The sequence below is a fragment of the Shewanella sp. 4_MG-2023 genome (assembly GCF_030548015.1).
In the GTDB taxonomy this organism is placed as follows: domain Bacteria; phylum Pseudomonadota; class Gammaproteobacteria; order Enterobacterales; family Shewanellaceae; genus Shewanella.
The window spans coordinates 1-57671 of record NZ_JAUORL010000023.1; the positions used below are offsets into that span (position 1 = coordinate 1).

The 57671-nt window shown below is 40.0% G+C and carries 55 protein-coding genes and 1 tRNA gene (1 of these 56 running past the window's edge); 28 read left to right on the plus strand and 28 right to left on the minus strand.

What is annotated here, in order from left to right:
* Positions 1-118: 118 nt before the first annotated feature.
* The gene (locus Q4546_RS13160) at positions 119-862 is read right to left on the minus strand and encodes a spermidine synthase (RefSeq protein ID WP_102475348.1); all 744 of its coding nucleotides are present in this window, start codon (positions 860-862) and stop codon (positions 119-121) included.
* Between the two features lie 287 nt (positions 863-1149).
* On the opposite strand from Q4546_RS13160, the gene Q4546_RS13165 reads away from it, so the two are divergent.
* Positions 1150-1665 (plus strand): DUF3332 domain-containing protein, encoded by a 516-nt coding sequence (locus Q4546_RS13165; RefSeq protein ID WP_102436698.1) that lies wholly within the window; start codon positions 1150-1152, stop codon positions 1663-1665.
* 86 nt (positions 1666-1751) lie between these two features.
* Here the strand turns inward: Q4546_RS13165 and Q4546_RS13170 are convergent, their stop codons facing one another.
* Positions 1752-2489: a dienelactone hydrolase family protein gene (locus Q4546_RS13170; protein WP_102436696.1), complete on the minus strand. Its 738-nt coding sequence runs from the start codon at positions 2487-2489 to the stop codon at positions 1752-1754.
* Between the two features lie 82 nt (positions 2490-2571).
* Entirely contained in the window at positions 2572-3564 is a 993-nt protein-coding gene (locus Q4546_RS13175) for a 2-hydroxyacid dehydrogenase (protein WP_102436694.1), read from the minus strand.
* A gap of 180 nt (positions 3565-3744) precedes the next feature.
* On the opposite strand from Q4546_RS13175, the gene Q4546_RS13180 reads away from it, so the two are divergent.
* From Q4546_RS13180 to asnC, 4 genes are all read left to right on the plus strand, one after another.
* The gene (locus Q4546_RS13180) at positions 3745-4164 is read left to right on the plus strand and encodes a hypothetical protein (RefSeq protein WP_102436692.1); all 420 of its coding nucleotides are present in this window, start codon (positions 3745-3747) and stop codon (positions 4162-4164) included.
* 36 nt (positions 4165-4200) lie between these two features.
* Positions 4201-4491: a hypothetical protein gene (locus tag Q4546_RS13185; protein ID WP_102436690.1), complete on the plus strand. Its 291-nt coding sequence runs from the start codon at positions 4201-4203 to the stop codon at positions 4489-4491.
* Positions 4492-4626: 135 nt separating this feature from the next.
* Positions 4627-5304 carry a bifunctional tRNA pseudouridine(32) synthase/23S rRNA pseudouridine(746) synthase RluA gene (rluA, locus tag Q4546_RS13190; RefSeq protein ID WP_102436688.1) on the plus strand — a complete coding sequence of 226 codons (678 nt, stop codon included), beginning with the start codon at positions 4627-4629 and terminating at the stop codon, positions 5302-5304.
* Positions 5305-5425: 121 nt separating this feature from the next.
* On the plus strand, positions 5426-5887 hold the full coding sequence (gene asnC / locus Q4546_RS13195) for a transcriptional regulator AsnC (protein WP_076540553.1): 462 nt from the start codon (positions 5426-5428) through the stop codon (positions 5885-5887).
* A 69-nt stretch (positions 5888-5956) separates the two neighbouring features.
* On the opposite strand, the gene Q4546_RS13200 is transcribed toward asnC, so the two are convergent.
* Complete coding sequence (locus Q4546_RS13200) at positions 5957-7279, minus strand: anaerobic C4-dicarboxylate transporter (protein WP_102475352.1); 1323 nt, start codon at positions 7277-7279, stop codon at positions 5957-5959.
* A gap of 540 nt (positions 7280-7819) precedes the next feature.
* Between Q4546_RS13200 and Q4546_RS13205 the strand changes: the two genes are divergently transcribed.
* The 4 genes from Q4546_RS13205 (at position 7820) to Q4546_RS13220 (ending at position 12637) form a co-directional block, all read left to right on the plus strand.
* Entirely contained in the window at positions 7820-8386 is a 567-nt protein-coding gene (locus Q4546_RS13205) for an outer membrane beta-barrel protein (RefSeq protein ID WP_102520907.1), read from the plus strand.
* Between the two features lie 342 nt (positions 8387-8728).
* Entirely contained in the window at positions 8729-9262 is a 534-nt protein-coding gene (locus Q4546_RS13210) for a heme NO-binding domain-containing protein (RefSeq protein ID WP_102520908.1), read from the plus strand.
* A 9-nt stretch (positions 9263-9271) separates the two neighbouring features.
* Positions 9272-11008: an ATP-binding protein gene (locus tag Q4546_RS13215; RefSeq protein ID WP_303446394.1), complete on the plus strand. Its 1737-nt coding sequence runs from the start codon at positions 9272-9274 to the stop codon at positions 11006-11008.
* A 330-nt stretch (positions 11009-11338) separates the two neighbouring features.
* A complete protein-coding gene (locus Q4546_RS13220) occupies positions 11339-12637 on the plus strand; it encodes a site-specific integrase (RefSeq protein WP_303446395.1) in 1299 nt (432 codons plus the stop codon).
* 84 nt (positions 12638-12721) lie between these two features.
* Here the strand turns inward: Q4546_RS13220 and Q4546_RS13225 are convergent, their stop codons facing one another.
* A complete protein-coding gene (locus Q4546_RS13225; RefSeq protein WP_303446396.1) occupies positions 12722-13195 on the minus strand; it encodes a hypothetical protein in 474 nt (157 codons plus the stop codon).
* Positions 13195-13908: a hypothetical protein gene (locus Q4546_RS13230; RefSeq protein WP_303446397.1), complete on the minus strand. Its 714-nt coding sequence runs from the start codon at positions 13906-13908 to the stop codon at positions 13195-13197. The genes Q4546_RS13225 and Q4546_RS13230 overlap by 1 nt, the downstream gene beginning before the upstream one ends.
* Positions 13909-14515: 607 nt before the next feature.
* Here Q4546_RS13230 and Q4546_RS13235 point away from each other — a divergent pair.
* From Q4546_RS13235 to Q4546_RS13245, 3 genes are all read left to right on the plus strand, one after another.
* A complete protein-coding gene (locus Q4546_RS13235; RefSeq protein WP_303446398.1) occupies positions 14516-15298 on the plus strand; it encodes a hypothetical protein in 783 nt (260 codons plus the stop codon).
* A gap of 77 nt (positions 15299-15375) precedes the next feature.
* A complete protein-coding gene (locus Q4546_RS13240; protein WP_303446399.1) occupies positions 15376-15933 on the plus strand; it encodes a 3'-5' exonuclease in 558 nt (185 codons plus the stop codon).
* A 236-nt stretch (positions 15934-16169) separates the two neighbouring features.
* Positions 16170-17630, plus strand: coding sequence for an N-6 DNA methylase (locus tag Q4546_RS13245; RefSeq protein WP_303446400.1), 1461 nt, complete (start codon positions 16170-16172; stop codon positions 17628-17630).
* A 57-nt stretch (positions 17631-17687) separates the two neighbouring features.
* Here the strand turns inward: Q4546_RS13245 and Q4546_RS13250 are convergent, their stop codons facing one another.
* The 3 genes from Q4546_RS13250 to Q4546_RS13260 form a co-directional block, all read right to left on the minus strand.
* Entirely contained in the window at positions 17688-18554 is an 867-nt protein-coding gene (locus Q4546_RS13250; protein WP_303446401.1) for a hypothetical protein, read from the minus strand.
* Positions 18554-18763: a helix-turn-helix domain-containing protein gene (locus Q4546_RS13255; RefSeq protein ID WP_274803960.1), complete on the minus strand. Its 210-nt coding sequence runs from the start codon at positions 18761-18763 to the stop codon at positions 18554-18556. Before Q4546_RS13255 ends, Q4546_RS13250 begins: the two co-directional genes overlap by 1 nt.
* Before the next feature lie 204 nt (positions 18764-18967).
* Positions 18968-19052: transfer RNA gene (locus tag Q4546_RS13260), tRNA-Leu, on the minus strand.
* 472 nt (positions 19053-19524) lie between these two features.
* On the opposite strand from Q4546_RS13260, the gene Q4546_RS13265 reads away from it, so the two are divergent.
* Complete coding sequence (locus Q4546_RS13265) at positions 19525-19656, plus strand: DUF3149 domain-containing protein (protein WP_076540587.1); 132 nt, start codon at positions 19525-19527, stop codon at positions 19654-19656.
* Positions 19657-19751: 95 nt separating this feature from the next.
* Here the strand turns inward: Q4546_RS13265 and Q4546_RS13270 are convergent, their stop codons facing one another.
* Together Q4546_RS13270 and tcdA are read right to left on the minus strand one after the other, a co-directional pair.
* On the minus strand, positions 19752-20363 hold the full coding sequence (locus Q4546_RS13270; protein ID WP_102436678.1) for a superinfection exclusion B family protein: 612 nt from the start codon (positions 20361-20363) through the stop codon (positions 19752-19754).
* Positions 20364-20605: 242 nt separating this feature from the next.
* On the minus strand, positions 20606-21400 hold the full coding sequence (gene tcdA / locus Q4546_RS13275; RefSeq protein ID WP_102436769.1) for a tRNA cyclic N6-threonylcarbamoyladenosine(37) synthase TcdA: 795 nt from the start codon (positions 21398-21400) through the stop codon (positions 20606-20608).
* A 419-nt stretch (positions 21401-21819) separates the two neighbouring features.
* Here tcdA and Q4546_RS13280 point away from each other — a divergent pair, with 419 nt between their 5' ends.
* Together Q4546_RS13280 and Q4546_RS13285 are read left to right on the plus strand one after the other, a co-directional pair.
* On the plus strand, positions 21820-22851 hold the full coding sequence (locus Q4546_RS13280; RefSeq protein ID WP_102520925.1) for a porin: 1032 nt from the start codon (positions 21820-21822) through the stop codon (positions 22849-22851).
* A gap of 490 nt (positions 22852-23341) precedes the next feature.
* Complete coding sequence (locus Q4546_RS13285; protein ID WP_102475355.1) at positions 23342-24385, plus strand: porin; 1044 nt, start codon at positions 23342-23344, stop codon at positions 24383-24385.
* Positions 24386-24467: 82 nt separating this feature from the next.
* On the opposite strand, the gene Q4546_RS13290 is transcribed toward Q4546_RS13285, so the two are convergent.
* Entirely contained in the window at positions 24468-25130 is a 663-nt protein-coding gene (locus Q4546_RS13290; RefSeq protein WP_303446402.1) for a thiopurine S-methyltransferase, read from the minus strand.
* Positions 25131-25294: 164 nt separating this feature from the next.
* Positions 25295-25651 (minus strand): hypothetical protein, encoded by a 357-nt coding sequence (locus Q4546_RS13295; protein ID WP_076540594.1) that lies wholly within the window; start codon positions 25649-25651, stop codon positions 25295-25297.
* A 276-nt stretch (positions 25652-25927) separates the two neighbouring features.
* On the opposite strand from Q4546_RS13295, the gene Q4546_RS13300 reads away from it, so the two are divergent.
* Positions 25928-27736 carry a protein kinase gene (locus Q4546_RS13300; protein ID WP_303446403.1) on the plus strand — a complete coding sequence of 603 codons (1809 nt, stop codon included), beginning with the start codon at positions 25928-25930 and terminating at the stop codon, positions 27734-27736.
* 124 nt (positions 27737-27860) lie between these two features.
* On the opposite strand, the gene Q4546_RS13305 is transcribed toward Q4546_RS13300, so the two are convergent.
* The 3 genes from Q4546_RS13305 to Q4546_RS13315 all read right to left on the minus strand — a co-directional run bounded on the left by Q4546_RS13305 (position 27861) and on the right by Q4546_RS13315 (position 35757).
* Positions 27861-30260: a zinc-dependent metalloprotease gene (locus tag Q4546_RS13305; protein ID WP_102475357.1), complete on the minus strand. Its 2400-nt coding sequence runs from the start codon at positions 30258-30260 to the stop codon at positions 27861-27863.
* A gap of 73 nt (positions 30261-30333) precedes the next feature.
* A complete protein-coding gene (locus Q4546_RS13310) occupies positions 30334-34041 on the minus strand; it encodes a response regulator (protein WP_102531221.1) in 3708 nt (1235 codons plus the stop codon).
* Between the two features lie 321 nt (positions 34042-34362).
* On the minus strand, positions 34363-35757 hold the full coding sequence (locus tag Q4546_RS13315) for a PhoH family protein (protein WP_102436666.1): 1395 nt from the start codon (positions 35755-35757) through the stop codon (positions 34363-34365).
* A gap of 356 nt (positions 35758-36113) precedes the next feature.
* Here Q4546_RS13315 and rapA point away from each other — a divergent pair, with 356 nt between their 5' ends.
* On the plus strand, positions 36114-39020 hold the full coding sequence (gene rapA / locus Q4546_RS13320) for an RNA polymerase-associated protein RapA (protein WP_102436664.1): 2907 nt from the start codon (positions 36114-36116) through the stop codon (positions 39018-39020).
* 156 nt (positions 39021-39176) lie between these two features.
* Positions 39177-40049 (plus strand): DUF3530 family protein, encoded by an 873-nt coding sequence (locus Q4546_RS13325; RefSeq protein ID WP_303446404.1) that lies wholly within the window; start codon positions 39177-39179, stop codon positions 40047-40049.
* 200 nt (positions 40050-40249) lie between these two features.
* On the opposite strand, the gene Q4546_RS13330 is transcribed toward Q4546_RS13325, so the two are convergent.
* Positions 40250-41056, minus strand: a complete 807-nt coding sequence (locus tag Q4546_RS13330; RefSeq protein WP_102475359.1) for a crotonase/enoyl-CoA hydratase family protein — start codon at positions 41054-41056, stop codon at positions 40250-40252.
* Between the two features lie 380 nt (positions 41057-41436).
* Between Q4546_RS13330 and Q4546_RS13335 the strand changes: the two genes are divergently transcribed.
* Positions 41437-42432 (plus strand): response regulator, encoded by a 996-nt coding sequence (locus Q4546_RS13335; protein WP_102436656.1) that lies wholly within the window; start codon positions 41437-41439, stop codon positions 42430-42432.
* 88 nt (positions 42433-42520) lie between these two features.
* Positions 42521-43480, plus strand: coding sequence for a sensor domain-containing diguanylate cyclase (locus tag Q4546_RS13340; protein WP_102436654.1), 960 nt, complete (start codon positions 42521-42523; stop codon positions 43478-43480).
* A gap of 110 nt (positions 43481-43590) precedes the next feature.
* Here Q4546_RS13340 and rraB read toward each other — a convergent pair whose 3' ends face one another.
* The 6 genes from rraB to Q4546_RS13370 all read right to left on the minus strand — a co-directional run bounded on the left by rraB (position 43591) and on the right by Q4546_RS13370 (position 48251).
* On the minus strand, positions 43591-43992 hold the full coding sequence (rraB, locus tag Q4546_RS13345; RefSeq protein WP_102436652.1) for a ribonuclease E inhibitor RraB: 402 nt from the start codon (positions 43990-43992) through the stop codon (positions 43591-43593).
* A 57-nt stretch (positions 43993-44049) separates the two neighbouring features.
* Positions 44050-44838, minus strand: coding sequence for a 1-acylglycerol-3-phosphate O-acyltransferase (locus tag Q4546_RS13350; RefSeq protein ID WP_102436650.1), 789 nt, complete (start codon positions 44836-44838; stop codon positions 44050-44052).
* 218 nt (positions 44839-45056) lie between these two features.
* On the minus strand, positions 45057-45830 hold the full coding sequence (locus Q4546_RS13355) for a metal ABC transporter permease (RefSeq protein ID WP_102436648.1): 774 nt from the start codon (positions 45828-45830) through the stop codon (positions 45057-45059).
* 4 nt (positions 45831-45834) lie between these two features.
* On the minus strand, positions 45835-46737 hold the full coding sequence (locus tag Q4546_RS13360) for a metal ABC transporter solute-binding protein, Zn/Mn family (RefSeq protein WP_303446418.1): 903 nt from the start codon (positions 46735-46737) through the stop codon (positions 45835-45837).
* Positions 46727-47926 carry a hypothetical protein gene (locus tag Q4546_RS13365; protein ID WP_303446406.1) on the minus strand — a complete coding sequence of 400 codons (1200 nt, stop codon included), beginning with the start codon at positions 47924-47926 and terminating at the stop codon, positions 46727-46729. Before Q4546_RS13365 ends, Q4546_RS13360 begins: the two co-directional genes overlap by 11 nt.
* Before the next feature lie 85 nt (positions 47927-48011).
* Complete coding sequence (locus tag Q4546_RS13370) at positions 48012-48251, minus strand: ABC-type zinc uptake system zinc chaperone (protein WP_157936424.1); 240 nt, start codon at positions 48249-48251, stop codon at positions 48012-48014.
* A 296-nt stretch (positions 48252-48547) separates the two neighbouring features.
* On the opposite strand from Q4546_RS13370, the gene Q4546_RS13375 reads away from it, so the two are divergent.
* Positions 48548-48673 (plus strand): hypothetical protein, encoded by a 126-nt coding sequence (locus Q4546_RS13375; protein WP_277869338.1) that lies wholly within the window; start codon positions 48548-48550, stop codon positions 48671-48673.
* Here the strand turns inward: Q4546_RS13375 and Q4546_RS13380 are convergent.
* Positions 48670-48987: a hypothetical protein gene (locus tag Q4546_RS13380; protein WP_303446407.1), complete on the minus strand. Its 318-nt coding sequence runs from the start codon at positions 48985-48987 to the stop codon at positions 48670-48672. The genes Q4546_RS13375 and Q4546_RS13380 overlap by 4 nt on opposite strands.
* Before the next feature lie 110 nt (positions 48988-49097).
* On the opposite strand from Q4546_RS13380, the gene Q4546_RS13385 reads away from it, so the two are divergent.
* On the plus strand, positions 49098-50723 hold the full coding sequence (locus tag Q4546_RS13385) for a mechanosensitive ion channel family protein (protein ID WP_102436640.1): 1626 nt from the start codon (positions 49098-49100) through the stop codon (positions 50721-50723).
* A gap of 101 nt (positions 50724-50824) precedes the next feature.
* On the opposite strand, the gene Q4546_RS13390 is transcribed toward Q4546_RS13385, so the two are convergent.
* Both Q4546_RS13390 and Q4546_RS13395 read right to left on the minus strand, forming a co-directional pair.
* The gene (locus Q4546_RS13390) at positions 50825-51694 is read right to left on the minus strand and encodes a MaoC/PaaZ C-terminal domain-containing protein (RefSeq protein ID WP_241901136.1); all 870 of its coding nucleotides are present in this window, start codon (positions 51692-51694) and stop codon (positions 50825-50827) included.
* Positions 51695-51835: 141 nt separating this feature from the next.
* Positions 51836-52747, minus strand: a complete 912-nt coding sequence (locus Q4546_RS13395; protein ID WP_102475361.1) for a TraB/GumN family protein — start codon at positions 52745-52747, stop codon at positions 51836-51838.
* Between the two features lie 50 nt (positions 52748-52797).
* Between Q4546_RS13395 and Q4546_RS13400 the strand changes: the two genes are divergently transcribed.
* Entirely contained in the window at positions 52798-53109 is a 312-nt protein-coding gene (locus tag Q4546_RS13400; protein WP_076540628.1) for a prephenate dehydrogenase, read from the plus strand.
* A 99-nt stretch (positions 53110-53208) separates the two neighbouring features.
* Here the strand turns inward: Q4546_RS13400 and Q4546_RS13405 are convergent, their stop codons facing one another.
* The gene (locus Q4546_RS13405) at positions 53209-53739 is read right to left on the minus strand and encodes a DUF3016 domain-containing protein (RefSeq protein ID WP_102436634.1); all 531 of its coding nucleotides are present in this window, start codon (positions 53737-53739) and stop codon (positions 53209-53211) included.
* A gap of 357 nt (positions 53740-54096) precedes the next feature.
* Here Q4546_RS13405 and Q4546_RS13410 point away from each other — a divergent pair, with 357 nt between their 5' ends.
* Entirely contained in the window at positions 54097-54432 is a 336-nt protein-coding gene (locus Q4546_RS13410) for a hypothetical protein (protein ID WP_303446408.1), read from the plus strand.
* A gap of 94 nt (positions 54433-54526) precedes the next feature.
* Here the strand turns inward: Q4546_RS13410 and Q4546_RS13415 are convergent, their stop codons facing one another.
* A complete protein-coding gene (locus Q4546_RS13415; RefSeq protein WP_303446409.1) occupies positions 54527-55036 on the minus strand; it encodes a DUF4240 domain-containing protein in 510 nt (169 codons plus the stop codon).
* A gap of 103 nt (positions 55037-55139) precedes the next feature.
* Here Q4546_RS13415 and Q4546_RS13420 point away from each other — a divergent pair, with 103 nt between their 5' ends.
* The 4 genes from Q4546_RS13420 to Q4546_RS13435 form a co-directional block, all read left to right on the plus strand.
* Positions 55140-55526: a hypothetical protein gene (locus tag Q4546_RS13420; protein WP_102436628.1), complete on the plus strand. Its 387-nt coding sequence runs from the start codon at positions 55140-55142 to the stop codon at positions 55524-55526.
* Between the two features lie 87 nt (positions 55527-55613).
* The gene (locus Q4546_RS13425) at positions 55614-56411 is read left to right on the plus strand and encodes a response regulator (protein ID WP_102436626.1); all 798 of its coding nucleotides are present in this window, start codon (positions 55614-55616) and stop codon (positions 56409-56411) included.
* A gap of 241 nt (positions 56412-56652) precedes the next feature.
* Positions 56653-56925 (plus strand): HU family DNA-binding protein, encoded by a 273-nt coding sequence (locus Q4546_RS13430; protein WP_102436624.1) that lies wholly within the window; start codon positions 56653-56655, stop codon positions 56923-56925.
* A 289-nt stretch (positions 56926-57214) separates the two neighbouring features.
* On the plus strand, positions 57215-57671 hold the 5' portion of the coding sequence (locus Q4546_RS13435) for a TorF family putative porin (protein ID WP_102436622.1). It continues 233 nt past the right edge of the window; 457 of the gene's 690 nt are visible here — the first part of the coding sequence; it begins with the start codon at positions 57215-57217; its stop codon lies off the right edge, out of view.

The window sequence follows — 57671 nt, forward strand, 5'->3', positions numbered from 1 at the left end:
TGTCAGTGAACGTCTTGTTGGATAGCCAGGCTGTTGAGGCAAAGGCTGTCATTAATCGGTTGCTTGTTAGTTAGTTATTAGTACTAGCACCGCAAGTGCCACTATCATTTGCTAACAGCTATTCCCATTGAGTGAAACGTGTCAGTGAACGCCCTACTGGGTAATCAAGCTGTTGCGATAATTGCTGCAACTGCTGTTTGTTATAAGCTGAGCTAAAAGAATGTGGCTGCTTACTGGCGTAAACCACCCAATTTCCCCCTCCTGTTAAAGTGGCATAAACATTGGCAAAGTGCGCTGATAACACTTGCTTTAGCAGCTCACTTTTACTGTGCTCTTTCCAGCAGTTAAGCACTAAAAAACCTTCCGCTTTAAGGCCTTTATGACAAGTGCCAATGAACTCGCTGGTTAATTGCTTTTCATCAACCCCTTGCTCGATATACATATCAGCAAAAATAATATCCACTTTTTTGTGTTCAGCTCTGGCTAAAAATGTGCCGCCATCATCAAGTTCAATTTTAAGCTTTTTGCCAATAGGCAATTGAAAATAGCGTTTAGCAATCTCAATCACATCAGCGCGCAACTCAACTGCAGTCAGCTTAATCCCGGCATCAAAACGTCTAAGTGCATGCACCAGCCCGCCGCCACCAAGGCCAAATATGATGGCACTTTTAGGTTTGCTAAATAGCAGTACCGCTAGCATGGCCTGAACATAGGTATGCTGAGGGATATGGGGCGCCGCTTTCAGTATTTTACTCTGCTCGTCATTGTCACCAAAAGATAACACGCGAAAATCGCCATCATCTAATACATAGATGGGGCCGATATCGTCACTGACATGGTGTAACAGCTGGTACTCTGACATGGAGTTCTCATGGTTTATAGGCAGGATATTCGGCGAAATTATACCGCATAAATAGATCTTTTAAGCAGTTTTTATTGCCCCTAAAACCCCAACATTTAGCTCACCAATCGTTAAAAACAACCAAGCAATAGCAACAGTTAGCCAACCTGCACACAGTAAACAAACTAGTTCAACATTTCAGATACTTAGCCATAAATAACCCAACACACTGACGTGACAGCCATCACATACTCCAAGGGAGAAATGCCTATAATCCGCAGCTGATAAAAAAATAAGAGATTGATGAAATGAAAAAGAAGTTTTTAGCAACTGCTGCAATGATCGTAACTTGTAGCCAACTATCTGGCTGTATGGGACAAATGGCCACAAGCCAAATGGTCACTAAGTTAAATTTAGATACTGTCGACAACCGTTATGGTCGTGCGGGTTTATTCGCATTATTGTCGCCAGTTTATGGTTTAGCAGCTACAGCTGATCTTTTTGTATTTAACAGCATTGAGTTCTGGACCGGGACTAACCCATTAACAGATAAAGAAGCGGTAGTTGATTTACCAACTGATGCTATTTTTAAAATGAATAAGCACGTTAGCGACGACTTTAAAACGGCGCCAGTTAAACTATCAAGTGCACAAATTAGTCAACAGGATGAGCGCACTCTGGTGATGACCTTGGCTTATGAAGATGGCTCTAAGCAAGAGTTGATTGGCAGTAAAGGCGAAGAGCATATCGATTTTTATCTTGATGACATGCTAGTGGCTCAAGTAAGCCTTGCTGAATTAGCGCAATATCAACAAGCGGCTTAAGCCATAATTCATTTGCGATTATGTCGTGAATTAATAAGCCCTGAGTATCACTCAGGGCTTATTTTTTTACTGATCCTAACAAGGTTTTACTTTAAGGTGCGCTGAAAAAAGCTCACCGCTTGCAAATACATTTGCAGTGCTAATGCCGCATCATAACGCTCGCCTTCATCACGCATAAAGGCATGCTGAGCATTCACCTCTAACCAGCTAAAGTTGGTATCAAGCTGCTCTAACTTTTGATAAATGGCTTTTCGGCCTGCTTTAGATACATGAGGATCTTGCTTGCCAAAGACTAATACCAGCTCACCATTAATATCACCACAGCGAGTTAATGAATCGTTCTCTGGCTCACAGGGCAAGGTATTTGAATGGATATCTGTGGGATATAAGCAAAAAGCACCGCTGATATCGGGGTTTAACGCTGCACGAAAAGCCAAATGGCCACCTATGCACACGCCCATCGCGCCCACTTTACAGCTGCAATATGCTTGGCTACGGGCAAAGTCGATAATCGCCTGAGTATCGCTATCATGTTGCTCTAAGGGCTTAGCAAATTTATCAGCATTGCCCTTATCTTTACCCACATCGTCATACTCAAGCACAGTGCCTAGCGGATTCAGTTCATGAAACACTTCTGGCACTAACACCACAAAACCATGTCCGGCTAAGATGGCTGCACTTCTGGCAATAGGCGCAGTTTGTTGAAAAATCTCAGAGTAGAATATGATACTGGCAAATTGCCCAGGGGCATCTGGGCGATATACATAAGTCCGCATATCACCTGTTGGGGTTTCAATATCGTGGACTTCTTTGGTAATGATCATATTGCTGATTCCTTGTTAAGTAACCTAAGCTTGGGTTAAGTCGATTTTTCTCAATCCTTTACAAACTCGAGCGACAACGGCACTAGTTGGTGAGTTCATTTACGCAGCGCTGACCATCAAGCAAGTCGGTGACATTTTGCAAGGTCGTTTGGGCAATCGCATTAAGCGCTTCAACGGTTAAGAACGCCTGATGTCCGGTAAAAATAACATTATGGCAAGCAGAAAGCCTTCTAAAGACATCATCTTGAATAATTTCATTAGAGTTATCTTGGAAAAACAGCTCTTTTTCATTTTCATAAACATCTAACGCCAATGAACCAATTTTACCGGTTTTTAACGCTTCCATGGCATCAATGGCATTGAGCAAGCCACCACGACTGGTATTAACCACCATCACCCCAGGCTTCATTTTTTCAAATGTCTTAGCAGATAACAGGTGATGATTTTCAGGTGTTAATGGACAATGTAAACTAATTACATCACATTGAGGATAGAGTGCTTCTAAGTCAATATACTCAACGCCTAATGCCTCAACTGCAGGATTAGGGTACGGATCGTAAGCCACCACTTTACAGCCAAAGCCTTGCAATATTTTGATGGTAGCAAGACCAATTTTACCGGTGCCAATCACTCCAACGGTCTTACCTTGCATATTAAAGCCCACCAGGCCAGTTAAGGCAAAATTCGCGTCTCTAGTACGTTGGTAAGCTTTATGAATTTTACGGTTTAGGGTTAACATTAAGGCAATGGTATGTTCAGCCACAGACTCTGGCGAATAGGCAGGAACGTTAACCACTGTGATACCTAAGCGCTTAGCGGCATCTAAATCAACATTATTAAAGCCTGCACAGCGCATGGCGATAATCTTAGTACCGCCATTGGCAAGCTCAACCAATACCTCTTCACATAGGGAGTCATTGACAAAAGCACAAACCACTTCAAAACCATCAGCCAGTTTTACTGTTTGCATACAAAGTCGATAATCGAAATATTCAATCTCTGCGTTAAAGCCTGTATTCATGGCATCAAAATGCTGAATATCGTAGTGCTTAGCACTAAAGAACCCGATTTTCATCCTTAACTCCTGTGTTGTTTATTTGGCTCATTAAAAATGGATTGCCCGACTTTACCTATGTCAGTGCAATTGAGCGTTTGGTTAAAGCATAACAATAATTGAGTTTTTGCTACAGATCGCTGAACATTTTAGATCTTCTTGTTAAGCTGAGACATTACTCACAGGAATATGTGTATAGACATGTCAAAAAAGCAGCAGCAAGCAGTTTCAGAAGTTCAGTTTTGGATTCAACGTCTAGGAAAAACCAGCCTGAGAGCATTACATATTGTTGGTGTAGTCGGCGCTGGCGGTGGTATTCTGCTTGGCTTAGAGCAACCACTTTGGCTCAATTACTGGATCCTCGCCATGGTCAGTGGACTTGCATTATTGTCATGGGAAGTCATCAGAGATTGGCGCTGGCTTATCCAGCTAAAAGGAGTACTGACTATTTTTAAAGTACTGCTATTACTGCTGTTTATCCCTATGGCCAACTGGAAACCTGAAATTACTATTTTTATCATCCTATTATCTGTCATCGTATCCCATGGCCCTGCGGGTTTAAGACATTATTCAGTGGTTCATAGAAAAGTAATACATGGCAAAAAGGAAATAAAAGGTTAACCTAGGGTTACAACACATCAAACTTAAGGTTAACAAATGTTCCCTTACCCAGAACAATATCGATTAGCAACACCGCCTTTAACCACAAGTTTTATGGTTTTTTGGGCTTTACTCAGCCACAGTATTTTTGCTGATGCGAGCCCATTTGCACTCTACCCTTTAATGGCGTTATTTCCGCTAGTGGTGTTCAGTCATGTGTTTTTAATTTGGAACGCCCAAGGGTTATCGCGCTTAGATCAAGGTTTTTATGCCTTAGTCCATATTCCGCTAGCCTTTGTGGTGTGGACATTCACCATCATGCACGTTAACGGCAATGCATTTTCATAAAAGCTTTTTAATAAACCATTAGTTCAAGTTTTGTATAAAAGCTATAACCCTCTTAAATAGGCTCAGATGACTTGCACTCACGCCAAGGGATAGGTATCTTTGCCGCGCATTCTCTATTAAGGCTAGGCGCAACACATGGCAGACTTTATCTATACTCCCCCAACCGATCCTTGGTTAGATATTATTCATGAAGATAAAGATATTATCGTTTTGAATAAGCCATCTGGATTGCTGTCTATTCCTGGCCGCCAAGCCCAATATCATGACAGCATCTATAGCCGAGTGCTTGAACGCTTTCCTAATTCACACATTGTCCATCGACTTGATATGGCGACCTCAGGGGTCATTGTAGTGGCGTTAAGGCGTAACGCTGAGCGTGAACTGAAACGGCAATTTCGCGATCGTGAAACCGCCAAAACATACTATGCCAGAGTCGCAGGCCATGTCAGTCCGGCCGTTAAGCAAGTTGATTATCCCTTAATTTGTGACTGGCCTAATAGACCAAAACAGAAAGTCGATCACCTTGTGGGGAAACCGTCTTTAACCCATGTTGAAGTGGTAAGCTATGGGAAAAAATCAACACTGGTTAAGCTAACGCCTATTACAGGGCGGTCCCATCAACTTAGAGTACATATGATGGCAATTGGCCACCCAATTTTAGGTGATGGCTTTTATGCTGATCCTTGGGCCAAAAGTCTATCAAACAGGCTGTTATTGCACGCAGCTGAATTAACCATAAAGCATCCTTACCATCAAACGCCATTAACCTTTAATGCTGAAGTGCCGTTTATAACGCCCTTAGATACACAATAATATCAGTCACAATTGACGATAAGTGCTTAGTAAAAAACTAATCATGAGAACTTTTTGATAGCCAATTATCACATTTATCCGTAAATTAATGTCTAATTATAATTTAATTAGGCATTTTACTATGGAAACTCCATTTCAGCGTGACCAGCTAGATAACCAAATCCTAGAAGCATTAATGCAAGAGGCCAGAACCCCATTTGCAGAGCTGGCAAAGCGTTTTGCAGTAAGTGCCGGCACCATTCATGTACGAGTGGAAAAAATGAAGCAAGCCGGCATTATCACTGGCGCGCGCATTACAGTAGACCCCAAAGCTCTAGGTTATGACGTTTGCTGTTTTATTGGGATTAACTTAAAAAGTGCCGGCGATTACCCTGCCGCGATCTCCAAACTCAATGCCCTTGAAGAAGTGGTAGAAGCCTATTACACCACGGGTAATTACAGTGTTTTTGTCAAAGTGATGTGCCAATCAATCGATGGCTTACAGCACGTGTTAATTAACCGCATTCAATCAATCGATGAAATTCAATCGACAGAAACCTTGATAAGCCTGCAAAATCCTATCGTTCGCGGTGTTAAGCCTTAAGCACTGAATTGTCGATACAAAAATGCCCAGCAATTGCTGGGCATTTTTGTCAGTTAATCTGGCGATAGACTAATGGTTTATCACCACTGTTGATAGGAAGTAGCCTAATACTGTTGCGGTACTCACCCCAATAAATCCAGGCACAATAAAGCTGTGATTTAGGACGTACTTACCAATATTAGTGGTACCAGAGCGGTCAAAACTGATTGCCGCTAAATCACTTGGATAAAACGGGAAAAAGAAATAAGCATAACAGGCTGGAATAACCCCAATCAGCACAGGGGCAGGAATGCCTAATGCAAAGCCCAGCGGAAACATAATGGTTAGCACGGCTGCCTGACTTTTTAAGAATATTGATGCCATAAACATCGCAATGGCAAACGACCAAGGGTAAGCACTAACTAAATCACTCAATGAGCTCACTAAGTAACTCTTATGATGGCCAATAATGGTGTCACTTAACCATGCGATACCAAAGATAATCACTACCGCCGTCATACCGGCTGTAAACACATTGCTGCTAACGATTTTTTGCGGCGAGACTTTTGTTGCCAGTAAAATAATGGCGCCAACGGATAGCATCATAAACTGAATGGCTACCGACATTTTTACGCCTTCAGGCAGTAATTCTTTGCTGAACATTGCCAACATGATCACAGATAAAATACCGCCTAAAAACAGCATTAAGCCTCTTTTCGCTATGGTATCGGTATGGGCTTGATCATCCGTTTCAATTTCTGGGTCAATTAAGTTGTTTTTAAACTCGTCATCTTTTAAACGCGCTTGAAAGTCTTCATCTTTATCAAGATCTTTGCCGCGATTTAAGCTCCAAGCACAACCTGCTAATACGCCCACTAAAGTCGCCGGGATAGTGACAGATAAAACATTGATTAAGCTAATATCAAGATGATTATCCATTGCCGTTGCCATAACCACTGCGGCGGCTGCGGCAATTGGGCTGGCTGTAATGCCCATTTGTGATGCCACGGTAGCCATTGCTAAAGGACGCTCAGGGCGGATACCTTTTTTATAGGCCACGTCATAAATAACCGGTAATAATGGATAAACCGAATGACCCGTACCCACTAACACAGTTAATGAATAAGTACATAATGGTCCTAAAAAGGTAATTTGATTGGGGTGTTTTCTTAATAGTTTTTCAGCATACTTAACCAATAATTTCAGGCCACCAGTTGCTTCTAACGTCGCTGATGCCGCGACAACCGCTAAAATAATTAACATCACGCTGACAGGCGGTGAACCGGGGGCGACTCCGAAAGCAAACGCTAATACGGAAACCCCTAAGCCTCCTAATAACCCAAATGCGACCCCGCCATGACGGATCCCCACAAAGATCACTGCAAGCAATAACAACATGTGAACATAAAACATTAGCCAATCTCCTTAGCAAAAACCTATCGTTTTCGAACCTGACTTGGGACAACTAAGCCATTAGCTAACTCAACAACAGCGTTAATTATCGACAAAATCATATCGATACAATTTCAAAATATGTTTCAATTATCTGAATTTATAGCTTAAATTTTAGTTATCTTTCTTACTTAGCCACATACAAGGTTATACATGAAAAATCATCCTCAAAAGTGGGCTAAAAAACAATAAAGTGACAAAGCGCATACAATCCCATAACTATCTTTCATATTTGTGATCTACCAATAATTAAGTCATATGTGATATGCCATCTCGATTCAAAAATTAATTCGATTGCAGTTTCCCAGAGCCTGTTTAAGCCAAAACATTGCCAGCAAAAAACCAGTGATAAAACCGTTCTACCCAGGTAACAAATACATAACCCTTCTAAGCGATATAAAAATACCAATAATTTCATTCAGTAACGATTCAGCTAACTCGCACTATGATGACCTCAACAGCAAAAACACTGTGACAAATTATTTATACTTGGAGTTAAAAATGAAAACGAAGCATCTTGTTCTAGCGGGTTTAATCTCATCAGTAATGTCAGTTCCAGCCATGGCATCAGATTGGTTTGTGGGTGGCGCAGCAGGTTATCAGCAAGATACCTATAAAATGAAATCTAGTGCAGAAAGTAATCAGAGAAATATAGAAGAAGATATAAGCTACCAATTTAGAGTGGGTAACTACCTCAATGATAACAACCGTATATACGCCACCTACGGCTATAACTCTGATGATATAGCAAGACAACAAACCTTTTTATTATCATATGATTACCTTGTTGGCTTAGGTGACAGTAATAAAATGAACTGGTTTGTTGGTGCAACTGCAGGTATGACGCATAACGGGATTAAAGACAGTGGCTTTGACTCTAAAAATACCTTTGTATGGGGCGGTCAAACAGGTTTGATGTATAACATTAATAACAGCTGGTCTACTGAAGTGGGTTACCGCTATTTAAAACAAGATTATGATGTAAACGCATCTAATGGGGCGAATAGTGCCAGCTACTCATTAAATGATACACAGCAAGTGTATTTGGCTATTGATTATAAGTTCTAAGCTTAACGCCAATTTAAAGTCTCTATAGCCGATGAAACAAATAAGGATGCCTTGGCATCCTTTTTCATTAGCTGAAAATAAGAACACTATTATTCAACTTTATTTACGCGATCGCATCCATTCCACATAGGTCACGATTGAAAGGATTAAAGACTCAGAGCTTGTCTGAGCAATCACCCCAATAATAACTAACCTTGCTAAGTTTCATCGCTGACGAAATCAGTTCGCCCGAGTATCAGAATAGTTTTACAACATTCCTGTTTATCTAAAAACTGCGATTAACTGCAGAGTAATGTCATTTTATGCCTATACTCAATACAAAGACATTAATTAAGGATGATTATGAAGGGTATTATTTTTTCTGAGTTTTTAGAACTTGTTGAAACCACATTTGGTTTAGAAGTATGCCAAAAAATACTTGATGAAAATGCAGATGAAGGAGTGTATACCTCCGCTGGCACCTACGATCATAAGGATTTAGTAAAACTGATTATCTCTTTAAGTAAAATAACAGGTATCAGTATTGAAGAATTACAGGCTGTATATGGCAAATCAGTATTCACTAATTTACTAGACAGTATGCCAGAGCTTAAAATTAACTCGAGCTCGACTTTTCAATTTATTACCCAAGTCGAAGAATATATTCATCTTGAAGTTAAAAAGCTTTACGGCGATGCAAAGCCACCCAAGTTTGACCTTATTTCAAGCAGTGAATATGACATGGTGTTAGATTATATTTCTGCCCGTTGTTTTTCTCATGTTTGTTTTGGCCTCATTGAAGGCTGCGCTGAATATTTTAATGAAAAAATTGATATCCAAATGAAACCGATTCAAGCGGACGGTTCTCAGGTTCGCTTTACATTGACCAAAGTTTAGGCTTTATAAATGGATAGTGAAAAAACAATAGAACTGCTTAAGAAAAAGATTCAACGAGAAACTAAAATTCGCAAAGCAGCTGAATCGCTATTGGAAGAAAAAAGTACCGAACTGTATTTCGCAAAATTACTTGTGGAAGACTCTTTAGTTGTTGCAAAAAAACAAGCTGAACAAGATGAACAACTGCTGATCTTCATCAATAAATTAGAATCCACCCTGTCACATTATAACTCGCAGTTATTACAAGTCCCTCCCAGTGAGCAGGTGATCCAACAATTACTTGAAGATCTGATGGATACTGCCAGTATTAAAGCAATCCGGCTGTCTTCCAGCTTGGATATATTAGAAAATGAACACTTACAATCCGGTGAAGCAACCACCTTTGATGAGTTTCCAACCCCGAAAAATAACTTCCAATGGAATCAAGATAAAACCGAGCTAGTAGTATATCTGCAATTTGGACCTAAAAAAGTGGGCCGATTACATTTTATTTTCCGTACCAGCCCTCAAGAAAGCTGGCATCGCGTGATTGAAAAACAGTACTGTTTAATTGCCGATATGATAAGTGCCTCTTTTCAGCGCCAATTATTACTTAACAAAACCATTAAGGAAAAAATAAGAGCGGAACACTCTGAAAAGTCGACCCGTGACTTTGTGGCAATGATTAACCATGAATTAAGAACCCCCTTAAATGGCTTACTTGGGGCAGCGGAGCTCATGGAGGACACCTCCATTACCAGCTACCAAAAAAAATTACTCATGAGCGTACATCAAGCGGGAGAAATGCTTCGAGTTATTATTAATGACTTACTTGATATCAGCAAAATGAACGCTGGTATGCTTGAGTTGAAATTAGCCACTTTCAGCCCGCAAACCCTAATTGATACCATAGAACAAATTTTTACTGAGAAAATCAAAGCCAAGGGACTGACATTCAGTTGCGAAAATGACCAATCAATACCTACCACCCTGCTTGGGGATGCAGACAGGATTAAACAAATCCTAATTAACCTAATCGGCAATTCAGTTAAATTTACCAATCAAGGATCGATTCATCTACACACATCATGGCAAGACACGTCATTGATTTTTATTATCTCTGACACTGGCTGCGGCATCCCCCAAAATAAGCAAGCAAGCTTATTTGAGCCCTTCACCCAAGTCGATAACTCTAGCCAAAGAAAGTTTGAAGGAACAGGTTTAGGGCTATCCATTTGTAAGCAGTTGATTGAATTGATGAATGGTGAGGTCAGCTTCGTCAGTACCCTTGATAAAGGGACAGAGTTTACCGTTAAGCTTCCCCTTGAACTTGCCGTAGAAAATAACCAAAGTGTTATTGAGGTAAACAGGAATACTCACAGTATCAATCATCTACGCATTTTAGCCGTAGAAGACATCAAGACCAATCAAGTTATTTTAGGGATGATGCTAGATAAATTTAGCATTAACTATAAGTTCGCTGATAATGGAGAACTAGCCCTTGAAGTCTTAAAAAATAATGAATTTGATATCATTTTAATGGATTGCCGTATGCCCATTTTAGATGGATTTCAAACAACAAAGTACTTACGTAAACAGGGTTATACTAAACCGATAATTGCACTAACGGCTGGCACAACATCCACTGAAGTCGCTGAGTGCGTTGAATCAGGCATGAATGACATTTTACACAAACCTTATAAACTTAAAGAGTTGGAGGCCGCGTTAAAAAAATGGAGCTATGGGCTACAACACTATGATATTTAGCTTTCGAAGCTAGCGCTTTAGCGGGTAATTGTGTCTCATACAACAAAGCAATGAACGCAATGAACGCAATGAACGAAATGAACGAAATGAACACAATTACTATTAGGAAATTAAACCTGGCTTGGTAAATTTCAAGCACAAAAAAACCGACTTACGTCGGTTTTATCCTCAAAGAGGAGATGGTACCAGCGGTCGGACTCGAACCGACACGTCTTTCGACAGGGGATTTTGAATTCATTTGGTTTACTATATATAGCTAATTATTCAATAACTTAGTATAGTAACATGATTATATCATACCAAACCTCATACCAGATTCGGAATTCAAAGATGGACATTTCCAATTCATTTACGATCACACCTTATAATATTTTTGAAAATGGTGACTTAGTTATTTTCAAACAAAATTCATCAAATTGGTGGGCGCAGATAAAAACACCTCCAGAATTAGGATTTAAAAATAATAGAGTTAGATTTTCTACTGGGTGTAAAATTGGAACTCTGGAAAGCTTTATAGAAGCGGTTAATTTTGCAAAAAAGAGAAAGAACAAAAATGATGTTCTACTTGAAGAAGGCTTACCTATATCTGATCTTAAACCAACAGTGAAACAAGTTGCATTAAAAGTTATTGATGAATTCAAAAAAGAAAAATTGCACGATAAAACTAAAAAAGGGTATTTGCGAATTATAGAAAATCAAATTATCCCTGTACTGGGTAATTGCTACATTAAAAATCTGGGTCTGAATGAGCTTATTGATTTTTTTAATCAGCGTGATACTGGTAACAGTGATACACAAACTACAATGACCAAAACGGCACTAGACAGAATTTACATTTATGCGCTTAAAAAGAAAATGATTATTCAAGCTGATAGACCATTATGGAAAGATATTAAAATTGAAACTACTAAGTCAAAAAAACGCCTTACCTTCAGGAAAGTAGATGTGGATTCAGTAGACAAAAACATTGATTTATTTATCGGAAAATCAACAAACAAAAAAGTGAAAGCGAACAGGAATCTTTTCAAATTCTATATCAAATTTATCGAAAATACTGGCACTAGGCCAGGAGACGAAACAACAGGAATTAAATGGAAGCATATTTTTCAAAGTGAATATAAAGGTGAAGCTCGAACAACTATTTTTCTAGAAAAAGGCAAAATGGGAGAGCAAAATAAAACAAGAGAAATTCATATAGATAGAGAAACATATAAGTTGCTAACACAGCTATACTTTAAAAAATTCAAATCAGAAAAAGAAATTAAATTCTTGTTTAAGCATACAACGGAAATCCCATCAAAAGACTTTATGCAATTAAAACAAGATCATGGGAATGAGTATATATTTGCCAGAAGCTGTGGGAAAATTCCTGATTATTGTGATATTTGGACACAGTTCAGAAAATTTTTAAAAGACAATTTAACTGAAGATAAATTTACACTCTACTCATTTAGACATTACTTTATAACAAAGAAATTACATCAAGAAATTGATGTTTATAAACTTGCTAAATATGTGGGAAATAGTCCAACAATGATCAGGGATTATTATGATGCTAGTTTTTCAGCACTTGCATCTGAATTTGTCATGGAAAATTTAGGACAAGAAAACTTAAATATATTTGATTAAATAAAAGCTTTTTAATTAAAGCTTACCTGACATAAATTTTATTTGGTTAAGTAAGCTTTTTTGCAAAAATAATATCAAGTCAAACTATCTCCTTTTATTTTTATAGCCAGTTGTACCCTTACCTTTTTCAACACTAACAACCATCTTATGAATTGCTAAATTTTTTAAAATTAACTTTTTTGATTCTGTATAGTCAATTTCCCATAAAATTAATTGCTGTTTATTATACCTATGGTTAAAGCAAAATCTCAGTGCAGTAGAAAACAAAAATCCCGCTAAGAGGTAATGTGACAGTCTCAATTTATAAAGCGTTTCTGGTTTGAACCAACGTAGATATAGTCGTTTAGTTTTCTTGTTGTTTCTTGGCGATAAAAGATATGCTGAAATAATATCAGAGATAGTTAATGTACCAGATTTACTATCTATATAAGATTCAAGTTCAGGATATTTATTTAATAAATAAAGTACTTCTTCAGTTAACCAACTTTCTGCATTTTTTAAGTTATGCTCCTTAACTAATTCACCAGCTAAATACTTGGCTAGTTCCCAACTTGCCATTAGTTAAACTTCCTACCCAAACTTGGATTTGGTCTATTAAGTTTTGATGTATCCTTAAAAAGAATTTTTTCTTCAGGAGTTGGTTCATCTATTCGGTTAATATGATTTATTAACTGATCATTTTTATGATAATAATCTGAGTTATAACGCTTATTGCGTTTAGTCTGTGGTTGATAGTCACTTGGGGAAATTTTAAGACGATTTAATACTGCATAGTTAAACGTCTTTTTAAGAGCTGTAACAATACTTTTCTTTTGAAGCTCAGTTTTAACATCGCCATTAATGATCTTTGAAACAACTAAATTTAGATGAGGATTTTTTTGATCATGAATATTAATAAAAATATGCTTGGCAATATCCTCTTTTGATGAACCAGTAAAAAAAATCAGAGTATGAATTAACTCTTTAGCAATATAAGACCATTCCTGTTTGGTTGGTTTAGTGCCAATCCCCTCAGGCAGGATAAATACATACGACTGGGCAAAAGAACTTATTGGTCTACCACCCTTTCGTTTTTTGGCTGTTTTTAGCTCTTTATCAGCCACTGAAAAAATAATGCGCTTATATAAATTCTGATTATTACCAAACAGCGGAATAATATTGGTTTTATTTTTATGGTTCTGATGGTTAGGGCTAGTTAAATAGCTTAAATACTTAGCAAGTCCTTTTGCACTTTCTTTTATTGGTTTTGATATTACTACCCAATTTTTCATCACTACCTCCATGTAGTTTATTGATTATATAATAATATTTACCATACAAATTTTAAAAGTCAAAAACGTGATGAGAATCAGAGGGGGAAGTTGAACCTTCCAGATAGGACAACCTTGATCATTCACTTCGTTCATAGGTTGTCACTGGTTCTGCGAAGCTGAAGAAAAAGCAATAAATAATCCAAAATGTTAGCCATAAAAATGATACTTCACTATTTTATTGGCTAACCAAAATTCTGATTTTTTGTATAAAACACTCAAACCAAAAAATTATTTTCATTATTTTTGATAATTATTAAATTTATTTTTCAATAGAATAATATCACTCCAAGTCCCTTTATCAGGGAGGAAAACTTCCCTCAACGCGAGAGAAATAAATTCCCTTTAAAATGTGAGAAACACCCTAACATTCAACTAATCTATCTAAATAATAACAACAAAAAAACACAGAAAAAAGAAAAAACGTTAGCCCTAAAAATAAGATTCAACACTTAGTGGCCAACACCAACTAACTGATAAAACTTAATTTATTTCAGATTAGCAACTTGTATTAATTAAAATATATGCTCTTTATGTATTAACTGGGTTAATACATAGGAGAACTAACATGGTTGATATTTTTAATACGAAGAAAAAACAACAAACACTAAAAAGAAGCACTACAAAAAGTGTCTTAAATGAAAAGGGTGAATATACTGCTTCTGAAGAGGTAAACGAATATAAAGCTCAAATAGATTCAGAGCCTCACTTTGCAAAAGTCTATTATCAAGACAGACACAGACTCAAGAATATAGCTAAAAATCATATTTTGGTTTATTTAGAGCTAAGTTTTTACTCTGGCTATAACACTAATCAAGTAATACTTAATACCATCTTAAAGCAGGATATTTGTGATGATTTAACCATTGCTAGTTCAACACTAGACAATGTATTAACCGAACTTGTAAAACAACAGCTTATTGCTCGTATCGGTAAAGGTACGTATTTGCTAAACCCATATTATATGGGAAAAGGCAATTGGTCTGAAAATCGTAAGATGAGAAACAATATAACCTACAACATCGAACATGTAGATGAATCAAATGAAACTAGCCCAATCAAGGCCATTACTTTTGATTTTAGTGCTATACCCAACTTCATCAAAAAACACGCTACATTAGCTAAAAATAAAACAGTTCATCCAGCTAAACAAAAAAGAACTAAAACTAAAAAAACAGAAACACTAGAAGCATCATTTCCTCAAAAATCTAGTTTATTAACCAAGTTATTTAACCTAATAAAAAGAAGAAAGATAGTTAAGAGTAGCAATACCTATATACATATAGATAAGGCCAATACCGAAAACTCCCAAGTTCCTGCGGAAAACCCAACATCTAGCTTCCCCCATTAAGGGAATTTCATTACCGCTTTCAGGTAATGATACTCCCGCAAAACAATAATTAACCAAAATCTACAAGGAGAAAAATAATGGTTAAAAAAATAAAATTAAAAAATACTGTGATTCTTGATACTGAAACCACTGGCTTAGGTGATGAAGATGAAATAGTGCAAATTGCTAGCATTGACGGCTTTACTGGTAAGATTCTATTAAATGAAAAATTAAAACCTATAAAGTCCATCTCAAAATCAGCATCAAATATTCATGGTATAACCAATGAAGAAGTTAAAGATTGTATTACTTATCAATCTATTCATGAAAAAGTAGTTAAATTAACAGCAGGTAAAAAAGTACTTATTTATAATGCTGAATTTGATCAACGCATTACCTATCAAACAGCAGTTTTACATGATTGCAATTCTGAAAAAATTGAAAAATGGGACATGTTTTGTGTCATGGAATGGTATTCAGAATATTACGATTGTTGGAATGACTATTTTGATAATTATACTTGGCAAAAATTAACCAGTGCTGCACGGCAACAGCGCATTGATATATCTGATTTATCAGCTCATGAAGCATGGTCTGATTGCGAAATCACCAGACGGTTGATTCATGCAGTGAATTTAGAACTTACCTTGAAATAAGGCACAAAGCATAATATTCAGACAGAATTCGCGTTGATTATTTACTAAAATACAAAAGAAGAAAATTAAAACAAGTTATGTTACTCATTAAAATCAGTCATTTAGCTTGTTTTTCTTGTTAAATGTAATACCTAACAATATCCGAGTACTGTTTATTTATACATACCCCTTGAAATTTGTACTATCCCCTGTTAAATTGATGACTTTTAGTATCCTTCTTAAGTTGAAATTTCAATATGAATAATAGATATACCGATAAGTCATTTCAAGGCTTTTTTACCAACGCTGATGATATCAGACATACGATGATTGAACTACTTGGTGATACTTCAGGACACACCATAATTGAGCCTTGTTTTGGTGAAGGGGCATTTATCAAAGACTTAATAGGTTCTCCAAAACAAATAGATGCTATTGACATTGATGAAGAGCATTTTAAAAGAGAAGTTAAATTTAACAACTGCAATTATTATCACTTAGACTTTATTGATTACCATATTCATTCAGAAAATAGAGTTGAAATGTTACCAGATAGGGAATACGACTCTACGATATGTAACCCCCCATACGGGCTTAAATTCTCAAAAGAATATAGGAAGGATATTAAGAAAAAATTTCCTGATGTGTATGCTAGGGAATCTTACGGGCTATTTTTCTATTTAACATTGAAGTCTTTAAAAGAAAATGGAAAATATGTTTTCATCATGCCTGATACTTTTTTTACAAGTACAAATTTAACTTATTTGAGAAAGTTTATTTTAGAGACAGCAAAACCTACCCATATACTGCAATTTAAGAGTAAGAGGTTTGGTTCGGTGAATTTTGGATACGGCAATTTATGTATAATAGCAGGAACTAAAACAAAAACCACGCCTGACTGTGATATCAACTGGATTGATGCTGTTTCATCTGATGAAGCACTAATTAATTTACTTGATACAGACAAAACAACAATTAAAGGCTCTTATTTAATAGAAAACTGCAATGATTCATGGATAAGCCCCAAGGTTATTGGTTCAGTATCTTTTAGTCGTGATGTTATTACTTTAGATGAAATTGCCGATTGTAAAACAGGTATTTATACAGGAAATAATACTGACTATTGCGGTTATAACATAGACAATCCACCCAAGCGGGTAAATGGGCATGCTGTTAACTGGAGTGATGTTATAATGACTCCTACTCTAGATGAGAAAGAGTCTGGAATAGCTAAAGAAGTAGCGTATGTTCCGTTTATCCGAGGAGGACATAGAGAACCATTTGAAACAACCAATAGTTGTATTAGGTGGGATAAAGAAGCTGTCATTTTTTACGATAAAGATAAAAAAGCAAGATTACAAAACAAAGTTTTTTATTTTAAAGAAGGATTAGCTATACCTATGGTAACTTCAGGTCGACTCTCTGCTTCTACCTTTAATAATGCTATATTTGATCAAGGAGTTGTTGGTGTTTTTGCCAAAAATAATGATTACCATAATTTTTTATTAATTTATTTAAATGATGATTTTTCATCAAAATTAAAATCACTAATTGCTCCAGGAGCAAATAATTCAGCAAATTACTTAAAAAGATTAAAAATTCCAAAGTTAACTATTGAAGAGCTTAATGAAGCAACAAAAATAGTAGAAACGGCAAAATCGCTTGGCTGGAACGAAACTAAATTAATGAGAGCGAAATATATAAAATCTGTTATTTAAAACTTATAGATTTGAAGGTGCAGGATCAAACCTGCGCCTTTAAAGCTATTTAAGTTTTTACCAATTTAAATAACCGTGAATATTTTCTTGGACTAAATAGCTCCAAAATTCTGGAGATAGATCATTTTGAAAATTTACGGCCTCACGCCTAACTTCACAAATCCCCGCATCGGTCAATTCATCTATTTTATTATAAGCATCATCACCGCAAAAAACAGACCAGAGATTACTACGTCTAATTGTTTCTAGGTAATTATTATTTTCATTTTGTCTAACTAGGAAAAGTAAATTTACATTTTGATCCCAATGTTTATAAGCTTTACCAACGGCTAAAAGTCTTAATGTATTCCCTTTCTCATTTGAACCAAAGCCACTTTTAAAATCAATTATGTGGTTTTGATTATGAAGATTAAACATTTCATCTTCAACCATATTGATTTCACCAACAAGTTCAAAAATTTCATTTGTATCCGCGACTAATTGATTTTGGTGGACAGGGGCATCTACATAACCTCTGATTTTTTGTATAAAATTGTTCTTAACTTCATTAAAATGAGGAGCTTGTATTCTATAAAGTGTATCTTTTTCTGAGTGATCCCAAGCAGCTTTACAAAATCGCTCCCAAAGTTCACCATTTCTTCGAGAAAAAGCCATATATTCATACGGCCACACCGTATTTCTATATTCAAAGCTCATTACTGTATAACAATATTGAACGAGCATATAAAGTTTGGGGCGATTTAGATGAGAATATTTATTAACCAATAAATCACCAACTCTATTTTTAACATTTTCAACAGCATTATTAATTTGAGTAGCTTTTTTATTTCTTGTTATATTACTGTTTTGAATTTGAAAAGTAATATCTCTTAGTTCAGTATGAAAGTAATCAAAAATCTCTTGTTTTAACTGGTCGTAATTCATTAAAATAAATCCTTTATTTCTTTATCTAAAGCAAATGCTATTTTGCTAATATTTATTAAACTGACGTTTCTCTCTCCGCGTTCAATACCGCCCACATAAGTCCTATCTAACCCACACAAATGTGCTAGTTCTTCTTGGGTCATACCTTTGAGGTTTCTTTCTTTACGAACAGACAAACCAAAAGTGATCTGAATATTATTTTTTGTCATAAGATAAATTAGGCCCAAAAGATGACTATAAGTCGACCGACTATAAGTATCTTTATTGGTGATATTTGTTTTAAATTTAACAATTTAACAATTTAAGTTAATAATAAATATTTTGAATTCTGTTTGGCTTTGATAGAAAGTGATTTAGATATGAAATTTTGGTAAAAAAAAAGCCCTGCTATTTCTAGCAAGGCTCTCTTATGATGGTACCGCGAGACGGACTTGAACCGTCACTTCCGAAGAAAATGGATTTTGAATCCATCGTGTCTACCAATTCCACCACCGCGGCAAAACTTTTTAACCTAAATAAGGTTTTAAAAAATAACTTTAATAATTATATTTTAAAACTTTATTCGTAAATCTTCATACCAAATCATACCAGATATGATTTAGCTTACTATCACCATAATGATTATATTAATCAACACTTTGAATACAAAACCTACCTAAACGGGTTGTATTTTGAATCCCCCATGTATACCAATTTCATCACGCTGGCATCATATTGTAGTCAATCAAGCTTGGCTCAATTGAGTGACGGAATTATACCTAGGCCAATGACAATGGCAAGCCCTTTCATAAGCAAAATGATCAAATCAATCTCAATAGCTTAAATCTCATTCAAGTAGAGTAAATTTGCGCTAATCGACATTAATAAATCTTCCCCATTAAAAAGCACTGACTTTATTGATCAAGATCATAAATGTTAAAAAATGAAAATAGTATGTTAAAGCTAGTTTTACAATGAAAGGATAATGATTATGGCTTTTTGGTTAGATTTAATGTTTGGTAACGCAATCGGATTGCTGTCAATGATTGTTATCTTCTGCACCATGGGGATCATGTCTTACATGATGTGGATGTTTATTGTGAAATCTGCTCCTAAGGAATAGTTACTACCCTCCTTCTATAATTTTTGTTATTTGTTATTTGTTTCTTTAGGGGGCTTTCGCCCCCATTTTTATGTTTATTAAACCTAATTTTTAGATTACGCGGCATGCTTTCTAGATTGCACTAGACCATTTACAAACTGTGGTCGCGCTTTAATAAGGTGATTAAGCTCTTCCTTACTTGGCTCGCCTGCGGGTAATCTCAATACTTCACGATTTAAATACAAACGCGCTTTCATTGAAATTTTATACTCAGCAGTCGGTCCTTGAATCGCATAGTGACGCTCATTACCCACTAACTCTAAAATATTACTGTCCACTAGACCTTTAACTGCCAATTCGTTTTGCGGTAGCGCCAAAATTGTCGCTCCCTGTAAAAAGAACTCTCGCAGTAACGCTCGCTCAGCGGGATCGAGTAACTTAACTTTGGCTTCTATGGTTTCAACAGCGCGTTTTTCTTTTAAAATCCCAATCGACTCGTCAACCACAAAGGTGAATAATTGGCTTAAGAAAAAAGCGGCACCAACAATGAGCCCTAAGCCAATAAAATGGCCATAATCTGACACCAGAGCCGACAAAGAAAGCGTCTCAAGCACGTGCTGAGGTGCAACTAATAATACCGCACAAGCGATCACTAACCACAGCATAGTGCTGACTAAAACGCGTTTGATATTCACTAAATTTACAGCCTTTAATTTCATTTTCATCATCATGCTATCCACAGTGTCAGATTTTTGAATCTAGACTTAGTAAAGCAATTTCAATGCCAATAAAATGAGAAATGAATAAAAGCAGTTAACGCAATGACTTATTTAGAGGGAAGAGCAAACAACGGCAGTTAGGCGCATCAAATAAGCTGTTTAATGCGCCATGAAGATCGAAACTAAGCTATAGGTTAAATGAGATTGATAAGCTAAACGTTAAGCTTAAAAATATTGGCATTCTGTATACATTATTTGGCTGCCAATTTGGCTAATACTCGACTTGCAGCAATAAAACCAAAAGTGCCAGTAACCATAGTCACTGCGCCAAAGCCTGACGCACAATCCATTCTCATACTGCCATCGGCGCTATTTTTAGTACTGCAGACGCTACCATCATTTTGAGGATATACCAGTTGTTGCGTTGAAAACACTGCGTCAACGGCAAACCTGCGGGCAACATTTTTTGAAAAGTTATATTCTCTACGCAAAATGTTTCTGACTTTCGCTAATAATGGGTCTTGATAAGTTTTAGCTAAATCGGTTAACTGAATTTGAGTGGGATCGGTTTGACCTCCCGCGCCACCTACGGTGACAATTTTCAGCTTATTTCTTTTACACCATGCAATTAACGCCGCTTTTTGTTTGACGGCATCAATACAGTCAACCACATAATCAATCGCTAACGGACTGGCTTTACTACCCAGATGCTCCGCCAAATTATCGACAGTGATAAAGTCTTCGACTTCATTCACCACGCACTCAGGATTAATTTCAATAATTCGCTGCGCCATTACTTCAACTTTGGACTGGCCGATGGTGGATGCAATTGCGTGAGATTGACGATTGGTATTAGTGACACATATGTCATCTAAATCAATCAGTGTTATTTGCCCTATACCACTTCGAGCCAGCGATTCGGCGACCCAAGTCCCTACCCCACCAATACCGATGATCACGACATGTGCATTAGCAAAGTTTTCCAATGCCGCTTGACCGTATAGTCGACCTATACCACCAAAACGATTTAAGTATGATTCAGACAACATGTATTGCTCTTTAAACTCTCAATGTGGGGGCGGTATTTTATACGAAATCAACGCAGATCTGAATGTATTCCTCAATTAAACCTTAGTTAAACCCTAGTTAAACCCTAGTTACACACTGAAACACCTATTACCTAAACCCGCAACATGCAGCAAAAACAAAGAAAGCCAGTTAACCGCACCAATAAAACTGTTAACTACGATTTAAGTCATTGTAAATCATAATGATACATATAAATTAAATCCAACCTAAAGTGACATAGATCACACTTTGGTATGAGCTTTTTGTGGCAATATCCTCCACAGAACAGGAATTACTATGAATAACGATAAGGTTGATAACCCAGTCGTTATTTTCTATCAATATCAGCAAGCATAGCTGATAAAAATCAAGCCCTTACCAAAGGAAGATTAAGATGATGAAAAAAAACCTGATCACTGCAGCTATTTTATCTTGCACTGCAATGACCTCTTTTACTGCTCTAGCTGATGGCCCAAATTTTTATGGCCGCGCCGATCTTGCAATCACTAACTCTAGTGAAGGTATTGCAACTCAAAACCAAAAAGATGGCACTGTCCTTGAAAATAACTTTTCATGGTTAGGTGTTAAAGGTTCTGAAAAAATCAGTGATGACGTAGAAATCTTATATCAAATGGAGTTCGGCGTTTCTAACTTTGATAACTCTGGTAATACTTTTGCTGCTCGTAACAGCTTTTTAGGTATTAAAACAGTTGCAGGTACTGCATTAGTGGGTCGTAACGACACTGTGTTCAAAGCAGCAGAAGGTGGATTTGATTTATTTGGTAACAGTAACTCTGATATCGATTTATTAGTTGTTGGTCAAAACCGTGAAGCTGATGGCATTAGCTATTACTCACCAAAAATTGCAGATTTAGTGACATTAAATGCGACTTATTTAATGGATGATAATCACGAATCAACTAGCAGTTCTATGTATGCATTAAGCGCAACTGTTGGTGATAAAGCATTTAAAACACATAACTTTTATGCAGCTGCAGCATACCAAGATGGTATCAGCGATGTAGAAGCATACCGTGGTGTAGTACAAGCTAAATTTGGTGACTTTATTGTTGGCGGTTTATACCAAAACAGTAAAAGCCAAAAAGCTGAACTAGCTCATCTTGAAGGTGATAGCTACTACGTAAACCTAGCTTACCTAATGGGTAACCTAAAGCTTAAAGCCGCTTACGGTTATGATGATTCAGGTCTTGGTAAGTACGCTAGCCGTTTTGCTAATGATACTTCTAGCTTAGAAAACATGAGCGATTTCGAAATCAACCAGTTCAGTGTTGGTGCAGATTACCGCGTTAGCCCAAGTACCTTAGTATATGGTCACTACACTAAGTATGATGGCGACATGGTACTAAACCAAACTAGCCAAAGCTTAAATGACGATATCGTGACTGTGGGTTTACGCTACGATTTCTAACTCATCACAGCGACTTATTAACGGCTTAATCATCGTTTTTAAGCGTTAATTTATCTACCGATATGATGATTAAAAACGGTCTATTTAGGCCGTTTTTTTTGTTTTAGTCATTAGAGGTTGATTTTAATGACCTAATAGCTAAAAAAACTGCAATAACAACACTTCAAAGCTCCCACTTAAGCAATCCCTAAACCTGATGTAGATCTCATAAATTACTGGGCTAGCGCATTTTTAATTAGATGTGAACCTCTCTAAATAGGTATAACGCTATAAAAGTGTTAACCAAAACCCAAATACACAGCATTTATCACATCTTTTACACACCAATTTCACCTCAAAACAAAAAACTTGATCTAGGCCACAACTTTTTAACGATAAACCTGTAAATATTGCAACAAGTTTGTTACGCAGAGTGTTCTGCGAAAAATACCACTAAAACAATCCCATATAAATGGGGATAGAACATCATGTTCTAAAGGGAGTATGAAAGATGAAAAAGACATTATTATCTGCATCAGTTGTATCGGTTTTAACCCTCACTTCGTTCGCTGCGCTAGCCGACGGTCCTGATTTTTACGGTCGCTTAGATTTATCTATCACCAACTCCGAAACCGGCGCAACCCTGCAAGGCGGCACTAACGGTGTAACCCTAGGTGAAAGTGGCACTTACATTGAAAATAACTTCTCGCTATTGGGTGTGAAGGGCAGTGAAAAAATTACTGATGGCGTTGAAGTGCTATACCAAATGGAATTTCAGGTAGAGAACACGTCTGGCAAAGGTGATGTTTTCAAAGCGCGTAACACCTACTTAGGAATTAAAACTGAAGGCGGCTCAGTGCTAGTCGGCCGTAACGATACCGTATTTAAAGCTGCTGAAGGTGGTGTGGATATTTTTGGTAACACCAATGCCGATATGGATCGTTTAGTTGGCGGCCAAACCCGTAGTGCCGATGGTTTTTGGTACTATTCACCGCTGATTGCTGACATGTTTACCATTAATGCCACTTATTTAATGGAAGATAATCAAGCCTCTGATGACTCTCAATATGCCTTAAGCGTGACCTTTGGTGACAAAGGCCTTAAAAAACACAATTACTATGTTGCTGGTGCTTATAACAAAGCCATTGGTGGTATTGATGCATACCGCGCAGTAGCACAATTTAAAGCCGGCGATTTTAAAATTGGTGGTTTATTCCAAAACTCAGAAAGTGTGACTAATTCAGATCAAGACGGCAATACTTACTTTATTAACCTAGCTTACAACTTAAATGGCGTAAACTTGAAAGTAGAATACGGCGCTGATGAAGCAGGTTTTGGCAATTATTACAAGAACCTAACAAAAGATACTGCCGGTGTAATGCCTGATGATGTCAATGTGCAAAATATCACTATTGGTGCTGATTATCGCGTTGCTAAATCAACCTTAGTGTTTGCTCATTACGCTATGTATGAAGGTGATTACACAGTGGTTAATACTAAGACTGATCTAAAAGACGATAATGTCTTCAGTGTAGGTATGCGTTACGACTTCTAACAACGAGTTAGTCTACAACTGAAAAGCGACCTGATGGTCGCTTTTTTATTGTCTGCAGCTCACTAAAACAATAGAGAAAAGTTTATGATGATTTGCGGGTTAACAAATAAGCCGCTTCATTTAGCCAAGAAACATTCTTATTAATAAAGCGTGGGTTTTCCGCTAATACATCAGCACACTCGAGTAATTCAATCTCGAAATATGGCGCCAGGTATTGTTCAATCCACTGCGGGCTCACCGCAAATGGCGGACCATTAAGCTCGGCTTGCGGGTAGTCTAAGGTAATCAATAACCCTTTAACTTTAGCCGGAATTAACTTGGCAAGCTGTTGTGCATATTGCTGGCGCATTTGCTCTGGCCAAGCAATTAAGGCGGCGCGATCGTAAAAAGCCTGAATCGACTTTGTCGCCGTTAATGGTAGGGTAAAAATATCACCTTGAATAAGGGTTACTTGATCAGCACAAAAAAATTGATGCTCAGCTTGCGAAGTCATGCTCACAGGCAAATTATTGTCTCTAAAAAAGTCCTCAACAGCGGTTTGGCTTAGCTCACAGCCAACAACATCATGGCCTTGCTCTGCAAGGTAACACATGTCTAATGACTTGCCACATAAAGGTACAAACACCTCTGCGCTGTTATCGACGGCAAGTGTAGACCAATACTTTACTAAAAATGGATTCACTTGCGGCTGATGAAAACCGATTTGTTGTAACTGCCACTTCTCATGCCAAAAACTCGCTTCCATGTAGATAAACTCAAGTCAGTAAATAATGCGTCTAACTCTAATCACTCTAAAAGTGAGATGCAACACTAAAAAGCTTAAACCCGTAAACCACAGTTTGAACCCGACAAACGACAACTTTGATTGACTAAACCTAAGCTATAAAGCAACAGTAATGGCAATGTCTGCTACTCTTGTTCAGCTTTACCTTGAAGCACATGCTGAACTTTTTTAAGCCACTTGCAGTTATCACATTGACAATTACGACGTGATAAATGATGTGGGCTCAAATTCGAGTCAATAAAGTCCACCGCAATCAACAACTGTTGTTTCAGATCTTCCACTGATTTTTTCTCAAGGGCCACCAGTTCATCATTATGATTCATCCAAATGCACTCTTCGCCCTGATGACAAGTAGTACATTGCTCATCACTGGCATTATAAAACACCGCATGTGGACAGTGAGTAACTTCCATCGACTGTAAAATACGTTGCCGTGGAAAAGGAAATAGTGAAATTAAATCCGCTTTGTTAATGGTAGGCATAAGCACTCCTTGATTAAACCGAATATTTTTACTTACTTAAATACTACCTACCTAACGCACAAAACAATTTGACTCACGTCAAAGTTTACAACAGCTAATTTTTACGATAGGTCGGTTTGAGATCTAGGTGAGGTTAATTTGCTTTATAAAGGCTAAAACAGAAAAAAAATCGGCTCAATCAATCCAATAGCTTGCCAGCAATGTGTAAATATGAGTTTATGAGATAAGCCAATACCAATACACTCAACAGGCACCTTGGTACATAGGAAGTTAATTTTGCAAACACCGCAGTTACAGCATTTTTATATCAATGAAGAGCAATCAGTTTACCTGCTCAAGGCTGAAGATGCCCGTAAGCATCGAGCCTGGATCCGTTTATGTAAACAGCAACTAAGCAAGCTTGGTTATCATGATATCGAGTTTATCGGCAAAGGTGCCTATGGCTTTGTGTTTGCGGGTATCAATGATATTAGCCAATCCCATGTGTTTAAGTTTTCCCGCATTACCCTGCCACGAAGCGTGCAAGATAGACTTGAAGAAGAAGCCTTCATGCTCAGTCAATTAGTGCACCCTAATGTCCCTAACGCCATCAAATTTGAGCGGGTCGGCAAGCAAGGCATTATGGTCATGGAGCGAGCCCAAGGTGAAGATCTCGATAAAATCTGTCACCGAATGGGGACGTTACCCATAGCCATGATCATCAGCATTGCACGGCAATTGGCCAATTTATTGTACTACCTGCGCACAGGTAAATGCTTAGTCCATGGCGATATTAAGCCATCAAATTTAGTGTATGACATTGAAAACGACCATTTATCACTCATTGATTGGGGCTCGGCGGTGTTTGCCCAACGTGATGAGCATAATAACTCGGTTGAAGACAATGTGATGTCCTTGATGTCGAGCGATCAACAACACACCAACGCCAGAATGGGCGATGTGTACTTTATCGGTGAAGATCAGCTTAATGGGGCGTTATCCAGTCCAAGGTTTGATGAGCAAGGGGTGGCAGCCACCTTATACGCACTGGCATCAGGGCAAATTAGCCGCTTTGGCAGTAAAGTGATCACCGCCAGTAGTTTAGGTTTACCCATTGAGCTGGCCCGCACTTTAGATGGCATGCTTAGCGATGACCCCAGCAGACGTAATTTAGCCGGTGATTATTTTTTAAAGAGCATGCGCCACAATCACCGTATGCACTTGCCACACCTTGGGGCTCAGCCGTTAATTGAAGATATACCACTGTGGGTTTTACCAAAGCAAAAACAAGTCGAAACCGTGAGTTACAGTTCCAGAAAATCATTTTTAAAGGAACATAACACCCAAGACCCCATTACGAAGATGGATGATATTCAATTAGAAAAATATTACCGTAATTTTCTTGCGGGCATGGGTGACACTGAAAAAGGCTTTATTGCCGCAGTGGGTAAATTAGCCCAATACCCGATTGTGGGAGGCCTTGCCATTCATTGGCGTAAAAGCGGCGTCTATATCGACTCTAACCTTGCTATTTATGACCCCGACACTAAGGAAGTGTTAATCCAAGCGGTCAATAATATGGTGACCTTAGCCCGCGGCATTCGACGTATCGGGGTATTTAAAGCCTGCTTTTTTAACGCTAAAGACACCTTACATTTAGAGCGAAACAATCCATCTGAGCCATATAAAATGGTCAACGATGCGCAATTAAGTTTTGAAGTGGGTGATGTGCCCGCATCAGAAGGTCGTTCGCGGCTACATTCTTACTTTGAAGATGGTAAAGATCCTGAAGAGAACCTTGAGCTGCCCACCGAGATCATGACAGAACTGGGTTGGATAAACCAAATTCATCATACCGGCTGTATTATTTTTGAAGCCTTACCTAACCATCTAAAAATACACAGTTATTTGCGCTTATTAAACCCGAGAAAACAAGCAGCTTTTAGAGCTTCTCTGGATAGAATCTTATTTCATGCCAGTAAGATTCAAGGCCATGGGGTCTCAGGTTTTATGAAACTGCCTTATAAAAATACCCGTCAGTTTTCCCATATTGATCATAAAGCGGATCATTTTTACCCTAAAAATCCAAAGCAAATAGCAGAGTGATTATCTGCAGATGTCATCTCATCGGCTAAATTACTGCCAATAAAAAGCCCTGTTAGTCCGAGCATACCGGCTTAACAGGGCATTTTTAGCCACGCACTTATAACGAGCAGTTCATAGCAAAAAACTAAATTGGCGAACCCGGTGGCATCATTAGAGGTTTGGCAATAAAGCGATACTCCGCTGACTCAAGCCCTTTGGCTAAACCTTGCAATAACCATTCAAAATGGGCAGCTTGATAATTACTGGCGCGATTGCTACGGCGCTTTAATTGCTTCTCGGCATACGTTAAGCGCGCTAACAATTGCGCTTTTACTTCAGCTGAAGTGTTGTCGTTATGGTAGCTAGATAGTAACTCATCTAATACCACGGTATTGACACGCATCTGCACAGCTAACAACTGCCCACGCTGTAAATCTTGAAAAAGCGTTTTCGCCAATAACTTATCGATGAGACTCACCACAGATAACTGCTCTGAATCATCCATAAAGCCTTGATTGACACGGTTTAATCTTTCTGGAACTAATATTCGGCTTACCACATGGCGGCTCATCACCTCTGCCATTCCTATGGGGTCGGTTAACACCCCAATGCCAGAATCAAAGCTTTCTCGGGTTTTGCGGTAATTACCTGCTTTAGGCACTAATAACTCAGTGACTTCAGTCGGTACTGCTAAGCTTTCAGCCGATAGTAGCGCTAATAAAGAGCTTAAGGCTTCAGTTTGTAACTTGGGCGATAAATAATGCCAGCGCTCAGCTGAGCCATGCTGCTGATAGCTATAATCACTGCCACCAATCCACTTCGCTGCGGCATCCACTTGAAAACGGGTCAGTAAGTAAATTGGCACAAACACATCGGCAAGTTCACCTAGTGGCTGCTCTTGCAGTAAGGCATTGGCATTAAACTGCTCAATTGCCTTGCGGCGCACTTGCTCTAATCGTGTTAGTTCTGCTGCTGCAGAGTTACCGTTATCCCATAAACTTGCATAGGCATGGCTTGCTGATGCTGAGCGGGAATCTGCTTCACCAATGTAACGCAATCCTGCTGTTCTGGCTTGTTTCACTAGCTCGTCAGCATTAGCTTTATCGCCATAGCCGTAAGCAATAGTAAACTTGTCCCACTCACCAATGCCTTCAACGTATGGCGCTGAAATATCAACTTGATCCCCTTTAAGGGTAATGTTGGGATGGGGATAATCCATCACCGAAGCATTGTCATTGGTTGAGGCGGCAAAGTTATGATCTAGCCCCAAGGTATGGCCAATCTCGTGAGCTGACAATTGGCGTATACGCGCCAATGCTAAGGCCATTGATGCCTCAGCAGCGGCATCTCGGTCTTGCCAACCTGCGGTTAAACCGCGAGCAATAAGGTGGTCTTGTTTAACCCGCAAACTCCCAAGGGTGACATGGCCTTTAATGATCTCACCGGTGCGCGGATCTTTAATTGACGCGCCATAAGACCAGCCGCGAGTCGCACGATGCACCCATTGGATCATGTTATAACGAATATCTTGTGGGTCGGCATCTTCTGGTAATATCTCCAGCTTAAAACCATTAATAAAGCCTGCTTCATTAAAGGCTTCTTCCCACCAGCGGCCACCATCGAGTAATGCTGAGCGAATAGGCTCTGGCACGCCAGGATCAAGATAATAAGTAATCGGTTTAACCACTTCACTAGGAGCAATACCTGGGGTGACTTTTTCAAGTCGATGACGTAAAAGATATTGTTTGCTTACTGGCGAGTCGATAGGCGCAGAGTAATCAAAATACTCATCTGATAAATAACCACTCATCGGCTGATAAGCGCGGGGCTGATAACCCGCTTCTGGCAAGGCCACAAAAGAGTAGCGCATTCGCACTGAAACAAACTTGCCATCTGGAGTCACCTGCTTAACAAATTCGCCAGCTTTAGCGCTATTGAAAGTCAGTAAAACATCGACATCGGCATTTTGCTCAAATGACTTAACTCCTTGGGGTAAGATAACTGAGCGGGATTTATCCAAGGTATAACTGCCTTGCTTAGTGTCAGCTAAACGCTGAGAAACCCCATGTAAATCATTAATCATTAGATCATTAACCGCAACTAGCGGCGTTTTACCTTCGACCACTTTACCGCGCCATAATACCGATTCAGCAAACGCCTCTTTGACCGCTAGCTGTTCCGCTGGGTTATCGCTTGATGCCCGATAAAAGGTATTTAACTGTTTAAGCAGAATATAAGGACCGTGGCGCTCAAATTGCACCATGCGTGTTTGCCCGAGTTGGCCTCGGTCTAGGCCTATATCATTAGAACCAACGCCATGGGGTAAACTGCTGATCAGTAAAAAGGGCTCATTGAGTCGGTTTGCTTCTAAAAACAATTCCCCAGAGCTATTTTGGAAATAAAAGTTGATAAACCCTTGGGCTTTGTCACTTTGCTTTATCACTTTCTGCGCCGCTGAGGTCGCAGCGTAAGTCATAATTGGGGTTGCCATGAGTACTGGCGTTAATGCCATGACTGAAGCAAGCGCCATACTTTTACGATCCATTCAACACTCTCCCTTGTTGTTGTGCTCAGGTTAATTGTTATTATTGGCGACTTAACTGACGCCATTATTGTTGTTATTTTTGCTGCTGATTTTTATAGTCAATCCAATGCTCTAAGGTATCAAACAATTCATTTAATACTATCGGCTTGGTGATATGGGCATTCATGCCCGCTTGAATACTTTTCTCTCTGTCACCAGACATGGCGTGGGCCGTCATGGCAATAATCGGCATTTGCTCTGTAGTGTAACGCTTACGTAATTCTCTGGCAGCAGTCAAGCCATCCATGACCGGCATTTGAATATCCATCAATACGGCATCAAACGGACGAGTATCGATCATATCTAGTGCTATTTGACCATTATCAGCCACTTCAACTTCATAACCGGCGCTTTTAAGTAGCTCGGTGGCTACCTGCTGATTAATAAAGTTATCTTCAACCAGCAAGACTAATCCGGTTTGTTTGGCAGCTTCGGAATCCTCTTCAACCACAGGCGCTACATTCAATTGAGGCTCAGCGGCAAAGGCGCCAATAATCTCATCAAACAAGGCTGATGCTTTAAAAGGCTTTTGCAAAACAGCAAACACACGACTGACATCAAACTCGGCCTCTAACGGCTCAGCACTATAAGCGGTCATTAAAATAATCACCGGACGCTTTTTAATCCGCCCATCAGCAACCATTTCATCAATGATATTAATCACATCGCCGCCGCCCATTTCAGGCATCATCCAATCAAGCAATAATAAATCTATTGGGCTGTGGGCTAAAACATCTAGTGCCTGTGCACCACTTTGCGCGGTTTTCACCCCAAAGCTAAAGTCGCGCATCAAGGTGGAATATATCTGCAAAGCACTTGGGTTATCATCCACCACTAAGGTAGTTAAGTTATTTAACTGCTTTGGCACCACCAATGGCTCAACCACATTTTCTTCAGCAATTTCAAAACTAATGGTAAAGCTGAAAGTACTCCCTTGATTGAGCTCTGATTCAACGGCCATGGTGCCGCCCATCAGCGAGACTAAATGCTTACTAATAGACAGGCCTAATCCGGTACCACCATATTTTCGAGTGGTAGAACCATCAGCTTGGGAGAAGGCATCAAACAAGTTCGCTTGTTGCTCTTGGCTAATACCAATACCGGTATCGCGTACCCAAAACTTAAGGGTAATACGGTGATCTCGCTCGCCTACATCTTCACAGCCCAGTTCAATCTCACCATTTTGAGTAAATTTAACCGCGTTAGATAATAAGTTAACTAAAATTTGCCCTAAACGCAGAGGGTCACCACTGAGAATTAGCCCAGCGGTAACCGGGGCATATAGTAGTAACTCAACGCCTTTTTCTTGAGCCTTTTGCGCATTCATATCAATGACATGATCAAGCACTTTATCCAGTGGGAATGACACCCTTTCAAGCTCTAATTTACCCGCTTCAATTTTAGAGAAATCCAAAATATCATTAATAATGCGCAGTAATGACTGAGCAGAGAATCCCGCTTTATTTAAATAATCTTTTTGCTGAGCGGTTAACTGAGTTCGCAGCGCCAATTGCAACATACCGATAATGGCATTCATCGGTGTACGAATTTCATGGCTCATATTGGCCAAGAATTCACTCTTATACATGTTGGCTAACTCAGCATCTTGCTTAGCTTCAAGCAAGGCCACTTCGTTACTCTTTTGGCGGGTAATATCTTTATGCGTACCCAGCATTCGCTTAGACTGACCATCGGCAGCAAACTCCACTGCTCGGCCCCGAGACAGCACCCAATGATACTTTCCAGATTTAGAGCGCATACGGTATTCAATCTCATAGGTTCCTTTGGGCTTTAGCGCATATGCACTTCGATACTCTTCGACTCGCATGCGATCGTCTGGGTGAATAAGTGCATCCGTTGCTGAAATAAGCGCTGGAAATTCGTTCGGCTTATAACCTAGCATTGAATAAAATGCGGGGTTACAAATCAGCTGCTCTGAATCTAAATACCAATCCCACAAGCCATCTTCTACTGCATCCATGGCTAAATGGTAACGCTCTTCAGATAATCGTAATTGCTCAGCCGATTCATATTCACGGGTGACATCACGCCATACTGAAATAAGCCCTAATAACTCGCCGCGGCGGTTATAAAATGGCAGTTTTAAGGTATCGAGCAGTACCGTTTTACCACCAATATCGGCTTTTTCTTGATAACGCATCAGTGAGCGTTCGGTTAATACTTTTTGATCTTCTTCGCGGCTACGCACGCCTTGATCGTAACTGGTATCAAGGGACAATTGCCCGATCATGTCACTTTCTTTGCAGCCCAGCATGTACTCAGCCGATTTATTACAGCCTAAATACTTACCTTCTTTATCTTTGTAAACAATCGCCTCTGGGATTGAGTCAATCAATGAGCGTAATAGTGCAAACTCACGTTCTCGGCGCTCAGTAGTATCGCGCAAACGTTGGGTGCGCCTTGCGACTAAGTTATCCAGACGTTTATTTTGCTCGGCTAGATGACCGGTATATTGTTTGTTCTCTTCAAAAATACGACTCACCAGCAAGAACCACGGCTCCCAACCTTCAGTGATTTTTTCAGGTGGCGATTTAGGCTCGCGAGAACACTCTTCCAAATGGGTCAATAAACGTGAGGCAGGGTTAACGAATGAGCGGCGAGTTTGCCAGTGAACAATGGTCACCAGCACTGACAAGGCGAAAACCACCAGTAAGAAACTCACTTTTAACTTATCCCAAGCGTCTTGGAATAACAGGTCTTCATCTTGCAGATATAGCAAGCGCCATGGCGGGTTTTGCAGCGCGACTGAGTGAATATAGTAGCCGTTGCGCAGTATGCCATCATGGGCATCGAACATTTCTGATTCAGGCAAAGAATGCAGCTCTGACGGAATGCGCTGACTGATATGATAAACCCGGTTCATATCGCTGGCTTCAAAATCACTGTGGGACAATATATTGTTATATTGATCCAGCAAAATCACTGTACCCGGCATTTTAAAATACATCCGCATTTGCTTAGCTAACGATGCCAAAGTCATGTCTAAATTGATTGAACCAATAAACTCATCTTCAAGATATACTGGCAGACCTAGGGTGGTTAACAAACCTTGATCGGCTAAATCTACATAAGCTTCACGCCAAAAAACACTGCGCTGCGGATTCATGGCAGGAGTAGCAAGTTGGAATTGTTTTTTATTAAGCAGCTCTTCTCGAAAACGGTACTCGTCATTGGTCCACGGAAATGACGACATGATCCTTTGTTTGGATATGTAATAAATCGAAGAAGCTTTAGGGGCGGCCTCTTTCGCAACAGGGAAAGACAACGACAGCTCAAATAGCATTTCTAATTCTTGATAAAACCTGTCGCTGCGGCCATCAAGGGTACCCATACCGGTAATGCGCCCCATATTGGTAAAGGGCTCACCACTAGTGGCATAACTTGGCTCTAAGGTAAAAAATTGACCATCTTCATTGAATTTTTCGTATTGAGGTAAGCGATCTTTACGGACTAACTCGCCTAAACGTAAGTTATCTACGGCGACGTTACGTAAGCTTTTTACTGCACGGATACTCGACTCCAGCAGTAAATCAATTTGCAAGACATGACGCAATACTTGCTCTTCACGCTCTTTAATTAGCTGGGTTTTTTCACGCTCAAACAATACCCATGCCGATAAAAGTGCCATAACAATTACACCAATATAAGTATAAAAAACGGCTCGGTTATACTTTCTTTGAATAAGCGATTTTAATTGTAATTCTGGCTCGGTCGATTTCATTGAAAACCCTTTGGCTTTTCTTAGCAGCGTAGATATTTAATAAGGTAAAAAAGGAGGTACGCTAACAATGTCTATTTATGCATATTATCAGGAACATATTCGCAATCACACGAATAAATGTTCACAAAACATGACTAATTTATTTTTCACTCCATTCCACTAAAAACATAGCAAAAATCTGACCATTATTCTTGGCAATAACCCGTAAACTGGCCGCTTACATAAAAGGCGCGTTAAAAGAGCTCGTTGAAACAGATTGCTTAAAAATAAAAAATGGCCACCTAACAGGTAGCCATAAACGGTACTTTAAAGCAGAAGTGCTTATAAGTTCTCTTCAGCAAACTCTGCTAAGCGAGATCGCACCACACCATTAAGGTAAATATTGGCACTGCCGTCAAAGTCTTTAAAACGCTCCACAATATAGGTTAAACCTGATGTCACCGCCGTCAAATAGGTTGAGTCTATTTGCGCCAAGTTACCACAACACACTAGTTTGGTGCCCTCGCCCATGCGGGTGATCATGGTTTTGATTTGTGATGCGGTCAGGTTTTGGCATTCATCTAAAATGACCACTGAATTTTGAATCGAGCGGCCACGCATAAAGTTAATCGATTTAAACTGCACGTTCGCCTTCTCCATGATGTAGTTCATGCTGCCGGTGGGGTTAACATCATTTTTATGCAGCACCTCAAGGGTATCAGTAATTGCCGCAAGCCAGGGCGCCATTTTTTCCTCTTCGGTGCCAGGTAAAAAACCGATGGACTCGGCAATTTCAGGGGTGTTACGGGTTACAATGACTTTTTCGTACTGGTTTTGCTCAACCACCAGCTCAAGCGCAGCCGCCATGGCAATTAAGGTTTTACCACAACCGGCGGGGCCGGTGAGGATCACTAAGTCAATATCTGGATCTAGCAAAGCATTTAACGCCATCCCCTGATAAATATTCTTAGGTTTAACACCCCAAGCTTGCAAATGATTAAGCCTTTCGCGGCCATAATCGATGATATTAAGATGTGTTGCGGTTTTGCTGGCAACCTTGCCGCAAAAATCAGAGGTTTCATCGATAAGGTATTGATTACTGTAGAAGGGCTCGTTACCTACGGCATCGATATCCACCTGATGGACGACTTTGCCAGCTTCTCTATCAGTAGAGACTTTATCCACCTTGTCCCAAAAATCACCGTCAAACTGATAAAAGCCTTTCGCCAAAAAGCGAATATCATCAATTAACTGATCGGTGCGATAGTCTTCAACTCGCTCAATACCCGCCCCTTTAGCTTTAAGGCGCATATTAATGTCTTTGGTGACTAATACGACCTGACGAGGCTGATGCAGATTTTGTAGATGAAGTGCGGTGTTAATAATACGATTATCGTTATTATCGCCTGGCAGAGCACCAATGATAAAGTCGATTTGATGGTCGGGGAAAATAGATAAACTACCTGATACGTCTAAATGTCCTTCGCGGCTTGGGAGTGCAACGCCGTTTAGAATTTGTTCCGGCGAGGTCTTACCGCCAAGTATGTCTTCCAATGCCCTAATCGCGACCCGGGCATCACGGCTAATATCGTGCTTTCTATCCTTTATATTGTCTAATTCTTCTAACACAGTCATGGGAATTATTACGTCATGTTCTTTAAACGAATATATCGCTAAAGGTTCATGTAGTAACACATTGGTATCCAGTACAAACAACTTTCTGTCGTCTCGTTCCATGGCGCCTCCAGAGTGCTCAATACAAAATGTAACTATGGGATTAAAGCAATATAAACTCCTGTTCATAAGCTGGATTAATCGAATCATCATGATTGATTTTCAACCAAACTTAAATTTACTATGCCAGTAATTATATCAAGTCTCAATATCATTTTATTGATTAAAGGTTCGAGTTTAAGTTGTTAAAGTTGGCACTGAGATGACACCAAGATGACACTAAGATGTCAAAAAATCGCTGGCGTAAAAGTGAAATTCCTTCAGATGAATATTTAAATCACTGCTAGAATTTAAATTGAGTAGCGTTTGGTATAACATACGCGCCCTTTGTGTTTATCCGTCCCGAATGAGAGTAAAAAATGCCGTTTTCTTTAGGTCAACGCTGGATTAGTGATACCGAGTCAGAACTTGGTTTAGGAACTGTGGTTGCTGTTGAAGGCCGTATGGTGACAGTATTGTTTCCTGCCGCCGATGAGAACCGTTTGTTCTCCCGCAGTGAAGCGCCATTAACTCGTGTAATTTTTAATCCCGGTGACTCCGTAGAAAGCCATGAAGGCTGGAGCCTAACCATCAGTGAAGTCGAAGAAAAAGATGGTTTAGTCACCTATGTTGGTATCCACAGTGAGACCAACGAGACGGTACGTCTGCGTGAAACCTTACTAAACCACAACATTCGTTTTAATAAACCACAAGACAGATTATTTGCCGGTCAAATTGATCGTCTAGAGCGCTTTGGTATTCGTTACCAAAGCCAAATGCTACGCCATAAACTTGCCACCTCAGATTTGCTTGGGCAACAAGGCCCACGTGTTGGTTTAATTCCACATCAACAGTGGATTGCCCATGAAGTCGGTCGTCGCTATGCCCCTAGAGTACTTTTAGCCGATGAAGTAGGTTTAGGTAAAACCATTGAAGCTGGCCTTATTATCCATCAACAATTATTGACTGGCCGTGCTGAACGTATCTTAGTGATTGTGCCTGACACTTTGCGCCATCAGTGGTTAGTTGAAATGCTGCGCCGCTTTAACTTACGTTTTTCTATTTTCGATGAAGATCGCTGCGTTGAAGCCTATGCCGATAACGACAACCCTTTTTACACTGAACAATTAGTCATTTGTTCATTAGAACTATTACGTAAAAAGCGCCGTTTAGAACAAGCTGTCGATGCCGATTGGGACTTAATGGTAGTGGATGAAGCCCATCACCTTGAGTGGAGCGAAACCGCCCCAAGTCGCGCTTATCAAATCGTAGAAGCCTTAAGTGAAGAAGTGCCTGGAGTGTTATTGCTCACGGCAACGCCAGATCAATTAGGCCATGAAAGTCACTTTGCTCGTTTACGATTACTGGATCCAGATCGCTTCTACGACTACAACGCGTTTCTTGAAGAAGAAAAAAGCTATCAAAGCGTTGCCGAGGCCGCCGAAGCATTAGCTGCCAACGACAAGTTAGCTGACAGTGCTGTTGTCAGCTTAACCGAATTACTCAGCGAGAAAGACATCAGCGCAAGCATTAAGCTTATCCAAGCAGATGATGTCGATGCTGACGCCCAGCAAGCTGCCCGCGCTGAGTTATTACAAGATTTACTCGACCGTCACGGTACTGGCCGCATTTTATACCGTAACAGCCGCGCCTCTGTCAGTGGCTTCCCGACCCGTATTTTTAATCCGCATCCACTGGCTATGCCGCAAGAATACGTCACGGCTGAGCGCGTTAATGCCATGATGGGATCGAAAAAATCAGCACAAGATCAAGCTAAGCAATCTCTAAGCCCTGAAAAACTGTATCAAGCCTTTGAAACCGATAGTGCCAGTTGGTGGAAGTTTGATCCGCGAGTCGATTGGTTAATTGAATTCTTAAAAGATAATCGCAGTAAAAAAGTGCTGATTATTGCTAGCCAAGCAGAAACGGCATTAAGCCTTGAAGAAGCACTGCGCACCCGTGAAGGTATTCAGGCAACCGTTTTCCATGAAGGGATGTCGATTATTGAACGTGACAAAGCCGGCGCGTACTTTGCCCAAGAAGAAGGCGGCGCTCAGGCGTTAATTTGTTCTGAAATTGGCTCTGAAGGGCGTAACTTCCAATTTGCGAGTCAATTAGTGCTATTTGATTTACCGCTCAACCCTGACTTACTTGAGCAACGTATTGGTCGATTAGATCGTATTGGTCAGCAAAATGATATTCAAATTCATTTGCCATACCTTGAAGACACCGCCCAAGAAAGACTGATGCATTGGTATCATCAAGGCTTAAACTCATTTGAACTTACCTGCCCAAGTGGCCATGTATTGTTCAATGAATTTGCTGATGAGCTAATGAACGTACTCAACGATGACAACCCAGAGCTAATGACAGCGCTGCTTAACGGTACCCAAAGCCGTTACCAAGCACTTAAGCAAGCGATGGAGCAAGGCCGCGATAAGCTGTTAGAGATTAACTCCCATGGCGGCGAGCAATCTAAAAAGTTAGTTGAACGCTTAGCGGAGCGAGACTCAGATACCCACTTAATTGGTTCGGTGATCCGCTTGTGGGACATTATCGGTGTGGATCAAGAAGATCGCGGCGAGAACTCAATCGTATTACGCCCAAGTGAGCACATGCTATTCCCATCGTACCCAGGTCTGCCTGAAGATGGTATTTCTGTGACATTTGATCGTGAAACTGCCCTATCACGTGATGATATTGCCTTTATCTCCCAAGAGCATCCATTAGTGCAAACGGCGTTAGACTTAATCACTGACTCAGAAACCGGAACCACCAGTGTTGCAGTGCTTAAAAACAAAGCCTTACCTGCTGGAACCTTGTTCCTTGAGTTAATTTACATGGCTGATGTTTCGGCACCTAAGTCATCACAGCTTTATCGCTATATGCCACCAACCCCTATCCGAGTGTTATTGGATAAAAGTGGCCAAAACTTAGCTGACAAAGTCGATTATAAGAGCTTTGATAAACAGTTAAGTGCGGTTAACCGTCATATTGCCAGTAAGCTTGTGAATGCATCACAACCTATTTTGCACCCGTTACTGGCAAAAGGTCAGCAACAGGCTGAAATTGAATTAGCCAAACTGGTTGAGCAAGCCCGTGAAAAAATGACCACCCAGCTAACTAGTGAGTTGACCCGACTTGAAGCGCTAAAGGCCGTGAATCCGAATATTCGAGATTCTGAAGTGGATTTTATTCGCAATCAAATGGCTGAATTAAATGGCTATATTGATGATAGTCAATTCCAACTTGACGCTATTAGAATGGTATTAGTTAGCCACGTATAATACACTGCTAATTCGAAGCAAAAAGCCCTGAACTTCAGGGCTTTTTTGTATCTATTTTTTGTCATTGTTTTAAGTGTTTAGCGTAAACATAAGCTCATAAACATAAGCGCACAAGCCTATAGTGATGACATCGCAAGATTCGTTAAGGAAGCCACATTGCTGCTAAAGCCTCTGTTTGTTTTATCTGTTACCAGTCTTTTTAGCCTCAGCCTTTTCTGTCACAATGCTATGGCAGCCAGTGAGTTGCCTACTGCTAATGCTGGAAAACAATTTATCAGCGTCCAAGATCAACAACAGCCAGTTTGGGTCAAACCTTGGCAAGGCCCGCACCAGCGCGGCGCAGCTATTATCGTCGGTCCAACCGATTCCCCCGCCAGTGGCAGTGGCCTAATTCGCTATTTACGTGATGAGATCCCCGCATTTGGCTGGGCAAGCTTGAGCATAAAACCCACTGAAGGTTTATACCGACCAAATTTTGCCACTGACGCCGAAGAAATTCCCAAAGCCGGTGAAGCGCAGTTAACCCTGAGTCGTCACCAGCAAGCCCCCAAATTTAGCTCAAACCAACTACTTGAACTGCGTAACTTTCAGCAAGAACTTATGGTGGACAGTCTCGACCAATTGCAAGTTATTGAGGCGCAGTTCCCAGGAAAAAGACTATTAATCGTCACCGATGATAGTGCGGGCATGGTCATTAACTTACTTTTTGAAGCTAAGCTAGCCAAGCCCGACTTATTAGTGGTGATTAACCCCTATCGTGAATATGAGCAGATTATTGCGCCGCAACATCGCGGTTTATCCATTGCCCAACAGCTCAGAGAAATCGATATCCCAATACTGGATCTGCAATCAGCCGATGCTCATCAAATATCTATGACTGAAAGTGCTAGCAGAAAAGCACTCAATAAAGCTAAATCGAGCCAGTATTACCGCCAATATCAATTAGCGCTTAATCTCGATAATCAAAGTGGTTGGGAGCAAGTGCTGCATCATATTGCAGGCTTTAGTAAAGTCATTACCGCACGATAAAAAGGGCCAGCATATTGCTGCCCCTTAATGGCTATTTGCTTATTTTAAGACTGAGTAATAAGGCGTATTTTCAATTTTTTCAATAACATCGCATAATAATCAATCTCCAATGGCCTTTCAGCTATTCACTAAATTTGTGTAATACAGTATTGGCCGCACTAGTCTAAAAGCTGATTAACTCACAACTGACTCGCTCATTATCACCACCAAGGCTGACGAGACTGATAAGCTTGCTCGGTTTGCTTTATTTCACGATTAGCGGCAATGATACGGTTTTTACCCGCTAACAGGCGAACTTGGCTTAAAGACTCACGACTTAATAACCGCCTTGTTGAGGCTGACCAACTATGATTAATGCTCATTTTAATGGCCGCATTCACATCAGGAGAGCGGGTCATAAACTGCTCGGCAAGCTCAATAGCACGCTGCAATGGCTGTGAACTTTTCTCGGTCACTAAACCAAAATCTAGCGCCTGTGCGGCTGATAGCACTTCTGCGCTATAGGTAATTTTTAAGGCCTTATCTTTGGGCATCACCTGTCTAAGCGCTGCCAGTCCAGCCATATCAGGCACTAAGCCCCATTTTGATTCCATAATAGACAGCTTGGCATCATCACTTGCAATACGAATATCTGCCCCTAGCGCAATTTGCATACCGCCACCAAAACAGCAGCCATCTAATACTGCAATCACAGGGATGGGTAAACGCTGCCAGCCAATAGACACCCGCTGGGCTAAGTTGGCATTACCTGGTAGCCATTTGAACAGCAATTTGGCAATCATGGAGGGGGATTTAGCAATCGCTTTAACATCTAAGCCCGAAGAGAAATTACCATCGGCGCCGGATAATATGACCGCATTAATTTCGCTATCTTTTCTAATATTTTTAATGGTTTTATCAATGGCTTTAAACATTTCATAATTGAGCGCGTTATATTTATCTGGTCGGTTTAGCGTCACAAAAGCAATACCGTTTTGTTTTTTTAACGCCACTAACTTCTTATTCATTGTTCATCCTTAATATAAATAATAACTGGTCAGTCCAGAAGTTACGTTAGCATAAATTGGCTTACTGGCGAATAGTTAAGCTAATTTGATATTCTTCATAAGCTGCTAAAACTACAACAATATATATGTTCCCGCAGGAACAAAAGTGCCGTCAAAATTCAGATTTACTGAATTTAAGAGCATTTTTTCGTTAAACGCCAAAAAATTGTCGATTTTTGGTGCGAAAAGTCAGCAATAAGTTGTAGTATGTTTGCCCATAAAAAGTAACATTACTCATCGACTCATTTTTCTTGTTTAATCGGAGTTCGTTTAAGTGCTCGATCGAGTAATAGCTAATGCATTCAAAATAATAATACCCTGTAAAAGGATCTGCTGTAGCCATGACTATTCCTATTTTAATCTGTGATGACTCAGGATTAGCCAGAAAACAAATGGCGCGAACACTTCCCAAACATTGGGATGTTGAAATCAGTTACGCCACCAATGGTGAAGAAGGCTTGGAGGTGATCCGTCAAGGAAAAGGGGAAATTGTCTTTCTCGACCTTAATATGCCCGTCATGGATGGCTATGAAGTACTAGAAGCCATTCAGCGAGAAGACTTGCCCGCCTTAGTCATTGTGGTCTCTGGTGATATTCAATTAAAAGCCCATGAGCGAGTAAAAGCCCTTGGCGCATTAGATTTTATTCAAAAGCCGGTTAGTGCTGAGTCCATCAGCAATATCTTAGAAGAATACGGCATTTTAACTTTAGCCCTTAAACAATCAACCAATGACACGCCGATGTTTAAAGTTGATTTACGTGACGCTTGCCAAGAAATTGCCAATGTCGCCATGGGCCGCGCTGCCGACTTATTAGCGAAACTACTCGATGTTTTTGTAAAACTGCCAATCCCCAACGTCAATGTTTTAGAAGTCAGCGAACTGACCATGGCACTTAAAGCCACCGAAGAAAGCTCGAAGATTTCTGCATTATGCCAAGGTTTTATTGGCGCTGGGGTTGCTGGTGAGGCGTTATTACTGTTCCATGACTCAAGCTTTGCTGACATGGCTAAACTCATGGGCCACAGTGATCCTGAAGATGCTAACAATGAAATTGAAGTGCTCATTGATACTGGTAATGTGCTTATTGGGGCATTCTTGAATGGCATTTCAGAGCAGCTTGATATGAAATTTAGTCAAGGTCACCCCGTTGTACTTGGTCGCCACTGCACGGTAAATGAGCTTATCCATGACAACTCAGAAAAATGGCAACGCACCCTTGCCATGGAAATCAATTATCAGATTGAAGACCACAATATTCAGTGTGACTTATTACTGTTATTTACGGAAGACTCAATCCCTACATTGAATGCAAAGCTTCACTATATATTTGAATAGATTAAGATAATAATCATATAAACAGTTAGTTAATTGCAATGACTTAACATTGCATATAAAAAGAATAATACAATACGGATGTTAGAGCATGGCTACTGATCAAAGCGCAATGAACGAGCTACACTGGCTTATTGATATGGTACAAACCATTGAAGTTGGCTTGGTGGTGTTAGATCGTGACTACAATATCCAGCTTTGGAATGGTTTCATGGAAAACCATAGCGGTGTGTCACCTAACAGTATTAAAGGTCGCAATCTTTTTGAAGCGTTTAACGATTTACCCTCTGAGTGGCTTAAGCAAAAAATGGAGTCGGTATTTCTACTCAAAAACCGATCTTTCATCAGCTGGGAGCAGCGCCCTTATGTCTTCCAGTTTAAAAATTATCGCCCGATCACTGGCCGCGCTGATTACATGTACCAAAACATTACTTTGCTGCCACTGGCGTCGCTAACGGGTGAAATCACCCATATTAGTATTATCGTTTATGATGTGACTGATATCGCCATCAATAAATTACAGCTAAAATCAGTCAATGAGCAACTAGAAACTCTCAGCCAAACCGACAGCTTAACCCAGTTGTATAATCGCCGTCATTGGCAAGTTTGCTTTGAAAAAGAATACGAGCGCTTTGCCCGTTATGGTGAAAAAGCCAGTATGATAATGATTGATATCGATCATTTTAAAGCCATCAATGATAAATACGGCCACCCTGCAGGTGACAAAGTCATTCAAAGCCTCGCCAACATATTAAAGCAATCATTACGTGAAACTGATTTTGCCGGCCGCTATGGCGGTGAGGAGTTTGCGGTAGTATTAACTTATACCACCGCTGCTGAATCAAAATACTTCACTGAGCGACTGCGTAAAAAAGTCGAAGCCTCGCAAGTGGTTTATAACAATCAAATCATTAAAATGACCATCAGTATTGGCGTTAATGATTTATCCTCTGCCACCACTAGCAGTGTAAGTTGGTTATCTGGCGCCGATAAAGCTTTATATCAATCGAAAGAAAATGGCCGTAATCAAACCACGGTATTTGAAAAATAACCTGCAGAGGTTCATTTTATCCCCACCGCGATAAGCCATTAAAAAGCCCACAATTGAGTGGGCTTATTTATTAAACGAGTGACGCTAGTTAAGCGATAGTCGTTAATGATTTAGAAACCGTCGTCATCTTGGTCTTCATCTTCATCAAGCTCTTCTTCGTCACCAATAAAGAAGGTGCCCCAGCCGTCATAATCAACTTTTTGCTTGGCAGCAAGCAGCATTAACTGCTCGCATGCTTTATCAAGTAACGATGCTTCAAGAGCATGATTGGCGATAGCATCAAAGCAAATAATGGTTGAGCCATCTTCAAGCTCCATCTCTTCAGCGTCGTTAACTTCAAAACCTAATTTGAAAGCATCAACTGCGGCTTTTTCTAAACGATCAAAGTTAGTCGAAGAGAAATGATGCTCGATAGTATATTCAGCATCAGCTTGTGAACCATCATCAAGCAGCGCCTGAATAATTTCACGGTTCTCGGCAAATTGCTCTTTAAGTTGAGCTTCAATAGACATGGATTCTCTCCGTTAACAAATTTAAATACGCTATAGGGCTAATTATACGTGATAAAGCTACTGAGGTTTAGCCATTAATAGCGATGCTTCTTGATTTAATTCAGCTAAACGCTGTGACATCACTTGATGCACCTTAGCACAAAGCTTTTTCGCATCGGCTTTATCCACGTTTGCGGTCGACATAGGTGCCATCATTTCGACAATGACCACACCATTATTCCACTTGTTAAGTTTAATATGATTTTGGCAAGATGCTAATACTGGCACAATTGACGCTTTGGCGGCGATAGCAGTATGGAATGCCCCGACTTTAAACGGCAGTAGACCGCGCCCTCTAGAGCGTGTCCCCTCAGGGAAAATCCATACAGATAACAGTTTTTCTCTCATTCTCTTAACAGTCTTGGCCATAGTATCAAAGGCACTATGACGGTTTTTACGGTCAATCAGAATATTGCCTGATAGCCAATAAATCTGCCCAAATAATGGCATCCAAGCTAAGCTTTTTTTACCTAAACTCACCGTGGCTTCCGGCACTGCAGAGGTATGGGTAAATAAATCAAAATTATTTTGATGATTCGCTAAATAGATCTTAGGTTGCTTAAGGCTTGCTTCGGTTTCAGTGTCAGTACCAGCGTTAGCCTCAGCGCCAGTGTCTACTTGAGGGTTAATCACCGCGTTACGGGTAATCACTTTAATCCCTAAAATAGGAGCAACAGATGAAAATAGTTTAGCAATCACATGGACATTATCACGATGCATAGGTCTAACAATACAAAGGATGATTGCGAAAAAAAACGCCAGTGTTAGTAACACTGCTAGAATAATTGAACGAGCAATTAACAGCACAGCAGACTCCTACAAATAAAGTGGCGACAGTATAGCCAGCACATCTGCTGGACTCAATAGCTTAAGTTAATTTCGGTGTACAAATGTAAGCTTAAAGTAGTTATACCAAGCGGATTAATGCTCTGAATAGCTCAGATAATTAATATGCTTGGCATTATACACTGCTAAAAGTGAATTAATGATGCCTTAAACATTAACGCATCATTAATTCTGCAGCGTTACATTTCAGCCTTATTAGAACGATTACTGAGCAGTAAACGCATTAACACAGCACTGACCGCTAATGCCGCAACAATGGCTGCGCCACTAGGTAAGTCATAACTAGCCGAAAGTATAAGCCCTGCTAGGTAACCAACAAATCCCACCACATAAGCCAGCAGCAAGGTATATTTACCCACATACTGATTTAACGCTAACGCTGGCAAAATTAAGGTGCTGAAAACAAGATAAACACCCACTAATTCAACCGATAGTGTAATCACTATGGCAAATAGAAAGTAAAAACCTGCGCCTTCGAGGATCTGAGGCTTCAATGCAATTAAAGCGAGGATCGCTACTGACACCAAAGCCGGCAGCACAAGCTGCGACCAATTTACCCACAATATCTGCCCCGACATTAGCTGCTTTAACAGCTCTGCGCCATGGGGATCATTAGACAATAACAACATTGCCCCAACCGCGCTAAGCACATAAAAACAACCAATAAAGGCTTCTAATTCATCGGCAAAACGCTTGGATAACCAAGCAATAAGCCCAGCGCCGCCCAAGGCAAATATGGCAGGCATCCACACATGAGAATAAGGAATATCTTCAATTCTATGATCCATATGAGCCACAATAGCCCCCAGCGCAGCCACTTGGGCAATCGCTAAGTCGATGAAAATAATACCGCGTTTAAGTACTTGTCGACCTAACACCACATGGGTAGACAAAATGATGATTCCGGCAATAAATGCCGGAAACAAAATCAATAGCAGCTCGATATCTAGCATAGGCTTATTGCGCCTCAGTTAATAACGTCAGTACGCTGTCATATAAGCTAATCAAATCCTGACTTTGACTGTTGCCACCTACTGACATTGGCAAAATCACCACAGGCAAATCAGTGCGCTCACCTAACCAATGTGCGCCACGCTCATCCTGATATGAGGCCACTATCACCGCCATCACATCACCTTGTTGGCTGCGACTTACAAGTTTAGCTAAATGGCTACTACTGGGTGGGATGCCCGGCTTCGGCTCAAGATCTGCCACTTGCTCCATGCCGAGCCAGTTAAACAAATATCGAAAGCTTGAGTGGTAAGCAATGACCTTTTTGCCCTTCAGCGATTGCGCTTGCGCTTCCCAGCGCGGAATAGCTTGCTGCCACTGCTCAGTAAACTCAGTTAATGCAACTTGATACTCAGCACTTGAGTTAGGATCTAACTCAATCATTTTCGCTGATAACGCCTGCGCCACTTTAACGAACTTTCTAGGGTCAAAATGTAAATGCGGATTACCTTTGGCATGGACATCACCCATAGAGCGATCCACTTGCTCAAGTTGATCTAAGGTCTCGATATGATCCGCGGCATAAAAAAGCCCAGTATCAGTTGAAAGCACTTTGTTGTTTGAGGCTTTCATCTGCAACATTGGCAACCAACCAATTTCGAGATCGGCGCCAGCACACACCACTAAGTCAGCTTGACGCATTTTAGCAATTAAGCTTGGACGCGCTTGCACTTGATGTGGATCTTGCTGCGCACTCGTGGCTGAATAGACTTTAGCATCAGGAGCTAATGCCTTTGCTAATGCGCCATACTCAGGCTCACAAGCAAATACATTAAGCGCTGCATTTGCAGAACTCGTTAACAAGCTGGCAAATATGCCAGCTGCTAATATTAGTTTTTTAGAATTGATGCGCACCGTGAGCTCCTAATGACATAACATATTGTAGAGTAATGATATTATCGTCTTCAAAACCATCAAAGTTGGTGCCTTTCTGGTTAGTATATTGTAGACGTACGGTGGAGAAATGGCTCTGATGCCACGCCAAACTTAATTCGGTTTCTTTTAGCTTTTGTGGGTCTAAGTGATCGCCGTGGGCTTCAAAGCTATCCACTTCACCATAACGTAAACCAGCAGACCAATTTGGCGAGAACTGATACACGCCACTTAAGTACCAACCTTGATGGTAATCGTCATGGCCTTCAGCACTGAGTATCTCATGTTCATCTTCATGATCTTCTTCAAATGAGAAAATATCAGTTACCCGGAAGTACTCGCCGCTAACAGTTAAGTGTTGGTATTTGTAATTACCATTTGGTGCCCACTTGTAGACAAAGTCTGCAATATAGGTATTTTCACCAGTATAGGCTGCGCTATGGCTATGACCTTCATGGTCGTGATCGTCATCAACATGGGGCTCATGCTCATCTTCTAGATAAGTTTTACCATTTTCATTACGTAAGTAACTTAAACCCACTTGCCAAGAACTCGAGATACCAATATCACCGCCAAACTTGGTGAATGCCGAATACACCCCTACTGAACTAAAGTCACGTTCGTCATGCTCATCTTCAGCGCGCATTTTTTTACCACTAAAGGCTTCAACACCCATCGTCCAATACAAATCTGTCGGCGCTACATAAGTTAATCTGACACCATCATCAAAGTAATGCCCGCCCATAAAGGCGCGATAAACCCCAGGACGATCAGCAAAAGCGTCGGTATGAATGTGCTGATTATTTAAATAACCCACATCAGACAAGAAACGACCAGCGCGAATACCAAAACCGCCAGGCATACCCATGGTTTGAATAAAGGCTTCTTCAAGCTCAAGTTCAGTTTCGCCGTCATGCACTTCTAATATCGCAGTGACTTTACCGTAGAACATATCATCGATATTAGCGCTGATAGCAAATTCAGTTTCACCCAAACCAAAGCCTTCACTTCTGCCACCTAAACCACGATCACCTGATTGATAAAAACCATCTAACACCGCACTGATATTAGGATTGGTTAAGCTTGAATCTTCTGCAAAAACAGAGCTTGAAGAAAAGGCACACGCGATTGCGACTGCTGACAGTCGTTTATTTGAACTAAACATAAAATCTCCAAAATACAACAAACACCCGGCTATTTTACTTAATAGTCGGGAAATATAATTTATAATTATTAATTAAACTGTTGAATTAAATAAAGATTGGCGGTGCGCGGCTATGGTAATAAGCCTGATGTGAACTAAGAGATTCTGAATTGGCTAACGGTGTGAGTTCATACTCTTGACGTACAACCGGAATGCTAAATTCAATACTTGGAAGGGTTTTGTGAACCTGATGCTTATGAAAACATAAGCTGCAGTGAGTGTTAATGCTTTCATGTTTATGAACAGATTCGTGAGCGGATGCGGCAAAAGACAATAATACGAGCATGGCGCAAAGCCACATCGCAATATTTCGTCTTATGTGCAAAGCAAATCTCACTTAACTAGTCTCATCCATTAAATCATATCAGCGAATACCCAGTAACAATGGCTGCTATTCTTATAAATTAAAACTAAAAAATCAACTACAAGTTTGTTACAAATCACTTCTACTGAAAATTTGTGATCAACAAGGGCGCTTTAACCCTCTCAACATTATGCTATTTTAAGATTAGTTTAAGCTGAAAAGGCTAATATATTTACTATAAATACCAATTTAATCTGCCAATGACAGAGGAATTATCTATGATGAATTTATTAAAAGACAATGTGGGCATTATTTTAACAATGGTGATCATCGGTGTTGTAGTTCTTGGCGGTATTTACTACGTTGAAACATCACTAGAAAATCAAGTTCAAGTAGTAGATTAATTTGTTTGAGAGCCCTCTTCAGGCACTTCAATAACCAATAAATGATCCATTAAATGCGTTACCCCTGTAAGGATCAGCGACAGCATGATTACGGGGGTAATGATATTGGCTAATCCTGCCACAAAATAGCCTGTCAGCCCCGCACCTACCGCAGTATAAAAGCCAAGTATTTTTAACATCGTAAGATAACGATGGCGACCAAGCCAAGCCTGGCAGTGATAGCACTGAATATGCGATGAGAACCCCTTACCTCGAGTTCCACTGATCTTACTAATCGACATAGGCTTGTGACAATGTGCGCATTGCAGTGCCATGATGAGCAACCTGTAGCTGAAAATAAAAAGTGCGTTAGTCTAGCAAATTATCGTCAAACTTCCTTCAATAACTTATGATAAAGTCATTATCAATATACAGGACGTTTATCATGCCTAGAATCTTGCTTATCTTATGTTGTTTCGTCAGCTTAATGAGCTTTTCACAAAGCAGTGTTGCAGCGCCAGCTGACCCTGCAACCATTAATAAAATAGCCCAACTACAACAACGCATTGATGCCGATGTAAGCTACCTTAAAACCGCAAAAGGTGAATTAAAAGCAATCAGTGAATTCCGCATTCTAAATAAAAACAATCAACTACGAGAAAAATTAGATTCATTAGTTAATCAAGAAAACCCGGATTTAGCCTATCTCACCCCGCAAATACAGCAACAATTGGGCTTTTTAGATAATGTCGGTAAATATTTAGATGATGACATCACAGCCCTGAAACTGGCATTAGATGACGAAAATCAGACTCAAACAATGAAAGCGGTTATTGATCGTGAAGCCGACAGGGATCTTTACTTACAGGCTGAACTACAAACAATCAATTGGGCCAACACCTTAAATATTAATGTCGACAGTGCCAAAACAGCATTAACCAATGAGCTAACCCTGCGGGCTGACTATCTTGAAAGTATCGTCAACTATACCCAAAACCAACTTAAACAAGCGATTAGTGACGCATCAACTGCTGGCGCTGATATCACTGCCGAGCAAAAATCCAAAGTTATTGAACTCAAAGAGCGATTATCACAGCACAGCAGCAGTTTAAGTATTGCCGCCGATATGCTTGATGACTTAGGCCAAGACACTGCGCAAATTAAGCAAACGCTATTTAGTGTTTCAGGGGATATTACTCAAGATGTTTTAAACTTTGATGTAGCGTCAAGTTTACTGAATGACTGGATGGATATAGCTAAAAATCAAGCGCTGGAAAATGGCACAGGGCTTACCTTTAAAGTGGTTATCTTCATCATCATTTTATTTTTAACCAGCTTAGTGTCTAAATTAGTTAAAAAAGTGGTTCGCAAAGCAGTTAATTCTTCCCAGCTTAATTTCAGCATGCTATTGCAAGATTTCTTCACCTCTATTTCTGGTAACGTCATCTTCGCGTTAGGTTTGCTTATCGCACTATCACAACTTGGCTTTGAATTAGCACCACTGCTGGCAGGTTTTGGTATCGCTGGTGTGATTATCGGTTTTGCCTTGCAAGATACCTTATCTAACTTTGCCTCAGGAATGATGATTTTAATCTACCGCCCTTACGATGTCGGTGACTTAATCAATGCTGCAGGTGTTACGGGGCGTGTTAGCCATATGAGCTTAGTCTCTACCACAGTGAAAACCTTAGATAACCAACGCTTGATTATTCCTAATAATAAGATTTGGGGCGATACCATCAATAACATCACCGCCGAGCAAGAACGTCGTGTGGATATGACCTTTGGCATTGGCTATGGCGATGATATTCCTAAAGCGGAAAAAATCTTAACCGATATTGTTATGGCTCACCCAAAAGTGAAAAAGTTTCCAGAGCCGACGATTAAGTTACATACACTCGGTGAATCGTCAGTAGACTTTGTGGTTCGCCCTTGGGCAAATCCAGTGGATTACTGGGAAGTCTATTGGGATATTACTCGTGAAGTGAAAATGCAGTTTGATGCCCAAGGCGTCAGTATTCCATTCCCACAACGAGATGTGCATATTTATCATGAAAAGGCGGCAGACTAAGCTGTGACAAGTTAATCTAATAGCCTTAAAATACTAAAAAGCCCGCTGCAATTTCTTGCTGCGGGCTTTTTTGTTATGCATTTACCGATAACGCTAGGGTATCAATCTAAGTACGACATGGTACCCATTAGATGTGGTCTGCGGCCTTTAATATCACGCATTTCAAAACGCTTACCATTTTCTATGCTTTCAAAAGCAAAGGTGACATCCGAAGGCATAAATACTGGCAACTTAAACTCTACGTCCACCTTAAATGGTCTATCACCAATAAATTGCATCAACCCAGCAAGTGAACGGGCTTTAGACCACATTCCATGGGCTAAAACACGATCAAAACCAAAACGCTTAGACACCATTGGGTGCAGGTGGATCAGGTTATAATCACCTGAGGCTTTGGCATACTGACGGCCTAAATTTTCAGCTAATGACCAGGTATTGACGTCTTCCCACACCATATCAGAAGCTCGCGGTGGTCTTGCTCTGCGGCCTTTAGACTCAATACGGTATAGGTAAGTTGATAAGGCTTGCCACACGAGTTCATCACCAACATAGACTTTAGATTCTAGTTCAAATTCAAGTCCTGCATCCGTGGTTTGGCTAGTAATAAGGTTGCACTCAACCTTAAAAACCTCATCAGCGTTAATAGGCCGATACAAGCTAATGCTATTTTTAAGATGGATCATCCCCAATAAAGGAAAGGTAATCGCTTTATGGGTAAAAATGGTGGCATGTAATCTAAATGCAAGCACGTACAAAAATGTTGGCGGTAACACTTTGCCATCATAATCAAACTGACATACCTCAGCATATTGACGAATTTTCTTATCTGATAATCTAATGCCATCCGTCTGTACATGGATCTTTGGTAAAGGTTGCTGATCCCAACCAGGCTTACGCGATAATAATATTTTGCGGTATAAAGACAACAACGACGGCATTGACGTTAATGCTATAGAGTAATCGTTACTCAAGTGGCTTACCTTTTTATACGGTGAAATTACTGTGCAAAATAACGGTATTTCTCCGTTTCACACTACTCACAAATGCTTTAATGCGCGCATTATACTACAGTGTAAAAATACCGCACAGCCCCAAAGTTTACTCACTGGCGTTTATAAACACTGGGCATGCCAACAATCTGTTACCTCAGCCCCTGTTTGCTTTAATATCATCGGCATCGATTGGCGGCCCACCAAGTGGCCTGCACCGACAATGATAAACAGCTGCTGATAATTGCCTTCGTTTAATAGCGCTATGGTGCGCTGACTCATTTGCTGATTCCGCTGCCACAGCAGTTTTTCAACTAATTCTTTGGCTACATCATCGCTTTGATGCTCCATGATATCGGCAAGTTTTTGTTTATCTCCACCGCGCCAAGCGGCCACCATTTCCAGCATTTCTTCATCACTTGTCTCAACCGCTTCATCTAACATTTGCCGTTGCGTTTGCTGACTAAAAGATGAAATCAACTCAAACTGGTAGGCCACACTTTCAAGCTCTAACAAAGTGCGCCCTTGATTTTTAGCTACAAAAGTCACATCCACCCCTTCTTCAGCGCTAAACCCTAACTGACTGAAACGCACTAATGCTACTTGCGCAGCCTGAAGCCATGGCGCTAAAGGCGATAATCCCTGACAAACCGCTAAATTGAGTTTACAAAAAGCTGGATAAGCCTGCCCTAAATCGACGCTGCTTGCTGGAGTTGCTAGGCCATATTGACCTAATAGTTGTTGAGTATCGGCTTTAGTCACATCCGCTTCAATTACCAATGCATCAGCCTGAGAAAAAGCCTGCTCAATAACCGGTGCCATCGGGTAAAAATCAGCTTTGCCCACATGAATTGAGCCTAATATGAATGCCTGTTTACCTTGATAAGTGACTTTATAAAAAGGCGGCGTGTCGGTTTCAGCTGCAGTCGCTAAACCACAGCTTAAAATAGCGACGATTAACAAACTCAAATAAGCAGAGCAACGCTTTGTTGCAGCAAACGTTAATTTAAAATCCATTAGACTTGTTAGTCCCATAGCAGACCCTTATAATTTAGCTTAATTTGAAGATGTTGAATGAGGCTATCATGCCGTATACCAAAGTTATCCAGCAAATAAAAGAAAGCCTGCAAACAGGATACCGTCAAGCCATTGATGCCGATAAAAGACTCGATGAATTACACCAAGTCGGCCACGGTAAGTTTGTAGCAATTTTTACCGAAGAACAAGGCTTTAGCCAAAGTAGTAACCGCTTCTTGCCTTATGTACAAGAATTAGCTGACGAGTTAGATGAGATCCAAGAACTCAGACATATTCCGCCTGAAACCTTAGAGGCTTATGTGAAAAAGCTCGGTGCTTTGCTGCAAACCTTGCACTTATTCAAACAGAACACCAAATAGCTGACACCAGCACTTAGTGATGTTTAGGCACAAAAAAGCGGCTTATCAATAAGCCGCTTTAGATTTTAAATATAACATAAACTACTGAATCATAGATATTTATAACTTAGGTGCTACGGTTTTCTTTAACCAATCTTCAAGCATTTTAGTCTCATACTCAAACGGCTTTTGATTACGGGTTGAATGGGTGCCATACATAAAGTTCATATCAACTAACTTTTCATCACCGGCCATAATCACTTGCTCACCTTCAGTGATGCTGTAGCTAAAGGTCATACGTGGTGGGTATAAGTCTTTTACAATCCGCAGTTCACTAGCGGAGGTCGCGCCAAATGTTGGCCGCAGATCACCGGCTAAATCCACATCAGAAACCACCATCTCAAGTTTCTGCTCTGGTTTTAAAATCTTTTCAGCTTCTTTGTTGATATTTTTAGTCATAGTGTCGAAAAAGCGCTGCTGAAAACGAGATTTCACTTCATTGGCCGTTTTTAAATCTCGGTACTTTTTAGGTTCTTGCCATTGAATTTTAACCACACCGTCTTCAGTCACTGGGTTGACCACGACTTCGTCCTTAGCTGCAGCAACATTACATACCAATGCACCTGCTAATAGTAAATATTTCATTTTCATCATTTTCCCCTAGCTATGAACCTAGTGTTTAAAAAATCAACAATTCTATACTTGTCGGATTATACAAGCAGTTACCTGAATATAAGCTTAACCTACTCTAGCAATACTTGCTGAAACAACATTTGATAGAGATTAATACCGACCAACCCAAAATCTGCTCAAATAACAAACTAACTGTTCAGTAATCATTCAGTAAAAATAGGTTAATGTGTCTCTCAACAAGTACTAGCGCCTTATTTCCCTTAACAATATCAAGGTGAATATCGCGAAAGACTGACCAACGAATAAAATTTGGACATATATATCGCTCAAGGATTCAGCGCTAATAGCAATTAACGTATCAATACTGGAGTTAATATGAATAACATCGAAACCAATACAGCAATCGGCACAACTACCAGCAATAAGATGATTAAGCCTATCGCTCTCGCAGCGACAGTTTTTATCGCCATGCTGGTGTCATCTTCAAGCTTTGCCCATCAATTTGATATCGATTCAAAAGGCGCCGAAGCGATAAAACAACACCAGCAATTAATGAACCAGCATATACAAGTCGCTGAGCAAGAGTTTAATGCTGAATTAGAGAAAAACCTTGATCAGCAGTTACAAACCGCTGCACACAAGTTTATGACTCAAGCCTGCACTAAATACGGTTTAGAGTTTGATACTCAATCAGAAACTTGCAGTAGCTAAGTCTGCCGATTGACAGGCTTACATCTCAATTACACTAAAAATGCAGCTATAAAGCTGCATTTTTTGTGGATGCTTAATTAACTTTCAGCGATATTTAAAATGGAAAACGCTGGCTTAATAAAGGATAGTTTTTACGGAGATCTTTTTTCTTGGTACTGAACTTTTTACCTTGAGGAGTATGCTGACCAGAGGGTACAAAAGGCAGCTCTTCACCGCAGCGGTCTTCATAGATTTTTCCGGCAATCAAATCATAATCTTCAATAAAGGGATAAGCATAGTCATCTTTTGTTGGCCATAACTCAAGCTCGCCCAAACAGTCGGGGTTAGCAATAATCTTGTTATACCAGGTCTCACCTAAGGATAAAATAAACCCTCGAAACTCCACAAAGCCATAATCTGAATCACAGCCAGTAACAATGTAAGCTGCGCCCCAAGTATCCCAGCGGTAACTGCGGCGCATTTGTTGGCCAAATATCTTATCAAAAGCCGCTAAGTCAGCATCATCGAGCGCCGACAATTTTTCCACTAATTGATCATGGCACGCTTGCTCTGATTGCTCAGGATGGCTACGGGTCACCAAAGACCAAAATTCCGCCTCAGTCATTACTTATCCTAATTTCTTAAAAAACGTTTTCACAAACTATCTCTACTCACGCTATTCTACACCACATGACCACTCACATAGTTCCAATAATGATAATAATACTATGAATAAACCACCGTTAAGATTAACCCTATTAATTGCATTGTACGTGTTACTGTCTATTGTGGCCCTTTGGCGCTCTTATAGCATTCAAAGTATAGATTTATTCAGTATCGGCGTTATCCCTGTGTTGGTTGGCTTATTAATGCGAACACACTGGGCCAGCATTGCCTTAAAGGTATATTTAGCCATTCAAACCTTAGCGATATTAGCACTGTCTACCACTGCTATTATCGCCTATCAAATCACTCCTGAAGATGTAAAAGTGGTGTTCAATGGCTTTAATATCCCTATTCCTGCCATTGCTGCGGTACTATTTTCACTGCTGGTGTTTCAATACTGGGTGGCATTTTGTAAAGAAACAGCGATTTATTTGAAGCCCAAAAGTTAACAAAGGCGCCCTGCTGACTATATTCATCCCTTAGCATAAGTTAACATGCGCCCATAAAACTCAGATCGAATAATAAGAAGCTATATAATGAGCCATTTATCGCCCAGTGAATTATCCATTTTGTTAGTTGAACCATCTGATGTTCAGAGAAAAATAATTATTTCACGCCTGCAACAAGAAGGCGTACATAGCATACAAACCGCCGCTAATCTTGCTCAAGCTAAAGAGATTATTGTTCGACACACGCCAGATCTCATTGTCAGCGCTTTACACTTTACTGACGGTGAAGCGACTGAACTACTCAGTTTTATTAAACAAAACTCTGACTATCAAGATATTCAATTTATGTTGGTATCCAGTGAATGTCGCCGTGAGCAACTGGAAATATTTAGGCAATCTGGAGCCGTCGCGATTTTACCTAAGCCTTTCGATGCCGATCATTTGGCCACAGCACTGAATTCCACTATTGATTTAATCAGTAATGACGAACTGGACCTAAGCCATTTTGATGTTCAGGATATTCGCACTTTAGTGGTTGATGATAGCCGCATGGCGCGAAACATTATCAAACGAACTATTACTAATTTAGGTATTCGGATGATAAGCGAGGCAACTGATGGCGCTGAAGCTATCGAATTAATGCAACAGCAAATGTTTGATTTAGTAATCACCGATTACAATATGCCAAGTGTTGATGGACTGGCATTGACCCAATATATACGCCACCAAAGCCAGCAGTCTCATGTGCCGATTTTGATGGTGTCATCAGAAGCTAACGATACCCACCTAAGCAACGTATCAAGCGCAGGTGTTAATGCGCTATGTGATAAACCCTTTGAACCTAAGTTAGTGAAGCAACTCCTGTATCAACTGTTAGAAGATTGATAGCTAACAAATTTTTGTAGGCCAAAGTTCAAAATGAGCAGCAACAAATCAATAAACTTGATAAAAACGGCAGAAGCAGTTAATTCACTCAGCCGAGTTTAAGCTAACTAGATCACTAAAAAGTTACTTATTTGCAATATAGCAGCACATTTATCAGATAAAATGCTTTCAAAGCCTTATGGCTTATGGCATGTTAATCTAGTTCTAAATAAATACATCTATGGAAAGCAGAGAATACAACATGAACAAAAGTGAATTAATTGCAAAAATTGCAGAAAATGCTGAGTTAACAAAAGCTGAAGCGGGTCGTGCACTAAAGTCTTTTGAAGAAGCGGTAACTGAAGCCATGAAAAACGGCGACAAGATTTCTATCGTAGGTTTTGGTTCTTTCGAAACATCAGTTCGTGCTGCACGTACAGGTCGTAACCCACAAACCGGCCAAGAGATCCAAATTGCTGAAGCAACAGTACCTAAGTTTAAAGCAGGTAAAACGCTAAAAAATAGTGTTAACTAAAAACCGCTAAAACGATAAAACCTCCTTTTTTGGAGGTTTTTTTATGTCTTTTTTTTGCATAAATAAGTAAAAACAACACTTAAACTGCACAATTAAAGTGCAACTACGCATCATTAGGTGGCAACATAAATGCAACATAAATGTGCAGTAATTTTTAAGCTATTGATTAATTTAACTTTATAAACATGGCACATCATTAGCAACACGTACCTCAGATAAAACAACATTTAGCGTCGACCCGACTTTATGCAAGATGCTAATTGAATAATAAAACTTTGAGGGAATGAAAATGAAAAAATCTCTGTATCAAGCTATTGCGCTATCAACAGGTTTACTTTTAAGCACTACAGCTTTAGCTGAAGTCACGGGTAATATTGGCGCGACGTCAGACTATATTTGGCGTGGTGTGTCACAAACTAGTGGTGCTGCGGTTCAGGGGGGCATTGATTATGGCCATGAGTCAGGTTTCTATGTCGGTGGTTGGGCATCAAATGTAGATTTTGGTGACGGCACCTCTTATGAGCTTGATGTGTATGCCGGTTTCGGTGGTGACATTACAGAAGACTTAAGCTACGACATTAACTACCTTTATTACGCTTACCCAGATTCACCGGGCAGTGTTGATTTTGGTGAAGTAACAGTTGGTCTCGCGTGGAAATGGTTAGATGTCGCATACTCTTACACAGTCAATGGCGGTGATGATATTGCTGAAAGCCCATTAGATTCAAAAGATATGATGTATGCTC

What these genes read in the sequence shown, in the direction of transcription:
- Q4546_RS13245 (WP_303446400.1), top strand. Translation starts at nt 16,170, where the DNA reads ATGAATAATAGATATACCGATAAGTCATTTCAAGGCTTTTTTACCAAC.
- Q4546_RS13265 (WP_076540587.1), top strand. Translation starts at nt 19,525, where the DNA reads ATGGCTTTTTGGTTAGATTTAATGTTTGGTAACGCAATCGGATTGCTG.
- rluA (WP_102436688.1), top strand. Translation starts at nt 4,627, where the DNA reads ATGGCAGACTTTATCTATACTCCCCCAACCGATCCTTGGTTAGATATT.
- Q4546_RS13215 (WP_303446394.1), top strand. Translation starts at nt 9,272, where the DNA reads ATGGATAGTGAAAAAACAATAGAACTGCTTAAGAAAAAGATTCAACGA.
- Q4546_RS13250 (WP_303446401.1), bottom strand. Translation starts at nt 18,554, where the DNA reads ATGAATTACGACCAGTTAAAACAAGAGATTTTTGATTACTTTCATACT.
- Q4546_RS13280 (WP_102520925.1), top strand. Translation starts at nt 21,820, where the DNA reads ATGAAAAAAAACCTGATCACTGCAGCTATTTTATCTTGCACTGCAATG.
- Q4546_RS13330 (WP_102475359.1), bottom strand. Translation starts at nt 41,056, where the DNA reads ATGAATAAGAAGTTAGTGGCGTTAAAAAAACAAAACGGTATTGCTTTT.
- Q4546_RS13380 (WP_303446407.1), bottom strand. Translation starts at nt 48,987, where the DNA reads ATGGCACTGCAATGCGCACATTGTCACAAGCCTATGTCGATTAGTAAG.
- Q4546_RS13385 (WP_102436640.1), top strand. Translation starts at nt 49,098, where the DNA reads ATGCCTAGAATCTTGCTTATCTTATGTTGTTTCGTCAGCTTAATGAGC.
- Q4546_RS13305 (WP_102475357.1), bottom strand. Translation starts at nt 30,260, where the DNA reads ATGGATCGTAAAAGTATGGCGCTTGCTTCAGTCATGGCATTAACGCCA.
- Q4546_RS13225 (WP_303446396.1), bottom strand. Translation starts at nt 13,195, where the DNA reads ATGGCAAGTTGGGAACTAGCCAAGTATTTAGCTGGTGAATTAGTTAAG.
- Q4546_RS13410 (WP_303446408.1), top strand. Translation starts at nt 54,097, where the DNA reads ATGAATAACATCGAAACCAATACAGCAATCGGCACAACTACCAGCAAT.
- rraB (WP_102436652.1), bottom strand. Translation starts at nt 43,992, where the DNA reads ATGTCTATTGAAGCTCAACTTAAAGAGCAATTTGCCGAGAACCGTGAA.
- Q4546_RS13310 (WP_102531221.1), bottom strand. Translation starts at nt 34,041, where the DNA reads ATGAAATCGACCGAGCCAGAATTACAATTAAAATCGCTTATTCAAAGA.
- Q4546_RS13285 (WP_102475355.1), top strand. Translation starts at nt 23,342, where the DNA reads ATGAAAAAGACATTATTATCTGCATCAGTTGTATCGGTTTTAACCCTC.
- Q4546_RS13335 (WP_102436656.1), top strand. Translation starts at nt 41,437, where the DNA reads ATGACTATTCCTATTTTAATCTGTGATGACTCAGGATTAGCCAGAAAA.
- Q4546_RS13165 (WP_102436698.1), top strand. Translation starts at nt 1,150, where the DNA reads ATGAAAAAGAAGTTTTTAGCAACTGCTGCAATGATCGTAACTTGTAGC.
- Q4546_RS13160 (WP_102475348.1), bottom strand. Translation starts at nt 862, where the DNA reads ATGTCAGAGTACCAGCTGTTACACCATGTCAGTGACGATATCGGCCCC.
- asnC (WP_076540553.1), top strand. Translation starts at nt 5,426, where the DNA reads ATGGAAACTCCATTTCAGCGTGACCAGCTAGATAACCAAATCCTAGAA.
- Q4546_RS13415 (WP_303446409.1), bottom strand. Translation starts at nt 55,036, where the DNA reads ATGACTGAGGCGGAATTTTGGTCTTTGGTGACCCGTAGCCATCCTGAG.
- Q4546_RS13400 (WP_076540628.1), top strand. Translation starts at nt 52,798, where the DNA reads ATGCCGTATACCAAAGTTATCCAGCAAATAAAAGAAAGCCTGCAAACA.
- Q4546_RS13430 (WP_102436624.1), top strand. Translation starts at nt 56,653, where the DNA reads ATGAACAAAAGTGAATTAATTGCAAAAATTGCAGAAAATGCTGAGTTA.
- Q4546_RS13230 (WP_303446397.1), bottom strand. Translation starts at nt 13,908, where the DNA reads ATGAAAAATTGGGTAGTAATATCAAAACCAATAAAAGAAAGTGCAAAA.
- Q4546_RS13185 (WP_102436690.1), top strand. Translation starts at nt 4,201, where the DNA reads ATGTTCCCTTACCCAGAACAATATCGATTAGCAACACCGCCTTTAACC.
- Q4546_RS13295 (WP_076540594.1), bottom strand. Translation starts at nt 25,651, where the DNA reads ATGCCTACCATTAACAAAGCGGATTTAATTTCACTATTTCCTTTTCCA.
- Q4546_RS13395 (WP_102475361.1), bottom strand. Translation starts at nt 52,747, where the DNA reads ATGGGACTAACAAGTCTAATGGATTTTAAATTAACGTTTGCTGCAACA.
- Q4546_RS13175 (WP_102436694.1), bottom strand. Translation starts at nt 3,564, where the DNA reads ATGAAAATCGGGTTCTTTAGTGCTAAGCACTACGATATTCAGCATTTT.
- Q4546_RS13340 (WP_102436654.1), top strand. Translation starts at nt 42,521, where the DNA reads ATGGCTACTGATCAAAGCGCAATGAACGAGCTACACTGGCTTATTGAT.
- Q4546_RS13210 (WP_102520908.1), top strand. Translation starts at nt 8,729, where the DNA reads ATGAAGGGTATTATTTTTTCTGAGTTTTTAGAACTTGTTGAAACCACA.
- Q4546_RS13425 (WP_102436626.1), top strand. Translation starts at nt 55,614, where the DNA reads ATGAGCCATTTATCGCCCAGTGAATTATCCATTTTGTTAGTTGAACCA.
- Q4546_RS13170 (WP_102436696.1), bottom strand. Translation starts at nt 2,489, where the DNA reads ATGATCATTACCAAAGAAGTCCACGATATTGAAACCCCAACAGGTGAT.
- rapA (WP_102436664.1), top strand. Translation starts at nt 36,114, where the DNA reads ATGCCGTTTTCTTTAGGTCAACGCTGGATTAGTGATACCGAGTCAGAA.
- Q4546_RS13235 (WP_303446398.1), top strand. Translation starts at nt 14,516, where the DNA reads ATGGTTGATATTTTTAATACGAAGAAAAAACAACAAACACTAAAAAGA.
- Q4546_RS13205 (WP_102520907.1), top strand. Translation starts at nt 7,820, where the DNA reads ATGAAAACGAAGCATCTTGTTCTAGCGGGTTTAATCTCATCAGTAATG.
- Q4546_RS13220 (WP_303446395.1), top strand. Translation starts at nt 11,339, where the DNA reads ATGGACATTTCCAATTCATTTACGATCACACCTTATAATATTTTTGAA.
- Q4546_RS13255 (WP_274803960.1), bottom strand. Translation starts at nt 18,763, where the DNA reads ATGACAAAAAATAATATTCAGATCACTTTTGGTTTGTCTGTTCGTAAA.
- Q4546_RS13270 (WP_102436678.1), bottom strand. Translation starts at nt 20,363, where the DNA reads ATGATGAAAATGAAATTAAAGGCTGTAAATTTAGTGAATATCAAACGC.
- Q4546_RS13355 (WP_102436648.1), bottom strand. Translation starts at nt 45,830, where the DNA reads ATGCTAGATATCGAGCTGCTATTGATTTTGTTTCCGGCATTTATTGCC.
- Q4546_RS13405 (WP_102436634.1), bottom strand. Translation starts at nt 53,739, where the DNA reads ATGAAAATGAAATATTTACTATTAGCAGGTGCATTGGTATGTAATGTT.
- Q4546_RS13200 (WP_102475352.1), bottom strand. Translation starts at nt 7,279, where the DNA reads ATGTTTTATGTTCACATGTTGTTATTGCTTGCAGTGATCTTTGTGGGG.
- Q4546_RS13420 (WP_102436628.1), top strand. Translation starts at nt 55,140, where the DNA reads ATGAATAAACCACCGTTAAGATTAACCCTATTAATTGCATTGTACGTG.
- Q4546_RS13240 (WP_303446399.1), top strand. Translation starts at nt 15,376, where the DNA reads ATGGTTAAAAAAATAAAATTAAAAAATACTGTGATTCTTGATACTGAA.
- Q4546_RS13180 (WP_102436692.1), top strand. Translation starts at nt 3,745, where the DNA reads ATGTCAAAAAAGCAGCAGCAAGCAGTTTCAGAAGTTCAGTTTTGGATT.
- Q4546_RS13365 (WP_303446406.1), bottom strand. Translation starts at nt 47,926, where the DNA reads ATGTTTAGTTCAAATAAACGACTGTCAGCAGTCGCAATCGCGTGTGCC.
- Q4546_RS13290 (WP_303446402.1), bottom strand. Translation starts at nt 25,130, where the DNA reads ATGGAAGCGAGTTTTTGGCATGAGAAGTGGCAGTTACAACAAATCGGT.
- Q4546_RS13315 (WP_102436666.1), bottom strand. Translation starts at nt 35,757, where the DNA reads ATGGAACGAGACGACAGAAAGTTGTTTGTACTGGATACCAATGTGTTA.
- Q4546_RS13375 (WP_277869338.1), top strand. Translation starts at nt 48,548, where the DNA reads ATGATGAATTTATTAAAAGACAATGTGGGCATTATTTTAACAATGGTG.
- Q4546_RS13370 (WP_157936424.1), bottom strand. Translation starts at nt 48,251, where the DNA reads ATGCTCGTATTATTGTCTTTTGCCGCATCCGCTCACGAATCTGTTCAT.